Annotated in this window: 44 protein-coding genes and 1 other RNA gene; 16 read left to right on the top strand and 29 right to left on the bottom strand. The window is 66.5% G+C overall.

Features of this window, described 5'->3' with window-relative positions:
• Positions 1–38 precede the first annotated feature (38 nt).
• Both HMPREF2581_RS22600 and HMPREF2581_RS22605 read left to right on the top strand, forming a co-directional pair.
• A complete protein-coding gene (locus HMPREF2581_RS22600; protein ID WP_003109994.1) occupies positions 39–491 on the top strand; it encodes an NfeD family protein in 453 nt (150 codons plus the stop codon).
• Between the two features lie 131 nt (positions 492–622).
• On the top strand, positions 623–952 hold the full coding sequence (locus HMPREF2581_RS22605; protein WP_003096280.1) for a DUF2388 domain-containing protein: 330 nt from the start codon (positions 623–625) through the stop codon (positions 950–952).
• A gap of 34 nt (positions 953–986) precedes the next feature.
• Here the strand turns inward: HMPREF2581_RS22605 and gcvP are convergent, their stop codons facing one another.
• From gcvP to HMPREF2581_RS22635, 6 genes are all read right to left on the bottom strand, one after another.
• Positions 987–3,863, bottom strand: coding sequence for an aminomethyl-transferring glycine dehydrogenase (gcvP, locus tag HMPREF2581_RS22610; RefSeq protein ID WP_003141946.1), 2,877 nt, complete (start codon positions 3,861–3,863; stop codon positions 987–989).
• A 173-nt stretch (positions 3,864–4,036) separates the two neighbouring features.
• A complete protein-coding gene (gene gcvH, locus HMPREF2581_RS22615; protein WP_003107397.1) occupies positions 4,037–4,426 on the bottom strand; it encodes a glycine cleavage system protein GcvH in 390 nt (129 codons plus the stop codon).
• Between the two features lie 46 nt (positions 4,427–4,472).
• On the bottom strand, positions 4,473–5,555 hold the full coding sequence (gcvT, locus tag HMPREF2581_RS22620; RefSeq protein WP_003136048.1) for a glycine cleavage system aminomethyltransferase GcvT: 1,083 nt from the start codon (positions 5,553–5,555) through the stop codon (positions 4,473–4,475).
• 150 nt (positions 5,556–5,705) lie between these two features.
• Positions 5,706–7,325 (bottom strand): ABC transporter permease, encoded by a 1,620-nt coding sequence (locus tag HMPREF2581_RS22625; RefSeq protein WP_003099178.1) that lies wholly within the window; start codon positions 7,323–7,325, stop codon positions 5,706–5,708.
• Positions 7,326–7,392: 67 nt separating this feature from the next.
• Positions 7,393–8,391, bottom strand: coding sequence for an extracellular solute-binding protein (locus HMPREF2581_RS22630; protein ID WP_003096289.1), 999 nt, complete (start codon positions 8,389–8,391; stop codon positions 7,393–7,395).
• 67 nt (positions 8,392–8,458) lie between these two features.
• Positions 8,459–9,373, bottom strand: a complete 915-nt coding sequence (locus HMPREF2581_RS22635; protein WP_003110664.1) for a LysR family transcriptional regulator — start codon at positions 9,371–9,373, stop codon at positions 8,459–8,461.
• Between the two features lie 96 nt (positions 9,374–9,469).
• On the opposite strand from HMPREF2581_RS22635, the gene HMPREF2581_RS22640 reads away from it, so the two are divergent.
• Together HMPREF2581_RS22640 and HMPREF2581_RS22645 are read left to right on the top strand one after the other, a co-directional pair.
• On the top strand, positions 9,470–10,663 hold the full coding sequence (locus HMPREF2581_RS22640; RefSeq protein WP_003141948.1) for an MFS transporter: 1,194 nt from the start codon (positions 9,470–9,472) through the stop codon (positions 10,661–10,663).
• Between the two features lie 38 nt (positions 10,664–10,701).
• Positions 10,702–11,523: a hypothetical protein gene (locus HMPREF2581_RS22645; protein ID WP_003141949.1), complete on the top strand. Its 822-nt coding sequence runs from the start codon at positions 10,702–10,704 to the stop codon at positions 11,521–11,523.
• Between the two features lie 36 nt (positions 11,524–11,559).
• Here the strand turns inward: HMPREF2581_RS22645 and HMPREF2581_RS22650 are convergent, their stop codons facing one another.
• The 5 genes from HMPREF2581_RS22650 to HMPREF2581_RS22670 are packed head-to-tail and all read right to left on the bottom strand — an operon-like array spanning position 11,560 to position 16,383.
• Complete coding sequence (locus HMPREF2581_RS22650) at positions 11,560–12,777, bottom strand: 2-octaprenyl-3-methyl-6-methoxy-1,4-benzoquinol hydroxylase (protein ID WP_003110667.1); 1,218 nt, start codon at positions 12,775–12,777, stop codon at positions 11,560–11,562.
• 28 nt (positions 12,778–12,805) lie between these two features.
• On the bottom strand, positions 12,806–13,288 hold the full coding sequence (locus tag HMPREF2581_RS22655; RefSeq protein WP_003099189.1) for a hotdog fold domain-containing protein: 483 nt from the start codon (positions 13,286–13,288) through the stop codon (positions 12,806–12,808).
• A 4-nt stretch (positions 13,289–13,292) separates the two neighbouring features.
• Complete coding sequence (gene ubiH, locus HMPREF2581_RS22660) at positions 13,293–14,477, bottom strand: 2-octaprenyl-6-methoxyphenyl hydroxylase (protein WP_003096305.1); 1,185 nt, start codon at positions 14,475–14,477, stop codon at positions 13,293–13,295.
• 7 nt (positions 14,478–14,484) lie between these two features.
• Positions 14,485–15,819, bottom strand: a complete 1,335-nt coding sequence (gene pepP / locus HMPREF2581_RS22665; RefSeq protein WP_003096308.1) for a Xaa-Pro aminopeptidase — start codon at positions 15,817–15,819, stop codon at positions 14,485–14,487.
• 9 nt (positions 15,820–15,828) lie between these two features.
• Positions 15,829–16,383 carry a YecA/YgfB family protein gene (locus tag HMPREF2581_RS22670; RefSeq protein ID WP_003099193.1) on the bottom strand — a complete coding sequence of 185 codons (555 nt, stop codon included), beginning with the start codon at positions 16,381–16,383 and terminating at the stop codon, positions 15,829–15,831.
• A 188-nt stretch (positions 16,384–16,571) separates the two neighbouring features.
• Here HMPREF2581_RS22670 and HMPREF2581_RS22675 point away from each other — a divergent pair, with 188 nt between their 5' ends.
• From HMPREF2581_RS22675 to HMPREF2581_RS22695, 5 genes are all read left to right on the top strand, one after another.
• On the top strand, positions 16,572–16,781 hold the full coding sequence (locus HMPREF2581_RS22675; RefSeq protein ID WP_003096314.1) for a TIGR02449 family protein: 210 nt from the start codon (positions 16,572–16,574) through the stop codon (positions 16,779–16,781).
• Positions 16,778–17,092, top strand: a complete 315-nt coding sequence (locus HMPREF2581_RS22680) for a cell division protein ZapA (RefSeq protein ID WP_003096316.1) — start codon at positions 16,778–16,780, stop codon at positions 17,090–17,092. Before HMPREF2581_RS22675 ends, HMPREF2581_RS22680 begins: the two co-directional genes overlap by 4 nt.
• A gap of 33 nt (positions 17,093–17,125) precedes the next feature.
• A non-coding RNA gene (ssrS, locus tag HMPREF2581_RS22685) (6S RNA) lies at positions 17,126–17,304 on the top strand.
• A gap of 9 nt (positions 17,305–17,313) precedes the next feature.
• Positions 17,314–17,925, top strand: coding sequence for a 5-formyltetrahydrofolate cyclo-ligase (locus tag HMPREF2581_RS22690; protein ID WP_003141950.1), 612 nt, complete (start codon positions 17,314–17,316; stop codon positions 17,923–17,925).
• Between the two features lie 366 nt (positions 17,926–18,291).
• A complete protein-coding gene (locus HMPREF2581_RS22695; RefSeq protein WP_003096326.1) occupies positions 18,292–18,750 on the top strand; it encodes an EVE domain-containing protein in 459 nt (152 codons plus the stop codon).
• Between the two features lie 9 nt (positions 18,751–18,759).
• On the opposite strand, the gene HMPREF2581_RS22700 is transcribed toward HMPREF2581_RS22695, so the two are convergent.
• From HMPREF2581_RS22700 to HMPREF2581_RS22715, 4 genes are all read right to left on the bottom strand, one after another.
• Positions 18,760–19,884, bottom strand: coding sequence for an ABC transporter permease (locus HMPREF2581_RS22700; RefSeq protein ID WP_003110669.1), 1,125 nt, complete (start codon positions 19,882–19,884; stop codon positions 18,760–18,762).
• Positions 19,885–19,887: 3 nt separating this feature from the next.
• Positions 19,888–22,638: a ribosome-associated ATPase/putative transporter RbbA gene (gene rbbA / locus HMPREF2581_RS22705; RefSeq protein ID WP_003141951.1), complete on the bottom strand. Its 2,751-nt coding sequence runs from the start codon at positions 22,636–22,638 to the stop codon at positions 19,888–19,890.
• Positions 22,635–23,708, bottom strand: a complete 1,074-nt coding sequence (locus tag HMPREF2581_RS22710; protein ID WP_003136086.1) for an HlyD family secretion protein — start codon at positions 23,706–23,708, stop codon at positions 22,635–22,637. The genes rbbA and HMPREF2581_RS22710 overlap by 4 nt, the downstream gene beginning before the upstream one ends.
• Positions 23,709–23,914: 206 nt before the next feature.
• Entirely contained in the window at positions 23,915–24,334 is a 420-nt protein-coding gene (locus HMPREF2581_RS22715) for a flagellar basal body-associated protein FliL (protein WP_003096328.1), read from the bottom strand.
• 154 nt (positions 24,335–24,488) lie between these two features.
• Between HMPREF2581_RS22715 and HMPREF2581_RS22720 the strand changes: the two genes are divergently transcribed.
• On the top strand, positions 24,489–25,466 hold the full coding sequence (locus HMPREF2581_RS22720) for an NADPH:quinone oxidoreductase family protein (protein ID WP_003096329.1): 978 nt from the start codon (positions 24,489–24,491) through the stop codon (positions 25,464–25,466).
• Positions 25,467–25,715: 249 nt separating this feature from the next.
• Positions 25,716–27,062: a glycerol-3-phosphate transporter gene (gene glpT / locus HMPREF2581_RS22725; protein ID WP_003096330.1), complete on the top strand. Its 1,347-nt coding sequence runs from the start codon at positions 25,716–25,718 to the stop codon at positions 27,060–27,062.
• A gap of 36 nt (positions 27,063–27,098) precedes the next feature.
• Here the strand turns inward: glpT and HMPREF2581_RS22730 are convergent, their stop codons facing one another.
• From HMPREF2581_RS22730 to trxA, 5 genes are all read right to left on the bottom strand, one after another.
• Complete coding sequence (locus HMPREF2581_RS22730; protein ID WP_003096331.1) at positions 27,099–28,067, bottom strand: CDP-6-deoxy-delta-3,4-glucoseen reductase; 969 nt, start codon at positions 28,065–28,067, stop codon at positions 27,099–27,101.
• Positions 28,067–29,533, bottom strand: a complete 1,467-nt coding sequence (gene ubiD / locus HMPREF2581_RS22735) for a 4-hydroxy-3-polyprenylbenzoate decarboxylase (protein ID WP_003096332.1) — start codon at positions 29,531–29,533, stop codon at positions 28,067–28,069. The genes HMPREF2581_RS22730 and ubiD overlap by 1 nt, the downstream gene beginning before the upstream one ends.
• 78 nt (positions 29,534–29,611) lie before the next feature.
• Positions 29,612–31,600, bottom strand: a complete 1,989-nt coding sequence (locus HMPREF2581_RS22740) for an acyltransferase family protein (protein WP_003141952.1) — start codon at positions 31,598–31,600, stop codon at positions 29,612–29,614.
• A 70-nt stretch (positions 31,601–31,670) separates the two neighbouring features.
• The gene (gene rho / locus HMPREF2581_RS22745; RefSeq protein WP_003096334.1) at positions 31,671–32,930 is read right to left on the bottom strand and encodes a transcription termination factor Rho; all 1,260 of its coding nucleotides are present in this window, start codon (positions 32,928–32,930) and stop codon (positions 31,671–31,673) included.
• A gap of 244 nt (positions 32,931–33,174) precedes the next feature.
• Positions 33,175–33,501, bottom strand: a complete 327-nt coding sequence (gene trxA, locus HMPREF2581_RS22750; RefSeq protein WP_003096336.1) for a thioredoxin TrxA — start codon at positions 33,499–33,501, stop codon at positions 33,175–33,177.
• A gap of 198 nt (positions 33,502–33,699) precedes the next feature.
• On the opposite strand from trxA, the gene ppx reads away from it, so the two are divergent.
• A complete protein-coding gene (gene ppx, locus HMPREF2581_RS22755) occupies positions 33,700–35,205 on the top strand; it encodes an exopolyphosphatase (RefSeq protein ID WP_003099207.1) in 1,506 nt (501 codons plus the stop codon).
• Here ppx and ppk1 read toward each other — a convergent pair.
• Entirely contained in the window at positions 35,192–37,402 is a 2,211-nt protein-coding gene (ppk1, locus tag HMPREF2581_RS22760; protein WP_003141953.1) for a polyphosphate kinase 1, read from the bottom strand. The two genes, ppx and ppk1, sit on opposite strands and share 14 nt — an antisense overlap.
• Positions 37,403–37,419: 17 nt before the next feature.
• A complete protein-coding gene (hemB, locus tag HMPREF2581_RS22765) occupies positions 37,420–38,433 on the bottom strand; it encodes a porphobilinogen synthase (protein WP_003096352.1) in 1,014 nt (337 codons plus the stop codon).
• A 243-nt stretch (positions 38,434–38,676) separates the two neighbouring features.
• Here hemB and HMPREF2581_RS22770 point away from each other — a divergent pair, with 243 nt between their 5' ends.
• The 3 genes from HMPREF2581_RS22770 to HMPREF2581_RS22780 all read left to right on the top strand — a co-directional run bounded on the left by HMPREF2581_RS22770 (position 38,677) and on the right by HMPREF2581_RS22780 (position 40,669).
• Positions 38,677–39,267 (top strand): DedA family protein, encoded by a 591-nt coding sequence (locus tag HMPREF2581_RS22770; RefSeq protein WP_003096354.1) that lies wholly within the window; start codon positions 38,677–38,679, stop codon positions 39,265–39,267.
• Between the two features lie 164 nt (positions 39,268–39,431).
• Positions 39,432–40,100, top strand: coding sequence for an isoprenoid biosynthesis glyoxalase ElbB (gene elbB, locus HMPREF2581_RS22775; RefSeq protein ID WP_003099212.1), 669 nt, complete (start codon positions 39,432–39,434; stop codon positions 40,098–40,100).
• Between the two features lie 95 nt (positions 40,101–40,195).
• Positions 40,196–40,669 (top strand): thioesterase family protein, encoded by a 474-nt coding sequence (locus tag HMPREF2581_RS22780; RefSeq protein WP_003096359.1) that lies wholly within the window; start codon positions 40,196–40,198, stop codon positions 40,667–40,669.
• Here the strand turns inward: HMPREF2581_RS22780 and HMPREF2581_RS22785 are convergent.
• From HMPREF2581_RS22785 to HMPREF2581_RS22810, 6 genes are all read right to left on the bottom strand, one after another.
• Positions 40,654–41,136, bottom strand: coding sequence for a YaiI/YqxD family protein (locus HMPREF2581_RS22785; protein WP_003136094.1), 483 nt, complete (start codon positions 41,134–41,136; stop codon positions 40,654–40,656). The two genes, HMPREF2581_RS22780 and HMPREF2581_RS22785, sit on opposite strands and share 16 nt — an antisense overlap.
• Before the next feature lie 66 nt (positions 41,137–41,202).
• Complete coding sequence (locus tag HMPREF2581_RS22790) at positions 41,203–43,104, bottom strand: cytochrome c/FTR1 family iron permease (RefSeq protein ID WP_003141955.1); 1,902 nt, start codon at positions 43,102–43,104, stop codon at positions 41,203–41,205.
• 104 nt (positions 43,105–43,208) lie between these two features.
• Positions 43,209–43,838, bottom strand: a complete 630-nt coding sequence (locus tag HMPREF2581_RS22795; RefSeq protein ID WP_003096365.1) for a LysE family transporter — start codon at positions 43,836–43,838, stop codon at positions 43,209–43,211.
• A 229-nt stretch (positions 43,839–44,067) separates the two neighbouring features.
• Positions 44,068–44,826 carry a TerC family protein gene (locus tag HMPREF2581_RS22800; protein WP_003096367.1) on the bottom strand — a complete coding sequence of 253 codons (759 nt, stop codon included), beginning with the start codon at positions 44,824–44,826 and terminating at the stop codon, positions 44,068–44,070.
• Between the two features lie 6 nt (positions 44,827–44,832).
• Complete coding sequence (locus HMPREF2581_RS22805; RefSeq protein ID WP_003123700.1) at positions 44,833–45,411, bottom strand: mechanosensitive ion channel family protein; 579 nt, start codon at positions 45,409–45,411, stop codon at positions 44,833–44,835.
• Complete coding sequence (locus HMPREF2581_RS22810; RefSeq protein WP_003141958.1) at positions 45,411–47,327, bottom strand: ATP-binding cassette domain-containing protein; 1,917 nt, start codon at positions 47,325–47,327, stop codon at positions 45,411–45,413. The genes HMPREF2581_RS22805 and HMPREF2581_RS22810 overlap by 1 nt, the downstream gene beginning before the upstream one ends.
• A 45-nt stretch (positions 47,328–47,372) precedes the next feature.
• Between HMPREF2581_RS22810 and HMPREF2581_RS22815 the strand changes: the two genes are divergently transcribed.
• The gene (locus HMPREF2581_RS22815; protein ID WP_003099227.1) at positions 47,373–47,852 is read left to right on the top strand and encodes a TIGR02444 family protein; all 480 of its coding nucleotides are present in this window, start codon (positions 47,373–47,375) and stop codon (positions 47,850–47,852) included.
• Here the strand turns inward: HMPREF2581_RS22815 and HMPREF2581_RS32450 are convergent.
• The coding region (locus HMPREF2581_RS32450) for a hypothetical protein (RefSeq protein ID WP_177344105.1) at positions 47,849–48,120 on the bottom strand (272 nt) is incomplete at its 5' end. The genes HMPREF2581_RS22815 and HMPREF2581_RS32450 overlap by 4 nt on opposite strands.

The raw sequence follows: 48,120 nt of genomic DNA on the forward strand, positions 1-48,120 counted from the left end.
GCTCGGCCGGCCGCCGAGCCGGCGCTGAGGGCCGGCCGATGGAAATCCTGCTGCTACGCCTGGACTTCTGGGACTGGCTGGCCTTCGGTACCGTCCTCCTGCTCCTGGAAATCTTCGGTGCCGGCGGCTATCTGCTGCGGGTCGGCCTCACCGCCGCTTGTGTCGGTGCGCTCGGCGCGCTCCTGCCGGGACTGGCCTGGCCCTGGCAGGTAGGGCTGTTCGTCCTGCTCTCCGGGCTGGTCGCCGCCTTGCATCGACGCCGTCGCCGCAAGGCCGGTAGCGTCGAGGAAACGCCAGGGTTGCAGCGACGCGGCGACGACCTGTTCGGCCGCACCTTTCCCTTGCACCGGGCGATCGTCGGCGGGCTCGGCGAGCTGCGCGTCGAGGACGCGTTATGGCTGGTCAGCGGTCCCGACCTGCCGCGCGGCGCCCTGGTCCGGGTCACCGGCCAGGACGGCGCCCTGCTGCACGTCGAGCCTGCCGCTCCCTGAATCGCTGTAGCTCCCGGCCGGCGGGGGCTGTACGGCAGCGGAAAAAGCGACCGGACGGTCATCCCCGCTGGAACTCCGGGACGGCAAACGCGATCTGATGTAACACGCAGCCCCCTATCAGGAGTTCCCCCATGCGTTCCGTCAAACTCGCCGCCGCCACCCTGGTCATCGCCGCCCTGCCGCTGGGCTCGGCCATGGCCGATACCTTCTGGCGCAACATCATTTCCTCGGGTGCCACCACGGCCTCCACCTACCTGACCTTCCGCCACGACCACAAGCTGATCGTCGCCGCGCAGGACGACGCCGGCAGCTACATCGCCAGCGACGGCGCGATCCGCGGGCCGTACCTGGAAGCCGCCCTGCAGAAGCTGCGCAACGACAACCCGGACCTGCAGGCCAGCGACATGGAACTGGCCAGCGCGATCCTCGCCGGCGGCGAGCAGTCCGCCGTCCAGCAGTAGGCCCCGGCGACCTCGCCTCCGCCCGGAGGCGAGGTCACTCGCGGTAGTCGTCCAGCGGCACGCAGGCGCAGAACAGGTTGCGGTCGCCGTAGACGTTGTCCACCCGGTTAACCGCCGGCCAGTACTTGAACGCCCGCGCATGTTCGCTCGGGGTCACTGCCTCGGCGATCTCGTAGGGTCTCTGCCAGATCCCGGTGACGTCGGCCAGGGTATGCGGCGCCCGTTTCAGCGGGTTGTCCTCCGCCGGCCAGGCGCCGCTCTCCACCTTGCCGATCTCGGCCCTGATGCTCAGCATCGCCTCGACGAAGCGATCCAGCTCCGCCTTCGACTCGCTCTCGGTCGGCTCCACCATCAGCGTGCCCGGCACCGGGAAGGACATGGTCGGGGCGTGGAAGCCGTAGTCCATCAGGCGCTTGGCCACGTCTTCCTCGGTTATCCCGGTCTGCGCCTTGAGCGGTCGCAGGTCGAGGATGCATTCGTGGGCGACGCGCTCGTTGCGCCCGCGGTAGAGCACCGGGAACGCCCCGTCCAGGCGGTTCGCCAGGTAGTTGGCGGAGAGGATCGCCACCTCGCTGGCGTCGGCCAGCTGCGGGCCCATCATGGCGATGTACATCCAACTGATCGGCAGGATGCTGGCGCTGCCCCAGGGCGCCGCGCTGACCGCGTCGTTCAGCGGGTTCGGCCCTTCGACGCGGATCACCGGATGGTTGGCGACGAACGGCGCCAGGTGCCGCTTGACCCCGATCGGCCCCATGCCCGGCCCGCCACCACCATGGGGGATGCAGAAGGTCTTGTGTAGGTTCATGTGCGAGACGTCCGCGCCGATGTCCGCCGGTCGCGCCAGGCCGACCTGGGCGTTGAGGTTGGCGCCGTCCATGTAGACCTGGCCGCCGTGGCGGTGGACCACTTCGCAGATCTCGCCTATCCCCTCTTCGTAGACGCCGTGGGTCGAGGGATAGGTGATCATCAGGCAGGACAGCCGGTCGCCCGCCTCGGCCGCCTTGAGGCGCAGGTCGTCGAGGTCGACGTTGCCGCAGGGATCGCACTCGACGATCACCACCCGCATGCTGGCCATGATCGCCGAGGCCGGGTTGGTGCCATGCGCCGATGCGGGGATCAGGCAGATGTCGCGCTGGCTATCGCCGCGGCTCTGGTGATAGCGGCGGATCGCCAGCAACCCGGCATATTCGCCCTGTGCTCCCGAGTTCGGCTGCATGCAGATGGCGTCGAAGCCGGTGATCGCCCGCAGCCAGGCTTCCAGTTCGTCGATCATCCGGCGATAGCCCTCGGCCTGCTCGCGCGGCACGAACGGATGCAGTTCGGCGAATTCCGGCCAGGTGATGGGGATCATTTCGCTGCTGGCGTTGAGCTTCATGGTGCAGGAGCCGAGCGGGATCATCGCCTGGTTCAGCGCCAGGTCCTTGCCTTCCAGCTGGCGCAGGTAGCGAAGCATCTCGGTCTCGCTGTGGTGGGCGTTGAACACCGGATGCTGCAGGTAGGCCGAAGTGCGTTGCAGGACCGCCGGGATGCCGTCGGCCACCGCCCCGCCATCCAGGTGCGCGACATCCAGCCCGTGGCCGGCGCCGAGGAAGATCTCGAACAGGGTCGCCAGGGTCGCCGCGTCACAGGTTTCGTCGAGGCTCAGGGCCAGCCGCCGGTCGTCGACCACGCGCAGGTTGACCCGTGCCGCCCGCGCCCGTTCGAGGATCGCCGCCTGACGCTCGCCGACCTCGTAGGTCAGGGTGTCGAAGAAGTGCCGGTTGAGCCGCCGCAGTCCCTTGCTTTCCAGGCCCGCCGCCAGCAGCGCGGTCAGGCGCTGGACGCGTTGGGCGATGCGTTTCAGCTCCTGCGGCCCATGGTAGACGGCATACAGCGAAGCAATGTTGGCCAGCAACACCTGGGCGGTGCAGATGTTCGAGTTGGCCTTTTCCCGACGGATGTGCTGCTCGCGGGTTTGCAGGGCCATGCGCAACGCCGGGTTGCCGCGGGCGTCGCGGGAAACGCCGATGATCCGCCCCGGCATTGCCCGCTTGTACCCTTCGCGGGTGGCGAAGAACGCCGCGTGCGGCCCGCCGTAGCCCATCGGTACGCCAAAGCGCTGGGCGCTGCCGAGCACCACGTCGGCACCGAGTTCCCCCGGCGGGGTCAGCACCAACAGGGCGAGCAGGTCGCTGGCGACGCAAGCCAGCGCCTGTTGGCCGTGCAACGCCTCGATAAGCGGGCGCAGGTCGCGGATCTCGCCGCGACTGTCCGGGTATTGCAGCAAGGCGCCGAACACCGCGTGGGCGGCAAGATTGTCCGGCTCGTCGACGACCAGCTCGAAACCGAACGCCTCGGCGCGGGTACGCAACACCGAAACGGTCTGCGGATGGCAATGCGCATCGACGAAGAACCGGTTGCTCCTGGCCTTCGCCACCCGCCTGGCCAGGGCCATGGCCTCGGCGGCGGCGGTGGCTTCGTCGAGCAGCGAGGCGCTGGCCAGGTCGAGTCCGGTGAGGTCGATGGTCAGTTGCTGGAAATTCAGCAGCGCTTCCAGGCGGCCCTGGGCGATTTCCGGCTGGTAGGGCGTATAGGCGGTGTACCAGCCGGGATTCTCCAGCACGTTGCGGAGGATCACCGGCGGCGTCACGGTGCCGTAGTAGCCCATGCCGATCAGGCTGGTCCAGCGCTGGTTGAGTCCGGCGTAGCCGCGCAGGCGCGCCAGGGCGGCCTGTTCGTCGAGCGCGGCGGGCAGTTCCAGCGGCCGGTTGAGGCGGATCGCCGGCGGCACCGTCTGCACGATCAGTTCGGCGCGAGTGGAAACTCCGAGGAAATCCAGCATGGCCTGCTGTTCCGCCGGATCGGGGCCGAGGTGGCGGCGCAGGAAGGCATCGGCGGGCTGGAGCTGGGCGAGGGACGGCGTCTGCGACATGGCTTCGGTCTCGTTGGGGGCGGCATCGCCCTGCCAGCGATCGTCGCCGAACGGATATCGAATGAGAAAGCAACGACGGCGAAAACGCATTTCGCCGCTGCAAAAAGAACAAAGCCTCGAATGATCGAGGCCTTGTCCAAGGATAGCGGGTTTTGTCGCGACTACGCGGCGGCTCAGCCTTCCGCGTCGACGGCGGCCTGGTAGCCAGCGGCGTCGAGCAGCTTGTCCAGCTCGGCCGGATTGCTCGGCTTGAGCTTGAAGAACCAGGACGCGTACGGGTCGTTGTTGACGTCTTCCGGGGTGTCGGCCAGGGCTTCGTTGATAGCGATGACTTCGCCGCCGATCGGCGAATAGATGTCGGAGGCGGCCTTCACCGACTCGACCACGCCCGCTTCCTGGCCGGCGGCGAGGGTCTTGCCCAGCTCCGGCAGCTCGATGAAGACCACATCGCCAAGGGCTTCCTGGGCATGGTCGGAAATGCCCACGGTAACGCTGCCGTCGGCTTCCAGACGAGCCCATTCGTGGCTCTGGGCGTAACGCAGTTCGGCGGGAATATTGCTCATCTTGTTTTCCTCGAAGTCGGGGGCGACGGCGGTCGCCATTGCCAGGTTAGATCAGGGGCTTGCCGTGACGCACGAAACTGGGCTGGACCACCCGTACCGGGTACCACTTGCCGCGGATTTCCACCTCGGCGCGGTCGCCGGTGGCGGCCGGCACGCGGGCCAGCGCGATGGACTTGTTCAGGGTAGGCGAAAAGCTGCCGCTGGTGATCTCCCCCTCACCAATGCCAGCTACCCGCACCACCTGGTGGGCGCGCAGCACGCCGCGCTCCTCCAGAACCAGGCCGACCAGCTTCGGCTGGTCGCCGGCGGCCTTCTGCGCTTCCAGCGCGCGGCGGCCGACGAAGTCCCGCGCAACCGGCTCCCAGGCTACGGTCCAGCCCATGTTGGCGGCAAGCGGGGAAACGCTTTCGTCCATGTCCTGGCCGTAGAGATTGAGCCCGGCCTCCAGGCGCAGCGTATCGCGCGCCCCCAGGCCCGCCGGGGAGATCCCGGCGCCAACCAGCTCGTTGAGGAAGCCCGGCGCCTCGGCGGCCGGCAGCATGATCTCCAGGCCGTCCTCGCCGGTGTAGCCGGTGCGGGCGATGAACCAGTCGCCCTCGGCACGGCCCTGGAACGGCTTGAGTTCGCGTATCAGCGCGGCGCGTGCCGGGGATACCAGTTCGGAGCTGTGCACGCGGGCGTTGGGGCCCTGGATGGCGAGCATCGCCAGGTCGCCGCGTTCCTGCAGGTCGACCTTGAAGCCGGCGGCCTGCGCCTGCATCCAGGCGATGTCCTTGTCGCGGGTGGAGGCGTTGACCACCACCCGGTAGCCGTTCTCGGTCAGGTAGACGATCAGGTCGTCGACCACCCCGCCCTCTTCGTTGAGCATCGCGCTGTAGAGCGCCTTGCCGGTCTCGCCGAGGCGCGCCACGTCGTTCGCCAGGAGATGCTGCAGATAGGCCGTGGCCTGCTCGCCGGCGACGTCGACCACGGTCATGTGGGACACGTCGAAGACGCCGCAGTCACGCCGGACCTGATGGTGCTCCTCGACCTGCGAACCGTAGTGCAGCGGCATGTCCCAACCGCCGAAATCGACCATCTTGGCGCCGAGCGCGACGTGCAGCTCGTAAAGCGGGGTGCGCAATCCCATGGGTATTCTCCTTCCGGGCGTAGCGGGTGCCGTCGGCAGAGACCGCCGGCACGAAATCGCGCGCATTGTAGCCGCAAGCCCCGGAGCAGGACACCATGGAAGCGTGCCGCGATCCGTGCATAGACCCTACGGCCTGCATGGATACTAGGCTCAGCGATCGGAATGATGGGCAGAACGACGAATCAACCCGACCACCGGTAGCAGGCCGACCAGCACCAGGGTCAGGGCCGGCAGCGAGGCGCGCGCCCATTCGCCCTCGCTGGTCATCTCGAAGATCCGTACGGCCAGGGTGTCCCAACCGAAGGGACGCATCAGCAGGGTCGCCGGCATCTCCTTGAGCACGTCGACGAAGACCAGCAGCGCGGCGCTCAGCGAGGCCGGCAGCAACAGCGGCAGGTAGACCCGCAGGAACAGCAGCGGGCCGCCCACGCCGAGGCTGCGCGAGGCTTCCGGCAGCGACGGGCGGATCCGCGCCAGCCCGCTTTCCAGCGGCCCGTAGGCCACCGCCATGAAACGGATCAGGTAGGCCAGCAGCAGGGCGAACAGACTGCCCAGCAGCAGCGGCTTGCCGGCGCCGCCGAGGGCGCTGGAAAGCGGGATCACCCAGTGATTGTCCAGCCAACTGAAGGCCAGCATGATCGAAACCGCCAGGACCGAGCCTGGCAGCGCATAACCGAGGTTGCCCAGGCCCACCGCGCCGCGGATAGCGCGGGTCGGCGCCAGGCGCACGGCGAAGGCCAGCAGCAGGGCCACGGCGACCGTCGCCAGTGCGGCGATGCCGCCCAGCGTCAGGGTATGGCCGATCAGGTCCCAGTAGCGCTCGTCGAGGTCGAAACGGCCCTGGCGCCAGAACCAGACAACCAGTTGCGCCACGGGAATCACGAAGGCGCAGAGGAACACCAGCCCGCACCAGGCGCTCGCCGCCAGCGCCCTGGCGCCGCGCAGGCGGTACAGCGGCGCGCCGCGCGGACGCTCGCTGGCGGCCTTGGCCCGGCCTCGCGTGTGGCGCTCGCCGAGCAGCACCAGGCATACCCCGAGCAACAACAGGCTGGCCAGCTGGGCGGCGCTGGAGAGGCTGTAGAAGCCGTACCAGGTCTTGTAGATAGCGGTGGTGAAGGTATCGAAGTTGAACACCGATACCGCGCCGAAGTCGGCCAGGGTTTCCATCACCGCCAGCGCCAGGCCGGCGCCGATCGCCGGCCGCGCCATCGGCAGGGCGACCCGCAGGAACGCCTGCCAGGGCGACAGGCCGAGGACCCGCGCGGCTTCCATCAGGCCCTTGCCCTGGGCGATGAAGGCGCTGCGCGCGAGCAGGTAGACATAGGGATAGAACACCAGCACCAGGACCAGGATCACCCCGCCGGTGGAGCGTACGCGCGGCAACCGCAGGCCGCTGCCGAACCACTCGCGCAGCAGGCTCTGCACCGGTCCGGCGAAATCCAGCAGGCCGACGAAGACGAACGCCAGGACGTAGGCCGGGATCGCGAACGGCAACATCAGCGCCCAGTCCAGCCAGCGCCGCCCGGGGAATTCGCAGAGGCTGGTGAGCCAGGCCAGGCTGACCCCGAGCAGAGTCACGCCGATGCCGACGCCGAGCACCAGGGTCAGGGTGTTGCCGAGCAGGCGCGGCAACTGGGTATCCCACAGGTGGCTCCAGATTTCCCGGTCGATCTCCAGCCAGCTCAGCAGCAGCACGCTGAGCGGCAGCAGCACCAGCGCGGCAACGGTGAAGGTGATGGGGTACCAGCGGCGGGGAGCGGGATGGGCCACGAAATCCTCGGTGCGGAACGAACGACGCCCCGCTCGGACGAGCCGGGGCGCCGAGTATAACCGGCGGTCAGTTCCAGCCGGCGCGGTCCATCAGGCGAATCGCCTCGGCCTGGCGCTTGCCGGCGACTTCCACCGGGATGCTGTCGGCCTTGAAGCTGCCCCAGCTGGCGACTTCGGCTGACGGCGCGACCTGCGGGTTGGCCGGGAATTCCTGGTTGATCCCGGCGAACAGCGCCTGGGCATCGGGCCCGGTCATCCATTCCACCAGCGCCTTGGCTGCCTCGGGATGCGGTGCGTGGCGAGTCAGGCCGATGCCCGACAGGTTGACGTGGACGCCGCGGTCGGCCTGGTTCGGCCAGAACAGCTTGACCCGCAGGTTCGGGTTCTGCTTGTGCAGGCGTCCGTAGTAGTAGGTATTGACGATGCCGACGTCGCACTGGCCGGCGTCCACCGCCTGGATCACCGCGTTGTCGTCGGCGAATACGTCGGTGGCCAGGTTGTTCACCCAGCCCTGGAGGATTTCCTCGGTCTTCTGCGCCCCGTGGGTCTCGATCAGGGTCCCGGTCAGCGACTGGTTGTAGACCTTCTTCGCCGTGCGCAGGCACAGGCGGCCTTCCCATTGCTTGTCGGCCAGGGCTTCGTAGGTGCTCAGCTCTTCCGGCTTGACCCGCTCGGTGGAGTAGACGATGGTCCGCGCGCGCAGCGAAAGTCCGGTCCAGCTATCGGTGCTGGAACGATACTGCGAGGGAATGTTCCGTTCGATGGTGGCCGACTTGAACGGTTGCAGCAGGCCCATCTGCTCGGCCTGCCAGAGGTTGCCGGCGTCCACGGTGAGCAGCAGGTCGGCCGGGGTGTTCGCGCCTTCGGCCTTGATCCGCGCCATCAGCGGCGCTTCCTTGTCGGTGATGAACTTGACCTTCACGCCGGTCTTGCTGGTGTAGGCATCGAACACCGGCTTGATCAGCTCGTCGATGCGCGAGGAATACACCACCACTTCGTCGGCGGCCTGGGCCAGGCCGGTGATGCCCAGAGCCAGGGCGGCGAGTAGAGCTTTGCTTGCCTGCATGAAGAACAGCCTCGTCAGCGGAACGTAGGCACGAATGATAAGAAATCTCGCTTGCGAACCCGCGCGACTAAATGTGTCGGGGTGTTTCGCCTGCGTCCAGGCCGCCGAGGATGGCGAGAAACGCCTCCACCGCGGCGCTGCGGCCATGGCGGCGGGTGAAGACGAGGAAATCGGCCAGCGCCTCGGGCTCGGCCAGCGGGCGATAGACGACTCCGGCCCGGGCCAGCGCGGTGCTGCAACGCGGCACCAGGGCAACGCCCTGGCCGGCCGCGACCAGGGCGATGATCGAGGTGATCTGGCGTCCGGCCGGTCCCCTCGTCAGCGCCAGCCCGGCCTTCCGGTAGAGGCGCTCAATCAGTTCGTTGAGGCCGGAGCCGTAGTCCAGCGGAAACAGGATCAGCGGCCGATCACGCAGATCGTACAGGTCGATCCGCTCTTGCCGCGCCAGCGGATCGCCGTTGGGCACGGCCACCACCAGCGGCTCGCCGCCCAAGGCCAGCACCTCGATGCCGACCTGGCCTTCCGGCGGCGGCAGGCGCCCCAGCCCCACATCGATGCCGCCTTCGGCGATCTGCGCCCATTGCGCTGCCGAAGCGCCTTCGAGCAGCTCCAGTTGCACCTCCGGATGGCGCTCGCGGAACAGTCGGATCGCCTCGGTGAACAGGTCCGACAGGGCGATGGAGCTGGCGTAGCCGAGGGTCAGGTGGCCGGCCAGCCCCTGCGCCAGCTTGCGGGCGAAGCCGGCGGTGCGCTCCAGTTGGTCCAGCAGGCCGCGTGCGTAAGGCAGGAACAGGCTGCCCTCGGCGGTGAGGGTCACCGCCCGGCTGGAGCGGTCGAACAGGCGAAAGCCCAGCTCTTCCTCCAGCGCGGATATCTGCCGGGTCAAGGGCGGCTGCGCCATGTGCAGGCGCTGGGCGGCGCGGCCGAAATGCAGGGTTTCGGCAACGGCTGCGAAGCAGCGCAGGCGGCGTAGGTCGAGCATGCGGTTCCTCGGTATCGATCGGTCCTGAATCGGTATTGGCCAGCCCGTCGGGAGCACCCCTATAACAGGGGGTTTCTCGTCCAGGCAGAGCGTTCCATGAATTCGTCCCAGGGTTTCCCCCGCCTCGCGCTGTTTCTCTGCGGTTGCGCTGCGTTCCTCAATCTCTATACCACCCAGGGCATCTTCGACGAACTGGCGGCGAGCTTCCACATCAGCGCCCATCAATCGAACTGGAGCATCACCGCCACCACCCTGGCGGTGGCCCTCGCCGCGCCCTTCGTCGGCCGGCTCAGCGGCGGCCGCGAGCGCAGCCGGGTGATCGCCTTCGCCGCCAGCCTGCTCTGCGTGCCCATGCTGCTGGCCGCCCATGCCGGCAGCTTCGCCGCCTTCCTGCTCTGGCGCTTCGCCGAGGGGATGCTGATTCCCCTGCTGTTCGCCAGCAGCGTGGCCTACATCGGCGAGCGCTGGAGCGGCGGCGCGGTCATCGAGCTGACCAGCCTCTATGTCGCCGGGACCATCCTCGGCGGCTTCGCCGGACGCTTCCTCACCGGCCTGCTGACCGAGGAATGGGATTGGCGCGTCGCCTTCCGGATCCTCGCCGGGCTGACCCTGCTCATCGCCGTCGCCATCCGCGCGCTGCTCCCTGCCAATTCTGGCAGGCACTCGCCCGCACCCGGGAAACGCCCCTTAGTATCCCGTGAACTGTTCCGGGCTCCGCTGCTGTCGTCCTACGCGGTGGGGTTCTGTGTCCTCTTTTCCCAGGTCGCCATGTTCACCTATATCGGCATCCATCTCAGCCGTCCGCCGTACAGCCTGGACACCGCTCAGCTCGGCTCGATCTACGCGGTGTTCCTCCTCGCCCTGCTGGTGATTCCCGCCAGCGGCCGCCTGGCCCGCGCCCGCCCGCACCGCCAGTTGCTGCTGGGCGCATCGCTGCTGGGCGTCTGCGGCTCGCTGCTGACCCTGGCGCCGGGCCTGCCGACGATTCTCGTCGGCCTGGCTCTCAGCGCCACCGGCGTGTTCCTCGCACAGTCCACGGTCAACGCTTTCACCGCCAGCAACGCCGGGACCGACAAGGCCGGCGCCGTCGGCCTCTACCTGACCTGCTACTACGCCGGCGGCAGCCTCGGCGCGGTGCTGCCGGCGCCATTCTGGGACCGCTGGGGCTGGCCGGGCTGCCTGGGCCTGATCCTCCTGGCCCAGTTGCTGCCGTTGCTGCTGACCCGCTACGGCTGGTCCGCACCACAGGCCGAACGCGCGGCCCTGCGCGCGTCGCAAGGAAGACCGTAACCATCGCAAGAACAACAAGAACCGACAGGAGGTTAGCCATGAACCATGTCATCACCCCCCACAGCAAGCTGCTCGGCGTCATCGAGCCAGTCCTCAACGACATGCCCGCCGGAACCCTGCGCCATGCGCTGTTCCGGGCCTTCTGGGACGAGACGGCGTCGTTGCTGGACATCGAGGACGCCTTCGCCCGGGTCACCGCCCGGCGCCAGGCGGTCGAGCCGCTGCGCAAGTTCTTCGCCAGCTGGTCGAAGACCAACAACTCGGCGGCCAGCGTTTCCGGGCTGGCCAATCGCCTGACCCTGCTGGCCCGTTCGGAACAGGGTTCGGCAGCGGCAGACCAGCTCTATCGAGGCTGCGGCAGCCTGCAACGGATCACCGACGAAGACCTCGGCGCCCTCGGCAACACCGTGCATGCCGATCTTTTCTACACCATGGCCACCACCCTTTGCGGCGACGACCGCTGGCTGCTGCGCGAGAACTGCCTGCCTTCGGCGCAGGCGTTCAAGGACTGGACCGACCGCCAGCGCCTGCGCGAGCGCGACCTGATGCAGGGACTGCTGACCACGCTGGTACACGAGGTCTATACCCACGGCGAGGTGGAGTACATCCACCCGCTGTACAAGGAATGGTTCAGCCGCGACATGGGCGTACCCGCCGAACGCGCCCGCGCCACCGTGGCCTGGGTAACGGTGCACACCGGCGGCACCGAGAGCAATCACTTCGCCCACGCCACGGCGGCGGTGAACGCCTTCGTCGAGGCGATGGAAATCGAGGTGAACGAAGAAGCCGCGCGCAACCTGTTCGGGCTCTACCTGCGCAACAAGGCGCAGGTCATGCGTGACTGCGCGGCGATGTTCTGAGGACTGGCGGCCCTCCCGTCAGGGGAGCCGCCCCGCTCAGACTCGTGCCAGCGCCGGCAGGTCGCCGCTGAGGCCAAGCGCCTGGCGGACGAACAGCGCCTTGGCCTCGTGATGGCCGTCGACCAGGCGCAGGCCGGCGTTGCGCAGCCAGCGCAGCGGCAACCGGTCGGCCTGGAACAGGCGTTCGAAGCCTTCCATCGCCGTCATCATGCCCAGGTTGTGCGGCATCCGCCGCCGCTCGAAGCGACTCAGCACGCGTTCGTCGGCAAGCCGTTCGCCGCGCTCCAGGGCATGCAACAGAACCTCGGACAGCACCGCCGCATCGAGGAAACCCAGGTTCACGCCCTGTCCGGCCAGCGGGTGGATGGTGTGCGCAGCGTCGCCGACCAGCGCCAGGCCCGGCTCGACGTAACGCTTGGCGTGCCGCTGGCGCAGCGGGATGCACAGGCGCCGGTCGGCATGCAGGATGGCGCCCAGGCGCCGTTCGAAAGCTTCGCCGAGGGCAGCGCGGAAGCCATCCTCGTCCAGCGCCATCAGCCGTTCTGCCTGTTCCGGGGTGGTCGACCAGACGATCGAGCACCAGTGTTCGTCGCCGCGGTCCGGCAGGGGCAGGAAGGCCAGCGGGCCGTCGTCGGTGAAGCGCTGCCAGGCGGTTGCGCGGTGCGCGTTCTCGCAGCGCACGCTGGTGACGATGGCGTGGTGCAGGTAATCCCATTCGCGGGTGGCGCAGCCGGCCAGGCGGCGTACCGCCGAGTTGGCGCCGTCGGCGGCGACCACCAGCGGCGCGCGCAACTGACGGCCGTCGGCCAGGGTCAGCAGCCAGTCGTCACCGGAGTGGCGCATCTGTTCCAGGCGCGCGTTGGCCAGCAGGCCGGTGGTGGAATCGTGCAGGCGTTCCAGCAGAGCGTCCTGCACCACCCGGTTCTCGACGATATGGCCGAGCACCTCGGCGTGCACGCTGGCGGCGCTGAAGCCGATCCGCCCGGTGCCGGAGCCATCCCACACCTGCATCTCGCGATAGGGCTCGGCGCGGCGCGCGACGATGCCGTCCCAGGCGTGCAGGCGCTGGAGAATCCGCCGGCTGGCTTCGGACAGCGCGCTGACCCGCGGCTCGTAGGGCGCCTCCGGCTTGAACGGCGCCACGTCGAGCGAGCCGCCGTCCACCAGCAGCACCTCCAGGCCGCTGCCCTCCAGGGCCAGGGCCAGGGCGCTACCGACCATGCCGGCGCCGACGATGACCAGATCCGCGTGCATATCCTCGTTCTCCACTCGTGGGCCCTCTTCAGGCCGCGTTCCGCAGGCGCGGCTTGAGCCGCACGTACAGGGTTTTCTGAACCCGCGCCACCAGGGTGCCGGCGTCGTCGCGCACTTCGGCGTGCAGCCGGGGCAGGTACTTCTCGCCGCCGGCGGTCCGCTCACGGACCTCGTCGAGCAGCTTCTGGTCGATGCTGAAATGCGCATGCACCGGGCCCTTGCCCGGGCTGACGAACTCGATGTTGGCCGCCTTGTCCCAGACCACGTAGTCGCGGCCCAGGTTCTCCATCAGCATCAGCATGAAGAACGGGTCGGTCATCGCGTAGAGGCTGCCACCGAACTGGGTGCCTACATAGTTGCGATTGAGCCGGTTCAGGCCCATACGCACCCGAACCTCGCGAAAATCGCCAGCGATGTGCCGCACACGGATGCCCGCCCCCAGGAAGGGCGGGTAGAGGTTCATGGCGAAGCGCAGCAGGCGGGCCTTGCGCGCCCTCGACCAGACCGGCATGGCGCTACAGCGGCCGCGCGCCGAGGCCCATGGCCTGACGGGCGAACCAGCGCTTGGCCGGCGGCAGCAGGTCGAGCCCGAGCAGGCCGAGGTTGCGCCCGGCGCCGAGCAGCGCGCGGTCGTTGGAGAACAGCCGGGTCACCCGGTCGGAGAAGCCGACGGTCATCTGCTGGTCCAGGCGCTGCCCATCGAGGTAGCGCTGCAGCACGGCGAACTCGCCCAGCGGCGCGTCGTCGTGGAGCAGGGCGTCGACCAGCGCCAGGGTGTCGCGCAACGACAGGTTGAAGCCCTGGCCGGCGATAGGGTGCAGACTGTGCGCAGCGTTGCCCAGCACCACCAGGTGCGGACGCACCTGCTCGCGGGCCTCGACCAGGTGCAAGGGGTAGCAGTGCCGTGCGCCGACCTGGCGGAAGGCGCCGAGGCGGTAGCCGAAGGCAGCCTGCAGCTCGCCGAGGAAGGCCGCGTCATCGAGGCCACGCAGACGTTCGGCGTCCTTGCCTGGGCGGGTCCAGATCAGCGCGCAACGGTTCTCCGGCAACGGCAGCAGGGCCATCGGACCGCTGGGGGTGAAGCGCTCGAAGGCCTGCCCGAGGTGCGCCTCGGAGGGCGATACGTTGGCGATCAGCGCAGTCTGCCGGTACGGCGTCTGCTCCACGGCGATGCCGAGTTGTTCGCGCAGCCCGGAACGACCGCCATCGGCGAGGATCGCCAGCTCGCAATCGAGTTGCGTCTCGTCGTCGAGGGTAAGCCGGTAACCGCCCTCCCGGGCTTCCAGGGTCTTCACTTCGGCCGGGCAGTGCCAGCGCACCACCTCGGGGTCGAGCGCCTTCCACAGGCACTGGCCGAGCCAGGCGTTCTCCACCACGTAGCCCAGCGCCGGCACGCCTTCCTCGATGGCGGTCAGGCGGGTGGCGCCGAAGCGGCCGCGGTCGGAAACATGGATATGCAGGATCGGCTCGGCGCGCTCGGCGATCGCCGGCCACAGGCCGAGACGCTCGTAGATCTGCCGGCTGCCGTAGGACAGCGCCGAAGAGCGGGCGTCGTAGCTGGGCTGGTAGGCATTGCCGGGGGCGAAGGGTTCGATCAGCACGATCGACCAGCCGCGCTCCCGAGCGCCGGCCTGCAGGGCCAGCGCCAGCGAGGCGCCGACCAGGCCCCCGCCGATGATCGCCAGGTTGACCTTGCTCATCGTCACCTCAGGCTGCCTCGCTCTTGGCCGCGGCCATCAGCGCCTCGATCTCGGCGACGGTCTTCGGCACGCCGTTGGTCAGCACTTCGCAGCCATTGCGGGTGACCACCACGTCGTCCTCGATGCGTACGCCGATACCGCGCCACTTCTTCGCCACCGAGGTATTGTCCGGGGCGATGTAGATGCCCGGCTCGACGGTCATCGCCATGCCCGGTTCGAGCACCCGCCATTCGCCGCCGACGCGGTACTCGCCGACGTCGTGCACGTCCATCCCCAGCCAGTGGCCGGCGCGGTGCATGTAGAAAGCCTTGTAGGCCTCGTGGGCGATCAGCTCGTCGACGTCGCCCTCCAGCAGGCCCAGGCGCACCAGCCCGGCGGTGATGACCCGTACGGTGGCCTCATGGGCCTCGTTCCAGTGGCGACCGGGGGCGATGTAGTCGAACGCCGCCATGTTGGCTTCCAGCACCAGTTCGTAGATCGCCTTCTGCTCGGGGCTGAAGCGGCCATTGGCGGGGAAGGTACGGGTGATGTCGCTGGCGTAGCAGTCGATCTCGCAGCCGGCATCGATCAGGATCAGGTCGCCGTCCTTGATCGCCGCATCGTTCTCGCGGTAGTGCAGGATGCAGGCGTTGCGTCCGGCGGCGACGATCGAGCCGTAGGCCGGCATCTTCGCCCCGCCCTTGCGGAACTCGTATTCCAGCTCGGCTTCCAGGTGGTACTCGAACAGCCCCGGCCGGCACACCTCCATCGCCCGGATGTGCGCCCGGGCGGAGACCTCGGCGGCGTAGCGCATGACCTTCACTTCGTTGGCGCTCTTGTACAGCCGCTGGTCGTGCAGCAGGTGGTCGAGGGCAACGAACTCGTTCGGCGGCTGCGCGCCCTGGCGGGCCTTGGAGCGGATCACGTTGATCCAGTCCATCAGCCGGCGGTCGAAGTCGGGATTGGCGCCAAGGGCGTAGTAGACCCGGTCGCGGCCTTCGATCAGGCCGGGCAGGATGTCGTCGATATCGCCGATGGGAAAGGCGTCGTCGGCGCCGTACTGGCCGATCGCACCGTCCTGGCCGGCGCGCAGGCCGTCCCACAGTTCACGCTCCGGATCCCGCTCGCGGCAGAACAGCACGTATTCGCCGTGGGCACGGCCGGGAATCAGCGCCATCACCGCCTCCGGCTCGGGGAAGCCGGTGAGGTACTGGAAGTCGCTGTCCTGGCGGTAGACATGCTCGACGTCGCGATTGCGGATGTACATCGGCGCCGCCGGCAGGATAGCGATGCTGTTGGGTTCCATCTGCGCCATCAGCGCCTTGCGCCGACGGGCGTACTCCGACTTGGGGATACGGATCATGCAGAAACCTCAGTGCAGTGAAGGCTTGGGAGCGGGCTCCAGCGGCTTGCCGCACTCGGCGAACAGCAGCAGCGGAGCGACCCGCAGGTATTCCATGACTTCCATATAGTCCGTCTCGCCATCCTCGCTGTCTTCCAGCTGGCCCTGGACCTGGGCGATGGCGGCCATGTCCTGCAGCACTTCCTCGGCCTCGCCGGTCAGGCTGCCTTCGCGGGCGGTGAGGCCGAAGCCGGCGAGGAAACCCTGGCACCATTGGCCGAGCGCCTCGGTGCGCTGGGCGAGCGGGGTTTCGTCGTCGGGCAGGAGCATGACGACGGCGACCTCGCCGGCGGAAAAGTCCTGCCGGACCATGCCGAGCAGGCCGGACAACGCGGCCTTGAGTCGTTCGCCCGGCGCGCCGCCGAGCAGTTCGGCGGCAGCGTGTTGCCAGGCGGCCTCGTCGAAGCCGGCGCCGGCGCAGACCCGACCCAGCAGATGGCCGTGCAGCTCGGCCGGCGAGACCGGCATGGCCGCCTCGGCGAGAAGGGAGGAAAAGGCGCTGTAGGCGGAATTCTGAGTGGACATCTCGGGACCCTGACGGCTGGGCGCCATTGGGGCGCTACACGTGAAATGAAGATGGTTATCCTAGCACCGCCCGCCCCGGCAAGACCATGCGACCGGTTGCCGGCGCGCCGGCCCGGCCGGGGCATTGGCCCCGACCGGGGACGATCCTATATAGTTGTCCAATCACCCCAATTCCCAAGCGAGAGCCCATGGAAGACGCCGATCTGCAATTGTTGACGGCCAAGTTCGACCAGCTGCTCCAGAAGCTGGAACAGCTCAAGGCGGAGAACCGGCTGCTGCGGGCGAACGAAAAGTCCTGGCGCGAAGAGCGCGCTCATCTGATCGAAAAGAACGAAATGGCGAGACACAAGGTCGAAGCGATGATTTTGCGTCTGAAAGCCTTGGAGCAGGACACATGAGCCAGTCGAATACCCTCACCGTGCAGATTCTCGACAAGGAATACTGCATCAATTGCCCGGACGACGAGCGCGCCAACCTGGAAAGCGCCGCCCGTTACCTGGACGGCAAGATGCGCGAGATCCGCTCCAGCGGCAAAGTCATCGGCGCCGACCGGGTTGCCGTGATGGCCGCCCTCAACATCACCCACGACCTGCTGCACCGCAAGGAGCGCCTGGACCAGGAAAGCAGCTCGACCCGCGAGCGCGTGCGCGAACTGCTCGATCGCGTCGACCGCGCCCTGGCGAATCCGGCCGATGCCGGCGAAGCCTGACCCGGGCGCGGCCAATTCGGGTATACTGGCCTCCGCTCCCTGGTGTGTTGGCCAGTCGGTGATGTCCCTGAGCCGATAACTGCAACAACGGAGGTTGCCAGTTGGACCGGTGTGCATGTCCGCACGACGGAAAGCCTTAAGGTCTACTGCAACCGCCACCTTGAACTTTCGGGTTCAAGGGCTAACCCGACAGCGGCACGACCGGGGAGCTACCTTTCCACATGATCGAATCGCAAGACCTCAGCCGCCCGGCCCTGCGCCGCAAGCTCCGCCAGGCGCGCCGCGCGCTCTCCCCCCTGCAGCAACGCCTCGCCGCCCGCGCCCTCTATCGACAACTGGCGCAGCATCCCCTTTTTCGCCGTGCCCGCCATATCGCCCTGTACCTGCCCAACGACGGCGAGATCGACCCGCGTCCGCTGCTGCGTGCGGCGCAGAAGCGCGGCAAGGCCACCTACCTGCCGGTGCTGGCGCCCTGGCCGCGGACGCGCATGGTGTTCCAGCGGGTCGGCAGCGGCGAACGCTGGACCCGCAACCGCTTCCGCATCAGCGAACCGCTGGCCGACGCCGGCCGCCAGCGCAAGGCCTGGGCGCTGGACCTGGTACTGCTGCCGCTGGTGGGGTTCGACGAACAGGGCGGGCGCCTGGGCATGGGCGGCGGCTTCTACGACCGCAGCCTGGCCTACCTGACGAGGCGCAAAAATGGTCACAAACCGACGCTGATCGGCCTGGCCCATGAATGTCAGAAGGTGGATCGACTGGCGCTGGCCAGCTGGGACATTCCCCTGGCGGGAACGGTGACCGATGCGGGCTGGTACGTGGCAGGGAAACGCTAGGAAGGAGGGAGAACCCTGGGTACCGCGTTCCATGCGATACCCGGCGAGTCTTACGGCTGTTGCGTCACCTGGGCGGGCGTACTGGCCTGTCGTTCCCAGAGGCTCTGGGTATAACCGGTGGTGACGACCCCAAGTCCGAAGATGATGACCAAAACCCACAGCAAGTCTGGCTTGCGCTTCATCGATTGCCTCCCCCTTCCAGGCAATTTTCGAGGCCGGTCCTTGCGATTATCTTATCGCCTGAGCACCCTGCCCCGCTGAAAAACGGCATTTTCCGATAAGCTGAAGTCATACGCAATTACACCGGCGACCGGTGGTCACGCGCAGACGTTTCCTACGTACATCTACGAAAGAGGAGCAAAGTTCATGCCTGCCTACTGGCTGATGAAATCCGAGCCGGACGAACTCTCGATCCGCGACCTGCAGCGCCTCGGAACCGCCCGCTGGGATGGCGTGCGCAACTACCAGGCGCGCAACTTCATCCGCAGCATGAACCCCGGCGACCTGTTCTTCTTCTACCACTCCAGTTGCCCGCAGCCCGGCATCGCCGGTATCGCCCGCATCGAGGGCGAAGCCTATCCCGATCCCACGGCCCTGGATCCCGCCAGCCCTTACCACGACCCCAAGGCCAGCGCCGAGAAGAATCCCTGGAGCGCCCGCGACGTCAGCTTCGTCGAAGCCTTCGCCGAGGTCGTTCCACTGGCCCGGCTGAAGGCGCAGGACGCCCTGGCCAACCTCGCCCTGGTGCAGAAGGGCAGCCGTCTCTCGGTGATGCCGGTCAGCGCCGAGGAATGGCAGGCGATCCTGCCGCTGGCGAAACGCTGAAGCCATCGCTCAGGCCATCTGCGAGATGGTCCGGCGGAAACGCCAGAGCGCGCCGAAGAAGAACGCCGAACCGATCGCCACGATGCCGGCGAACTGCGGCCAGACGATGTCGAAACCGGCGCCGCGGAACAGGATCGCCTGGGCCAGGCTGACGAAATGCGTGGTCGGAGCCGCCAGCATGATGTTCTGCACCAGTTCCGGCATGCTTTCCCGTGGCGTGCTGCCGCCCGAAAGGATGTTCAGCGGCAGCAGCACGAGGATGGTCAACAGTCCGAGCTGCGGCATCGAACGCGCCACCGTGCCGAGGAATATGCCCATGGAGGTGGTGGCGAACAGATGCAATCCGGCGCCGAGCAGGAACAGCCCCACCGAGCCGCTGATCGGCACGTCCAGCCAGCCACGCACCACCCACTGCAACGAGAGCCCCGCCGCCACCAGCACCACCAGCCCCATCGACCAGACCTTGGCCATCATGATCTCGAAGGCCGACAGCGGCATCACCAGCAGGTGCTCGACGGTGCCGTGCTCGCGCTCGCGGATCAGCGCGGCGCCGGTGAGGATGATCGACAGCATGGTGATCTGGTTGATCACTTCCATCACCCCGCCGAACCAGGCCTGGGTCAGGTTCGGGTTGAACTCCATGCGCACCTCGATCTGCGCCGGCATGCTCGGCTCCGCGCGGTAGCGGCTGACGAACTCGCGCACCTCGGTGGCGACGATGTTCTGGATGTAGCCCGCGCCGGAGAACGCCTGCCCGGTCTGGGTCGCGTCGACGTTGACCTGGATCGAGGGCTTGCGCCCGGCCAACACGTCGCGCTGGAAGTCCGGCGGAATATCGAGGGTGAAGGTATACAGGCCGACGTCCATGCCGCGATCCATCTCGGCATGCCCGATCATTTCCGGCGGCCGGAAGTACGGGGGCTGGAAGGCATTGACGATACGCGACGAGAGTTGCGAGCGGTCCTCGTCGACCACCGCGATCGGCGCGTGATGCAAGGTTTCCGGAATACCGGTAGCGGAACTGTAGACGCCCAGGGTGAAGGCCCAGACGATCAGTGCCAGCATCGCGTAGTCGCGGCCGAGGCTGCGGAACTCCTTGATGCCCAGGTTGAAGATGTTGGCCAGGCTGCGCATCGCTCAGTCCTCCTGCTTCTTCAGGCAGGCCACGCTGAGCAGGGTCAGCACCACGATGGAAGCGGCAAGCGGCAGGTAGTAGGCCCAGAGATCGGGCAGGCCCAGCGATTTGGAAAAGGCGCCGCGGCTGACCACCAGGAAATGCGAGGTCGGATAGAGCTTGCCGATCCAGGCCGCCGCACCTTCCAGCGAGGACACCGGGTGGATCAGCCCGGAGAACTGGATCGCCGGGATCATGGTGGCGATCGCCACGCCGAATACAGCGGCGATCTGGCTGCGCATGAACGTCGAGAGGAACAGCCCGAGGCCGGTGCTGGTGACCACATAGAGGAAAGCGCCGATGGTCAACGCCAGGAAGCTGCCCTTGAGCGGCACGCGAAATACCACGATGGCCAGGACCAGCATCAGCAGGAAGTTGATCATGCCCATGGCGACGTAAGGCAACTGCTTGCCGACCAGGAACTCCAGGCGCGTCACCGGGGTGACATAGAGGTTGGTGATCGAGCCCAGTTCCTTTTCGCGCACCACGCCGAGGGCGGTGAGCATGGCCGGGATCATGATCAGCAGCAGCGGGATCACCGCCGGCACCATCGCCTTCAGGCTTTCCACGTCGGGGTTGTAGCGATAGCGCACCTCGGTGCTGGCCGCCGCGCTGGCCTCGGCCCCACCCACCTGCCGCGAGAGGTCCGCCAGGTAGCTGGTGTGCAGGCCCTGCACGTAGCCGAGCACGGTGTTGGCACGGGTCGGCATCGCTCCGTCGATCCACACGCCGATGGCCGGATCGGAGCCACGCTTGAGATCGCGCCCGAAGTTCGGCGGGATCTCCACCGCCAGGCTCAGCTCGCCGCTGCGCAGGCGCCGGTCGAGGTCGTCCGGGTCGGTGATCGGCGCATGTTCGACGAAATAGCGCGAGCCGGCGATGTTCAGCGCATAGGCCTGGCTGGTGGTGGTCTGGTCACGGTCGAGGACCGCCCAGGAGAGGTCCTCGACGTCCATGTTGATGCCGTAGCCGATGATGAACATCAGCAGCGCGGTGCCGAGCAGGGCCAGGGTCAGGCGGATCGGGTCGCGGCGCAGTTCCATGGCTTCGCGGCGCGCATAACTGAACAGCCGCAGGGGGCTGAAGCGTTCGCGTTGCGCCTGGCGCCCCTGGCCATCGCCGGGCTGCTCCGCGACGGCCGGCGCCTCGGCCGGTTGCGCTGGCGCGGCGGCGCCGGCGGCTTCTTCCAGGTACGCGATGAAGGTCGCCTCCAGGGTCGGCAGGCCGCGCTGGCGCACCAGCTCATCGGGAGTATCGCTGGCCAGTACCTTGCCGGCATGCATCAGCGAGATGCGATCGCAGCGCTGGGCCTCGTTCATGAAGTGGGTGGAAATGAAGATGGTCACCCCGTCGCGGCGCGACAGCTCGACCATCAGTTCCCAGAAGCCGTCGCGAGCCACCGGATCGACCCCCGAGGTGGGCTCGTCGAGGATCAGGATCTCCGGCTTGTGGATCACCGCCACCGCCAGCGACAGGCGCTGGCGAATGCCCAGCGGCAGGTCGTCGGGCAGTTCGTCGGCCACCTTCTCCAGGTCGAAGCGCCGGAGCATTTCGCCGACCCGTGCCGGGATGCCATCCGCCGGCAGGTGGAACAGCCGGGCGTGCAGCACCAGGTTCTGCCGCACGCTCAGCTCGGCATACAGGGAGAAGGCCTGGGACATGTAACCGACCCGGCGACGGGTCGCCATGTCGCTGGCGTCCACCGCCTGGCCGAACAGCGCGCACGTGCCTTCGCTGGCCGGCAGCAGGCCGGTGAGCATCTTCATGGTGGTGGACTTGCCGCAGCCGTTGGAGCCGAGGAAGCCGAAGATTTCCCCACGCTCGATACGGAAGCTGACGTGATCGACCGCGACGAAGTCGCCGAAACGACAGGTCAGGCCCTCGGCCTCGATGGCGATCCGCGGCGCGCCTTCGCTCTGCGGTCGCGGCGGGATCACCAATCGATGGTGGCCGGCGCGCTTGCTTTCCGGCAGCAGGGCGATGAACGCCGACTCGAGGCTCTGCGTCCCGGTACGCTCGCGCAACTCCTGCGGCGTACCGGTGGCCAGGACCTTTCCATCGTCCATCGCCACCAGCCAGTCGAAGCGCTCGGCTTCCTCCATGTAGGCGGTGGCGACCAGCACGCTCATGCCTTCGCGGCCCGCGCGGATACGGCCGATCAGCTCCCAGAACTGGTTGCGCGACAGCGGGTCGACGCCGGTGGTCGGCTCGTCGAGGATCAGCAGGTCGGGATCGTGGATCAGCGCGCAGCACAGCCCGAGCTTCTGCTTCATGCCGCCGGACAGCTTGCCCGCAGGACGCTCGGCGAACGGCGCCAATCCGGTGCTTTGCAGCAGATCGGCGATGCGCCGCTCGCGCTCGGCCTTGTCGTGGCCGAACAGCCGACCGAAGAAGTCGACGTTCTCGAACACCGAGAGCGTCGGGTAGAGGTTCTTGCCCAGCCCCTGGGGCATGTAGGCGATGCGCGGGCAGACCGCCCGGCGGTGGCGGCGGTCGCGCATGTCGCCATCGAGCACGCGGATCTCGCCATCCTGCATCTTCCGTGCGCCGGCCAGCAGCGCCAGCAGGCTGGACTTGCCGACCCCGTCCGGACCGATCAGGCCGACCATGCGGTTGGCCGGGATCTCCAGGCTGACGTCGTCCACCGCGCGCGTCTCGCCGTAGCACAGCGAAACGCCCCGGAGGCTCGCCACGCCGCTCCCGCCAGCGGTCATTGCGGAACCTTGATCTGCAGGTTGGCCGGCCACTCGACCTCAGGGTCCAGTCGCAGGTAGGCCATTCCGGGCACGCCGGTCTTGACGTAGGTGATGTATTTTTCCAGCAGCGCCGGATCGAGCCGCGCCTTGACCCGGAACATCAGCTTCTCCCGCTCGTTGGCGGTTTCCACCGTTTTCGGGGTGAACTGGGCGACGCTGGCGACATAGGAAACCTTGGCCGGGATCACGTAGTCCGGCACCGCGTCGATCACCAAGCGCACTTCCTGGCCCAGTCCGACCCTGCCGGCCTGCATGGATGGCAGGAAGAAAGTCATGTAGACGTCGGCCAGGTCGACCATGTTGAGCAGCTTGCCACCGGCCGGCAGCACTTCCCCCGGCTGTGCCACGCGGTACTGCACGCGGCCGTTGCGCGGCGCCTTGAGCAGGCTGTCGTCGATATCCGCCTGGAGCCGGGCGACGCTGGCCTTGGCCGCCTCGATGGCCGACTGCGCCTCGATTACCTGGGAACGCCCGGCCTCGATCGCCGCCTGCGCCGAAATCACTTGCGAGCGTGCCGCGGACAACGCCGCCTGGGCGCTCTGCAGGGTCGCCCGATCGTCGTCGAGTTGCTGTTGCGGCAGGGCATTGCGCTTGACCAGCGCCTCGGTACGGGTGAAGCGCTTCTGCGCCGCTGTCAGCTCGGCCTGGCGCTGCGCCACCACGGCCTGGGCGGTGCTCTTCTCGCTCTCGCGCTGGGCCACCAGCGAGGTCGCGGTGAGCTTGGCGTTCTCCGCCTGGCGCACCTGGGCCTGGGCCTGGGCCAACTGCGCCTCGAGCACCTGGGTATCCATCCGCGCGACGATTTCGCCGGCCTTGACGAAGTCGCCCTCGTCGACCTTGATCTCGGCGACCCGCCCGGGAAGCTTGGCCGCCACGTCCACCTCGGTGGCCTCGATGCGTCCGTTGCCGCTGGCGAATCCCTCGCCCAGGCCGGTCGGTCGCGATACCTGCCAGACCAGCACGCCTACGCCGAGCAGCGCCGCCACGACCAGGGCACGGCTCAGCCACCGTTTGCTTTCCTGTTTCATCCCTTCTCCTCGCACGTTCGGCCAGGCCGCGGCGATGACGCTCACGCTGGAAAGCGCGGCCGCCGCGGACTTCACTGGCTCGATTGTCCCTCCAGGGCGGCGCGCAGGTGTTGATGCACGTCAGACGCGCCCGACCGAACCTCACAGGAAAGCAGAATCCCCGGAGCCTCGCATCCGGGAGCGCGGGACAGAACGGATAGTTGACCTCAGGGCTGGACGATGAGGTTGTTGAACAGCAGGTCGGTCACCAGCGGCTTGCCCTCTTCCTGCTCGAGGGTCTGCTGGACCTGCTTCAGCGCCTCCTGGCGCAGGCTTTCCTTGGCCTCGACCGTACCCAGGCTCTGGTCGGTCTGCTGGGCGAACAGCATGATCAACTGGTTGCGGATCAAGGGCTCGTGATGCTCGACCTTGGTCGCCGCGTCCTTGTCGGCCACCTGCAGAGCGATGTCGGCCTTGTAGTACTGCAGGCGCGGCCCGCTGCCGTAGTTGCCGACCAGCGCCGGGGTCAGGTCGACGTAGACCGGCTTGTTCGCGCCCTCGCCTTCCGGCGCGGCCTCCTCGGCCGAGGCGAACGACGGGAACAGACTCAGGCACAGGGCCAGCGACAGGGCAATGGGGGTTCTCACGGGCGCATCTCCTCGACGAATGCCGGCAAGCATAGCCAGACTCTCGGCCGGGCCCAAGCCCGGGGTTTATGGACAACCATCAGTTGCGGCGATGCTGATTGACCCCCGGCGTCTCCCTCCTACACTGGCCGGACCGCAAACTGGAGCGTCCCCGATGAAAGCCGTCCTCTGCAAAGCCTTCGGCCCGGCCAGCAGCCTGGTGCTGGAAGAAATCGCCAGCCCGAGCCCGGCGAAGAACGAAATCCTCCTCGATGTGCACGCCGCCGGGGTCAACTTCCCAGACACCCTGATCATCGAGGGCAAGTACCAGTTCAAACCGCCCTTCCCCTTCTCCCCGGGCGGCGAGGCGGCCGGAGTGGTCGCCGCGGTCGGCGAAAAGGTCGCCCACGTCAGGCCCGGCGACCGGGTCATGGCCCTGACCGGCTGGGGCAGCTTCGCCGAGCAGGTCAAGGTGCCCGGCTATAACGTGATGCCGATACCCGAAGGCATGGACTTCGCCAGCGCCGCCGCCTTCGGCATGACCTACGGCACCTCGATGCACGCCCTGAAACAGCGCGCCAACCTGCAACCCGGCGAGACCCTGCTGGTGCTCGGCGCTTCCGGCGGGGTCGGGCTGGCTGCCGTGGAGATCGGCAAGGCCATGGGCGCCCGGGTGATCGCTGCCGCCAGTACCCCCGACAAGCTCGCCGTGGCCAAGGCCGCCGGCGCCGACGAACTGATCAACTACAGCGAAGGTAGCCTGCGCGAGCAGCTCAAGGCCTTGACCGGCGGCCAGGGCGTCGATGTGATCTACGATCCGGTGGGCGGCGAACTGTTCGAGGAGGCCTTCCGCAGCATCGCCTGGAACGGACGGATGCTGGTGGTCGGCTTCGCCAGCGGCAGCATCCCTTCGCTGCCGGCCAACCTGACCCTGCTCAAGGGCGCCTCGCTGGTCGGCGTGTTCTGGGGATCGTTCGCCCAACGCCAGCCGCAGGACAACGCTGACAACTTCCGCCAGCTGTTCGCCTGGCACGCCGAAGGCAAGCTGAAACCGCTGGTGTCGCAGCGCTTCCCGCTGGAACGGGCCGGTGACGCCATCGACGCCCTCGGCCAGCGCAAGGCTGTCGGCAAGGTGGTGGTGGAGGTTCGCTGAGCCACGAAGGCGGCGAGTATTGCCTCCCGCCCCTGCGGAGAAAGGCATGGCGGGCCGGAGCGATACACCGGCCGAGGCCCACGCTGTCAGATGTTTTTCCCCTATGAAGGCCCCGGTTTCCGACCGGGGCTTTCTTATTTCCGACCAATGCACTCAACCTGTAACATTTCCGCTATTTTTTCATTTACGAAAAATGTAGTGTTCGCAACCGCGTAAAAAGGCGCGACACAACAACAAGCGGAGCTCGCGATGTTCGGAATCTTTCGTCCCGCGCCACACCAGGCGCCACTGCCCGATGCCGAGGTGGACAGCACCTACCGGCGCCTGCGCTGGCAGATCTTCGCCGGTATCTTCATCGGCTACGCGGGTTACTACCTGCTGCGCAAGAACTTCTCCCTGGCCATGCCCTACCTCATCGAGGACGGCTACAGTCGCGGCCAGCTGGGCGTCGCGATGTCGGCCATCGCCATCGCCTACGGCCTGTCGAAATTCATCATGGGCCTGGTCTCGGACCGTTCCAACCCACGGGTCTTCCTGCCGTTCGGCCTGTTGGTGTCGGCGGCGGTGATGTTCATTTTCGGATTCGCGCACTGGGCTACCTCCAGCGTCGCCATCATGTTCGTCCTGCTCTTCATTAACGGCTGGGCCCAGGGCATGGGCTGGCCGCCGAGCGGACGGACCATGGTCCACTGGTGGTCGCAGAAGGAGCGCGGCAGCGTGGTCTCGGTGTGGAACGTCGCCCACAATGTCGGCGGCGGCCTGATCGGCCCGCTGTTCCTGCTCGGCCTGGCGCTGTTCGGCGACTGGCGCTCGGCCTTCTACGTGCCGGCCATCGTCGCCGTGGGCGTAGCCGTGTTCGCCTATTTCGCCATGCGCGACACCCCGCAGTCCTGCGGCCTGCCGCCGATCGAGAAGCATAAGGACGACTACCCCGAAGGCTACGACGAACACCACGAGCGCGAGCTGTCGACCAAGGAGATCTTCGTCACCTACGTGCTGCGCAACAAGCTGCTCTGGTACATCGCCCTGGCCAACGTGTTCGTCTACCTGCTGCGCTACGGTGTGCTCGACTGGGCGCCGACCTACCTCAAGGAGGCCAAGCACTTCAACGTCGACAAGTCGTCCTGGGCGTACTTCTTCTACGAATGGGCGGGGATTCCCGGCACCCTGCTCTGCGGCTGGCTGTCGGACAAGCTGTTCAAGGGCAATCGCGGCGCCACCGGCGTGGTGTTCATGATCCTGGTGACCGTCGGCACCCTGATCTACTGGCTGAACCCGGCCGGCAACCCGGCGATCGACATGGCCGCGCTGATCATGATCGGCTTCCTGATCTACGGCCCGGTGATGCTGATCGGCTTGCAGGCCCTGGAGCTGGCGCCGAAGAAAGCGGCCGGCACCGCCGCCGGCTTCACCGGTCTGTTCGGCTACCTCGGCGGCTCGGTGGCAGCCAACGCCCTGGTCGGCTACACGGTGGACCACTTCGGCTGGGACGGTGGCTTCAAGCTGCTGATCGGCGCCTGCCTGCTGGCCATCCTGTTCCTCTGCCTGACCCTGCGCAAACCCGCGGTCCAGGCCGCGCCGCAGCAAGCCGGCTGATGACGCGGCGGCTCCGGCGCCAGGCCGGAGCCGCGTTCAGTCCCGCGGCGCGTAGGCGAACACGTCGGCGCGCATCTGGTGCGCGTCCATCCCTGCTTCGACCAGGGCATCCAGGGTCGCGTAGACCATCGCCGGCGAGCCGCTGGCATACACATGCAGGCTCGACAGGTCGGCGAAATCCTCGCGCACCGCCTCGTGCAGCAAGCCGCAACGCCCCTCCCAGCCACAGAGGTCGCTGACCACCCGGTGCAGGAACAGGTTCGGCAGGCCTTCCCACTCCGTCCAGTGCGGCAGTCGGTAGAAATCCTCCGGACGCCGAACGCCCCAGTAGAGATGTACAGGATGGGCGAAGCCGGCGGCGCGGCAGTGCTCGATCAGGCTGTGCATCTGAGACATGCCGGTTCCCGCAGCGATCAGCACCAGCGGACCGTCGGGCAGTTCCGCCAGGTGCGCGTCGCCGAACGGCAGCTGGATCCGTGCCAGGCGCTCGCGCTGCAACTGTGCGATCAGCGCGACGGCACTGTCTTCCTTGGCCAGGATGTGCAACTCAAGGTCGCGTCCCGCATGCGGCGCGGAGGCCAGGGAAAACGCCGCGCTGTCGCCGCCGTCACGCTCCAGCAACAGGTACTGCCCGGCGTGATAGCGTGGCGGCTTGCCGGCCGGCGCGCGCAGGCCGACCCGGTAGACGTCGCCGCCGACCTCTTCGCAGAAGCTCAACTGGCAGGTCAGCTTGCGCAGAGGCAGTTCACCCGGCGCCAGCACCCCGTCCCAATGCAGCACGCAGTCTTCCAGCGGCTCGGCGAGGCAGGTGAAGAGTTCGCCATGATCGCGTACCTCGCCGTTTTGGCGTACCCGCCCCTCCACCAGCAGCGCCGCGCAGATATGGCAGTTGCCGTTGCGGCAGCTCTGCGGACAGTCGTAGCCAAGCCGCCGGGCGCCATCGAGGATGCGTTCCCCCGGCAGCAGCTCGAGGCAGGCGCCGGACGGTTGCAGGACGATACGCATCAGTCGATCCCGAGGCTCGACCAGAGCGCGTCGATGCGCCGTGTCACCGCTTCGTCCTTGACGATGGCGCGCCCCCATTCGCGGCTGGTCTCGCCCGGCCACTTGTGGGTGGCATCAAGCCCCATCTTCGAGCCGAGGCCGGAGACCGGCGAGGCGAAGTCGAGGTAGTCGATGGGCGTGTTGTCGATCATCACCGTGTCGCGCTTGGGGTCCATCCGCGTGGTGATGGCCCAGATCACATCGTTCCAGTCGCGCGCATCGATGTCATCGTCGGTGACGATGACGAACTTGGTGTACATGAACTGCCGCAGGAACGACCAGACCCCGAGCATCACGCGCTTGGCGTGCCCTGGGTACTGCTTCTTCATGGTCACCACCGCCATCCGGTAGGAACAACCTTCCGGCGGCAGGTAGAAATCGACGATTTCCGGGAACTGCTTCTGCAGGATCGGCACGAACACTTCGTTCAGTGCCACCCCGAGGATCGCCGGCTCGTCCGGCGGACGCCCGGTGTAGGTGCTGTGGTAGATCGGTTTCTGCCGGCGGGTGACGCGCTCGACGGTGAACACCGGGAAGCGATCGACCTCGTTGTAGTAGCCGGTGTGATCGCCATAGGGACCTTCGTCGGCCATCTCGCCGGGGTGGATCACCCCTTCGAGGACGATCTCGGCGCTGGCCGGCACCTGCAAGTCGCTGCCGCGACACTTGACCAGCTCGGTACGATGCCCGCGCAACAGGCCGGCGAAAGCGTATTCGGAAAGGGTGTCCGGCACCGGCGTCACCGCACCGAGGATGGTCGCCGGATCGGCGCCCAGCGCCACGGCTACCGGATAGGGCTGGCCCGGATGCTTCTGGCACCACTCGCGGTAGTCCAGTGCGCCGCCGCGATGGCTGAGCCAGCGCATGATCACCTTGTTGCGGCCGATCACCTGCTGGCGGTAGATGCCCAGGTTCTGCCGTTCCTTGTTCGGCCCGCGGGTAACGGTCAGGCCCCAGGTGATCAGCGGCCCGACATCGCCCGGCCAGCAGGTCTGGACCGGCAGCCGGCCGAGGTCGACATCCTCGCCCTCCTCGACCACTTCCTGGCAGGGGGCGTCCTTGAGCACCTTCGGCGCCATGGACAGGACCTTCCTGTACATCGGCAGCTTGGCCCAGGCGTCCTTGAGACCCTTCGGCGGCTCGGGCTCCTTGAGTTGCGCCAGCAGCTTGCCGATCTCGCGCAGCGCGCCGACGTCCTCGGCGCCCATGCCCAGCGCCACGCGCTCCGGCGTACCGAACAGGTTGCCGAGTACCGGCATGTCGAAGCCGGTCGGCTTTTCGAACAGCAATGCCGGGCCCTTGGCGCGCAACGTGCGGTCGCACACCTCGGTCATCTCGAGCACGGGGGAAATCGGCACCTGGATGCGCTTCAACGCACCGCGCTGCTCCAGCTGGGCGATGAAATCGCGGAGATCCTTGAACGTCATTGGCCTAACCATTCACTGCAAGACCCCACATCCTACCTGCTCCCGGCCCATCCGGCAGCAGGCAAACGCGGCATTCGGTCACTGCTGGCTGGCGATCCGCGAGTCGTCGAGGCTCTGTAGCATCGGCTCGAACAAAGGCCCGAGTTCATGGGCCCCCTGGGTCGAAAGGTGGTTGTTATCCATGTACAGCGACCAGCCATCACGTTCGGCGAAACAATCCAGGCCATCGCAGAGCACGCTGGAGGGGTCGATCACGCTCACCCGCGGGTTGCCTTCGGCCAGCGCATCGAACAGCGCATTCACGTAGGCGACGCGCGCAGTGTGCTCAGCGAAGGGAAAACGTGCGCGCCCGACATCCTCCCCGCTCAGACTCAGCCGCACCAGCCGCGCCGGTGCCTTGAATGGCAGCAGCGGTACGTCCTTGACCAGCCAGACATGTACGTCGGCCGCGTTCAGCCTTTCGATCATCCCGCTCAGGCGTTGCCGCAGCAGCGCCTCGGCGATCGAGCTGTCCGGCGTGTCGTCCGGCTCGCGGAGAATGTTGCGGGTGCCGTCCTGCGAGTCGCCGTAGACATACATGTCCCAGCGCCCGGCGAGGATCACCCCGCCCGGCCGCTGCTGTTCGACGAACTCGAGCATCTGCTGATTGAAACGCAGGCAATTGTCCTTTTCCAACATCCCCAGCAACGGCGGACAGCCCGCCAGCGAAGCCTGCCAGATCGGCAGTCGGCGACTGGCAGCCAGTTCGCGCAGCAGCGGGCTCAACGCCGCGGAATGGCTGTCGCCCCAACTGACCAGCAGCGGTCGTTCGGCAGCCAGTTCCGCCGGGAAGCGGCAGATGCTTTCCTGACTGAGCGCCTTCTTGTCGAACATGCAGTCGGTCTGCCCATCGCGCCATTTGGACGCCTTGGCATAACGCAAGGCTTCCTCGGAAAGACGCGACGGCACGCCGTCGTAATGCCGCACCAACTGGCCGACGACTCCCAGCAGCAGCAAGCTGCACAGCGCCGCGCCAAGCATCTGCCGGCGCCCGGCGAACAGCTTGCGCTCGCGGAACGGTGCCTCGACGTAGTACAGCGACAGTGCCGCCAGGCCGATGCTCGCCGCCAGCAACCCCAGACGTGCCGGCAGGCCCAGGGTTTCCAGTGCGTGGTACTGGACGAAGACGTACAGTGGCCAGTGCCAGAGGTACAGCGAATAGGAGATCAGACCGAACCAGACCAGCGGTTGCCAGCCCAGCAGGCGGCGAACCCAGGTGTCGCCGGCGCCGTTGGCCCAGATCAGCAGGGCGGTGCCAAGCACCGCCGGCAGCGCCGCGAGGCCGGGGAAGGGAGTGTCGCTGTCGTAGAAGAACACCGGCAGGAGAATCGCCGCTATCCCGAGGGTGGCCGCCAGTTGCAGGGACCACTGCGAATGACCGCGGCTACCGCCCGGCAGCAATGCCAGCGCGGCACCCGCCAGGAGTTCCCAGGCGCGCATCGGCAGGAGGAAGAATGCACTGCCAGGTCGCTGGTTCACCGCCCAGACGCTGGCCGCCAGCGATAGCGCCAGGACCGCGAGGAGGATGGCGAGCCGCCAGCGCAGCAGACGCCCGGAGATCGCGGCCAGCAGTAGAGGGAAGAGAATGTAGAACTGCTCTTCCACCGACAACGACCAGGTATGCAATAGCGGCTTGAATTCGGACGCGGCGTCGAAATAGCCATCCTGCTTCCAGAACAGGATGTTCGAGGCGAACATCGTCTGGTAACGCACCGCACGACCCAGTTGCTCGTAGTCCCGCGGCTCCATCAGGAACCAGCCGGCCGCCAGGCTGACGGCCATCATAACGAACAAAGCGGGGAGGATGCGTCGCGCCCGGCGAGCCCAGAAATCGACGAAGCTGAAACGCCCGGCCTGCCGATCGCGCCGGATGATCGAAGTGATCAGGTAGCCGGAAATCACCAGAAAGACATCGACGCCGACATAGCCGCCGGTGAAACCGCCCAAGCCCAAGTGATAGAACACCACCGACAAGATGGCCAGTGCGCGCAATCCATCGATATCTCTTCGATAAGGCAGGCTCGACATCTATTTTTCTCCAGGCATGAAAAAAGGCGCTCCGGTCAAACCGGAGCGCCTTCTTCAATTCCCTGGAAGACTACTTCCGTTTCATCGAATCGAAGAACTCATCGTTGGTCTTGGTCTGCTTGAGCTTGTCGATGAGGAATTCGATCGCGGAGATCTCGTCCATCGGGTGCAGGATCTTGCGCAGGATCCACATGCGCTGGAGCTCGTCCTCGCTGGTCAGCAGCTCTTCGCGGCGGGTACCCGAACGGTTGATGTTGATGGCCGGGAACACGCGCTTCTCGGCGATCTTGCGATCCAATGGGAGTTCCATGTTGCCGGTACCCTTGAATTCCTCGTAGATCACCTCGTCCATCTTCGAGCCGGTTTCCACCAACGCCGTGGCGAGAATCGTAAGAGAACCGCCCTCTTCGATGTTCCGCGCGGCGCCGAAGAAGCGCTTCGGCTTCTCCAGGGCATGGGCGTCGACACCGCCGGTGAGCACCTTGCCGGAGCTGGGGATCACGGTGTTGTAGGCCCGCGCCAGACGGGTGATGGAGTCGAGCAGGATGACCACGTCCTTCTTGTGCTCGACCAGGCGCTTGGCCTTCTCGATCACCATCTCGGCGACCTGTACGTGACGGGTCGGCGGTTCGTCAAAGGTCGAGGCGACCACTTCGCCGCGCACGGTGCGCTGCATTTCGGTCACTTCCTCAGGGCGCTCGTCGATCAGCAGGACGATCAGGTGGCATTCGGGGTTGTTGCGGGTGATGTTGCTGGCGATGTTCTGCAGCATGATGGTCTTGCCCGCCTTCGGCGGCGCCACGATCAGGCCGCGCTGGCCCTTGCCGATCGGCGCGCAGAGGTCGATGACGCGGCCGGTCAGGTCTTCGGTGGAGCCGTTGCCGGCTTCCATCTTCATCCGCTCGTTGGGGAACAGCGGCGTCAGGTTCTCGAAGAGAATCTTGTTCTTCGCATTCTCCGGACGATCGAAGTTGATCGAGTCGACCTTGAGCAGGGCGAAGTAGCGTTCGCCCTCTTTCGGCGGCCGGATCTTGCCGATGATGGTGTCGCCCGTGCGCAGGTTGAAGCGCCGGATCTGGCTCGGCGAGACATAGATGTCGTCGGGGCCGGCCAGGTAGGAAGAGTCGGCGGAGCGCAGGAAGCCGAAGCCGTCCTGAAGAATCTCCAGCACGCCATCGCCGGAGATCTCTTCACCACTTTTCGCGTGCTTCTTCAGCAGGGCGAAGATGATGTCCTGCTTGCGCGAACGGGCCATGTTTTCCAGGCCCATGGCATCGGACATTTCCAGCAGTTCGGCAATCGGCTTTTGCTTGAGTTCGGTCAGATTCATAGGAAAGAGATAGGTACGCAGAAAGAGGAATTGGAGAAAGCGTCGAGCTTGGGAAAGCCGTGTCGCAAGGGGGCGACAGGAGCGCTAGAAAGTTCGAGTAGGAAGTGCGTCCGGGACGGCATGCAGAAGGCGACGGAAAAAACGTCGCGAACCCGAATTTAACACCGTGGCCGCGTGGCGTCTATAGAAACGCAAAAAAAAGCCCCGCGAATCGCGGGGCTTTCCAGCGAGGCCTGGGCCCGGCTCAGATATTGGCGTCGAGGAAGGCCGCCAGCTGCGACTTGGACAGTGCGCCGACCTTGGTCGCCTCGACATTGCCGTCCTTGAACAGCATCAGGGTAGGGATGCCACGCACGCCGTACTTCGGCGGAGTGTCCTGGTTCTCGTCGATGTTCAGCTTGCAGACCTTCAGCTTGCCCTGATAGTCCCTGGCGACTTCGTCCAGCACCGGCGCGATCATCTTGCACGGACCGCACCACTCGGCCCAGTAGTCCACCAGCACAGGGCCGTCGGCCTTCAGCACGTCCTGCTCGAAGCTGGCATCAGTAACGTTGACGATATGTTCGCTCATGAAATCTCTCCGTAGTCGGACGCGAATTGAAACGCGAAAGTGCCGACCATCATATCCCGCCTTGACCCTCGCCGGAAGGCGCAGCCGATTGAGAGTCTCTATCGTTGGTCGGCTGATTCCCGATTGATCGGCTGCCGCATTGGCGACCCTCGCCCTATCGTGGCAGGATGGCGCAGTTTTCCAATGGACTTGCAAAGCATGCCGCAAAAACCTGCCGAGGCATTCCCGCTGATTGCCGCCCTGGACCTGGGTTCCAACAGTTTCCACCTCTGTCTGGCCAAGGCCAATATCCACGGCGAAGTCCGCATCCTCGAACGGCTGGGCGAGAAGGTTCAACTGGCCGCCGGCCTCGACGAGGAGCGCAATCTCAGCGAGGAGGCCACCCAGCGTGGCCTCGACTGCCTACGCCGCTTCGCCCAGTTCATCAGCGGCATGCCCCAGGGTTCCGTACGCGTGGTCGCGACCAACGCCTTGCGCGAGGCGCGCAACCGCAGCGATTTCATCCGTCGTGCGGAAGAGGTTCTCGGCCATCCCGTGGAAGTCATCTCCGGCCGCGAGGAAGCCCGCCTGATCTACCTCGGCGTCGCCAACAGCATGCCCGACAGCGGCGGTCGCCGGCTGGTCAGCGACATCGGCGGCGGCAGCACCGAGTTCATCATCGGCCAGGGTTTCGAGTCCGAGCTGCGGGAAAGCCTGCAGATGGGTTGCGTCAGCTACACCCAACGCTACTTCCGCGACGGCAAGATCACCCCGGCCCGCTACGCCCAGGCGTACACCGCCGCACGCCTGGAACTGATGGGCATCGAGAACAGCCTGCGGCGCCTCGGCTGGCAACAGGCGGTCGGCGCCTCCGGCACCATCCGCGCAGTGGCGCTGGCGATCAAGGCCGGCGGCCACGGCAACGGCGAGATAAGCCCGGACGGACTGGCCTGGCTGAAGCGCAAGGTGCTCAAGCTCGGCGACGTGGAGAAGCTCGATCTGGAAGGGATCAAGCCGGACCGCCGGACCATCTTCCCGGCCGGACTGGCCATTCTCGAAGCGATCTTCGACGCGCTGGAACTGGAACAGATGGTTCACTCCGAGGGCGCCCTGCGCGAAGGCGTTCTCTACGACCTGGTCGGCCGTCACCAGCACGAGGACGTGCGCGAACGCACCATCAGTTCGCTGATGCAGCGCTACCACGTCGATCCGGAGCAGGCTTCGCGGGTGGAGGCCAAGGCCCTCAAGGTGCTTGCCGAAGTCGGCGACGCCTGGGAGCTGAACGACGAACTGCACCGCGACCTGCTGAGCTGGGGCGCACGGGTCCACGAGATCGGCCTGGACATTGCCCATTACCACTACCACAAGCACGGCGCCTACCTGATCGAGCACTCCGACCTGGCTGGCTTCTCGCGCCAGGACCAGCAGATGCTGTCGCTACTGGTACGCGGCCACCGCCGCAACATTCCGGCGGACAAGCTGGCGGAGTTCGCCGCGGAAGGCGACAAGCTGGTGCGCCTGTGCATCGTGCTGCGCTTCGCGATCCTCTTCCACCACATTCGCGGCACCCAGGAAATGCCCTCGGTGCGCCTGAAGGCAGAGCCCAAGAGCCTTTCGGTGACCTTCCCCGAGGGCTGGCTGGAAGCCAACCCGCTGACCCAGGCCGACTTCGCCCAGGAAGCCGAATGGCTCAAGCGGGTCGGCTACAGCCTCAACGTGCGGTAAGCACCGGCGCGGCCAGCTTCTCCAGCAGGGTCGCCTGGGTATTGCGGGGGTTCTGGTTACCGGTGGGACTGAGCCGCTGGTAGCTACCGTCGGCCTGCAACACCCAGGCCTGGGTGTTGTCGGTCAGATACGTTTCCAGTTCCTTCTTGACCCGCTGCACCAGCTTCTTGCCTTCCACCGGGAAGCAGGTCTCGACGCGCATGTCGAGGTTGCGCTCCATCCAGTCGGCGCTGGAGAGATAGAGCTTCTCGTCGCCGCCGTTGAGGAAGTAGTAGATGCGGCTGTGCTCGAGGAAGCGTCCGATGATCGAGCGCACGTGGATATTGTGCGAGACCCCCGGGATGCCTGGCCGCAGGCAGCACATGCCACGCACCACCAGGTCGATCCTGACCCCGGCCTGGCTGGCCTTGTACAGGGCGCGGATGACCTTCGGATCGGTCAGCGAGTTGACCTTGGCCATGATGTGCGCCGGCTGGCCGAGCGCCGCCTGGGCCGCCTCGCGGTTGATCATTTCCAGCAGGTTCTTCTTCAGGGTGAACGGCGCATGCAACAGCTTCTTCATGCGCAGCGTCTTGCCCATCCCGATCAGCTGGTTGAACAGCTTGTGCAGGTCCTCGCAGAGCGCCACGTCGGCGGTCAGCAGGCTGTAGTCGGTGTACAGGCGAGCGTTGCCGGCATGGTAGTTGCCGGTGCCCAGGTGCGCGTAGCGGCGCAGTTCGCCGTCCTCGCGACGGAGGATCAGCATCATCTTGGCGTGGGTCTTGAAGCCGACCACGCCGTAGATCACTACCGCGCCGGCCTGTTGCAGGCGGCTGGCCAGTTGCAGGTTGGACTCTTCGTCGAAGCGGGCGCGCAGCTCGATCACCGCGGTGACCTCCTTGCCGTTGCGTGCCGCCTCGACCAGGGCGTCGACGATCTCAGAGTTGGCACCGCTGCGGTACAGGGTCTGCTTGATCGCCAGCACGTTCGGATCCTTGGCGGCCTGGCGCAGCAGGTCGATCACCGGGGTGAAGGATTCGAACGGGTGCATCAGCAACACATCGAGCTTGCTGAGGACGTTGAAGAGGTTTTCCTTCTTCTGCAAAAGACGCGGGATCGCCGGGGTGAAGGGCGGGTACTGCAGCTCCGGATGGCTTTCCAGGCCGGTGACGCTGAACAGGCGGGTCAGGTTGACCGGGCCGCTGACCTTGTACAACTCGCTTTCGGACAGGCCGAATTGCTTGAGCAGGTAGTTGGTCAGGTTCTGCGGGCAGGTATCCACCACCTCCAGGCGTACCGCGTCCCCGTAGCGACGCGAGAACAGCTCGCCGCGCAGCGCGCGGGCCAGGTCCTCGACATCCTCGGTGTCCACCGACAGGTCGGCGTTGCGGGTCAGGCGGAACTGGTAGCAGCCCTTCACCTTCATGCCGGGGAACAGGTCGTCGGCGTGGGCGTGGATCATCGACGACAGGAACACGTAGTTGTCGCCCTCGCCGCCAACGTCTTCCGGCAGCTTGATGATCCGTGGCAGCAGGCGCGGCGCCGGGATGATCGCCAGGCCGGAGTCGCGGCCGAAGGCATCCATCCCCTCCAGCTCGACGATGAAGTTGAGGCTCTTGTTCACCAGCAGCGGGAACGGGTGGGTCGGGTCGAGGCCGATCGGGGTGATGATCGGCGCGATCTCGTCGCGGAAGAAGCGCCGCACCCAGGTCTTGATCTTCAGCGTCCAGTGACGCCGGCGGATGAAGCGGATCTGGTGCTTGGCCAGCTCCGGCAACAGGGTCTCGTTGAGGATCCGGTACTGCCGCGATACCTGCTCGTGGACCAGCTCGCTGATCCGCGCCAGGGCCTGGTGCGGCAGCAGGCCGTCGGCGCCGGCCTGCTCGCGGGCGAAGGTGATCTGCTTCTTCAGGCCGGCGATGCGGATCTCGAAGAATTCGTCGAGGTTGCTCGAGAAGATGAGGAGGAACTTCAGCCGCTCCAGGAGCGGGTAGGACTCGTCCAGCGCCTGTTCCAGCACGCGGATGTTGAACTGCAACTGGGAGAGCTCGCGATGAATGTACAGGCTGCTGTCATCCACACTGGGAACCACCGCAGGTGGCGTTTCCATCGGGATCGTTTCGGCCATCTTCACTTCTGCTTCGCTTTCCACGTTCGCCACTACGGTTTCGTCGGCGGCGATACGTTCGATCTCATCAAGTCCTTGCTGCGTATTCATTCATCTTCCCGAGGGGGTCAACGCCCCCGTCTTAATTGTTCTGCGGCCTGCTTGGCGAAGTAGGTCAGAATGCCATCGGCGCCGGCACGTTTGAAGGCGGTAAGGGATTCGAGGATCACCGATTCGGCCAGCCAGCCGTTCTGGATGGCGCCCATGTGCATCGCATACTCGCCGCTGACCTGGTAGACAAAGGTCGGGGCGCGGAATTCATCCTTCACCCGACGCACGATGTCGAGGTAGGGCATGCCCGGCTTGACCATCACCATGTCGGCGCCTTCGGCCAGGTCGGCGGCCACTTCGTGAAGTGCCTCGTCGCTGTTCGCCGGATCCATCTGGTAGGTGGCCTTGTTGCCCTTGCCGAGGTTCGAAGCCGAGCCGACCGCATCGCGGAACGGACCGTAGTAGGCGCTGGCGTACTTGGCCGAGTAGGCCATGATCCGCACATTGGTGTGACCGGCAGACTCCAGGGCCTCGCGGATCGCACCGATGCGACCGTCCATCATGTCCGAGGGCGCTACCACCTGGGCGCCGGCCTCGGCGTGGGACAGCGCCTGCCGTACCAGCACGTCGATGCTGACGTCGTTGAGGACGTAACCATCGTCATCCAGGATGCCGTCCTGGCCATGGGTGGTGAACGGGTCGAGCGCCACGTCGGTGATGATGCCCAGCTCCGGAAAGCGCTCGCGCAGGGCGCGGGTGGCGCGCTGGGCGATGCCTTCCGGGTTGTATGCCTCGGCGGCGTCCAGGGACTTCTTCTCCACCGGGGTCACCGGGAACAGCGCCAGCGCCGGAATGCCCAGGGCCACCCACTCTTCCGCCTCGATCAGCAACTGGTCGATGGACAGGCGCTCGACGCCGGGCATCGACGGAATGCTTTCACGCTGGTTGACCCCATCGAGGACGAACACCGGCAGGATCAGGTCGTCGACGGTGAGGACATTCTCGCGGACCAGGCGGCGGGAGAAGTCATCGCGGCGATTGCGCCGCAGGCGGGTGTAGGGATAGGCGCGGTTGGCGGGAGTGAAGCTCACGGTTTACTCCAGGGCCCAGATAACGGGCACAGTGTGACAGTTATAGTCCCTGATTATGACGGATTGGCAACAAGCGACGACAGTGACTCAAGGTCGCGGCATCCTGCCGCACCGCCAATCATCGCAAAAAGCCAGCGGCAAAGGCCATTCATTGCACAATCAATGACCTGGGCCGTGACGATCGCGCTTTCCCCACGCCCTCAACCGAGTTAGGCTGCGCGTTCATTTCGCTTCGCTGCCCCGATGATGCTCCAACAATTCCTGCAGGACTTCGGCTATTTCGCCCTTTTTCTCGGTACTTTCTTCGAGGGCGAAACCATTCTCGTGCTGGCCGGGTTCCTTGCCTTCCGCGGCTACATGCAGCTGGATACCGTGATTCTCACCGCCTTCCTCGGCAGCTACGCCGGTGACCAACTCTGGTACTTCCTCGGACGCCGCCACGGCCGCCGGTTGCTGGCGCGCAAGCCGCGCTGGCAGAAGCTCGGCGACAAGGCGCTGGACCATGTGCGCCGCCATCCTGACCTGTGGGTGCTGAGTTTCCGCTTCGTCTACGGCCTGCGTACGGTGATGCCGGTGGCCATCGGCCTGTCCGGCTATCCACCGGCCCGCTATCTTCTTCTCAACGGCATCGGCGCCATCGTCTGGGCCGCCGCGCTGGGCTCCGCCGCCTACTATTTCGGCAGCGTACTGGAAGGCATGCTCGGCAACATCAAGAAATACGAACTCATGGTCCTCGGCGGCCTGATCGTGCTGGGCCTGCTGCTCTGGCTATGGCGGCGTTTCAAGACACCGCGCGGCAACGGCGCGGGCGGCAACGCCGACAAATCCGAGTGAACCCGCGCCGGCGCGACTGAACAGCCGGCCCCTTCGCACACTCCAACTCCTTGTACCCTCCGCTCCGGCTGGCCGCCGGGGCCGGCGGCTCGCTATGCTTGCGCGATACCGACCCCGGCCAGGCCCGTCCGGTCCGGATCCTGCGTTCCCAAGGAGTAAGCCTCATGCACAAGAAAGTTGCCGTCATCCTCTCCGGTTGTGGCGTCTACGATGGCGCGGAAATCCACGAAAGCGTGATCACCCTGCTCCGCCTCAGCCAGCGCGGCGCCGAGGCACAATGCTTCGCGCCGAACATCGCCCAGCACCATGTGGTCAACCACCTGACCGGCGAGGAAATGCCGGAAAGCCGCAATGTCCTGGTCGAGTCCGCGCGTATCGCCCGCGGCGAAGTCAAGGACCTGCGCGAAGCCCGCGCCGAGGACTACGACGCGCTGATCGTGCCCGGTGGCTTCGGCGCTGCGAAGAACCTCAGCGACTTTGCCATCAACGGCGCGCAATGCCAGGTGCAGCCGGACGTGCTGGCGCTGGCCAAGGCTTTCGCCGAAGCCGGCAAGCCAGTCGGGCTGATCTGCATCGCTCCGGCGATGGCGGCGAAGATCTACGGCGCCGGCGTCCAATGCACCATCGGCAACGACGCCGACACCGCCGACGCGCTGAAGCAGATGGGTGCCGAGCACATCGACGCGCCGGTGGACGAGATCGTCGAAGACAGCGCGCGCAAGCTGGTGACCACCCCGGCCTACATGCTCGCCCAGTCGATCGCCGAAGCCGCTTCCGGGATCAACAAGCTGGTCGACCGGGTGCTCGAACTGGTGGACCAGGACAAGGCCTGATCGGCCAAGCACGAGGGCGGTCGCGCCGCCGCCCTTTTCAAATCCGTGCCGCTACGCCAGCGTGCGTCTCGAAACCATCGAATCGAGACGCCGCGATGAGCGAAACGCCCTCCCCCGCCCTGCCTGACGACGTCCACCAACTGGTGGCGGATTTCTTCCAGCGCATCCCCTTCAACCGCATGCTCGGGATCCGCGTGGCGAGCCTGGGCCGCGAGCGGGTAGTCCTCGACCTGCCGATGAAGGACGAACTGATCGGCAACTTCGTCCAGGGCATTCTCCACGGCGGGGTGATCTCCAGCCTGCTCGACGTCACCGGCGGTGCGATGGCGCTGATCGGCGCCCTCGAACGGCATCGCGAACTGCCAGGCCACGAGCGCATGGCGCGGCTGTCGAAGCTCGGCACCATCGACTTGCGCGTCGACTACCTGCGCCCGGGACGCGGCCGGACGTTCACCGCCCATGCGGTGCCGCTTCGCTCGGGCAACAAGGTCGCAGTGGTGCGCTCGGAACTGCATAGCGACGACGGCACGCTGGTCGCCGTCGGTACCGGTACCTATCTGTGCGGCTGACTCGCGCGTAGATCGGCTTCCCGCTGCAGGCGGGTGAGCAGGCGGTCCAGAGCGTTGGCGAACGCCTGGCGGTCACGCTCAGCGTAGGGCGCCTGGCCGCCGCCCATCTGCCCCTGGTCACGCAGGTCGGCCATCAGGTTGCGCATGGCCAGCTTATCGCCCATGTTCCGCGCGTCGAACTCGCGGCCGCGAGGATCGAGGGCGGCAACCTGTTTCTTGATCAGCCGATCGGCCAGCGGTACGTCGCTGCAGATCGCCAGGTCGCCCGGCTCGGCCTGCTCCACCAGGTAATCGTCAGCCGCATCCATCCCGCTTTCCACCACCACCAGACGCACGCAGGCGAACGGCGGCTTGACCTGCGGCTGGCCGGCGACCATCCAGACTTCCAGCTTGCGCTTGAGGGCGAACTTGCAGACCAGTTCCTTGGCCGCCTTGGGGCAGGCGTCGGCATCGATCCAGATACGCATGAACGGACTTCCGTAGAAATGACGACGGCCAGTATCGCACTGGCCGTCGTGGTTGCGCGATCCCGCTCAGTCGGCGGCGTTGGCCGCCGCACGCTGGCGCTCGACGATCCGGCTACGCCCGTAGAGCAGCGCGATGGCCACCAGCGCCATGGCCTGGGCCGACAGCGAATAGGCGTCGGCCTTGATCCCCAGCCAGTCGAAGTCGAAGAACGGCACCGGACGGGTGCCGATCACCCCGGCTTCCTGCAAGGCGATGACGCCATGTCCGGCGAACACCACCGAGAGCGCACAGAGCAACGCCGCGTTGATGCTGAAGAACAACCCCAGCGGCAGTTTCGCCGAGCCACGCAGGATCACCCAGGCCAGGCCGATCAGCAGGACCACGGCGGTCGCCGCGCCGCCGATCACGGCATTGTGCCCGGCCGGTCCGGCCTGCAACCAGAGGGTTTCGTAGAACAGGATGACCTCGAACAACTCGCGGTAGACCGAGAAGAACGCCAGCACTGCGAAGCCGAAGCGTCCACCACCGCCCACCAGGCTGCTGCGGATGTAGTCCTGCCAGGCTGCCGCGTGGCGGCGGTCGTGCATCCAGACGCCGAGCCAGAGCACCATCACGCAGGCGAACAGCGAGGTGAAGCCCTCCATCAGCTCGCGCTGGGCACCGCCGATATCGATCACATAGGCGGCCAACGCCCAGGTGGCGAAGCCGGCGACGAAGGCCAGCCCCCAGCCGACGTGCACGCCACGCACGGCACTTTCCTGCCCGGTATTGCGCAAGAAGCCGAGGATGGCGGCAAGCACCAGGATTGCCTCTACCCCTTCGCGCAACAGGATCAACAGGGCGGAAACGAAACTGATGGAGAAACTCAGCGAGTCGCCGCCAAGCTGCTTGGCGGCCTCCGCCAGCTTGCCCTTGGCCAGCTCCAGCTGTTGCGCCACCTGGGTTTCCGGGAGGCCATCGCGCAACGCCTGGCGGTAGGCCATCAGTTGCTTCTCGGTGGAGCGGCGCAAATTGGCGTCGACGTTGTCCAGCGAGCTTTCCACCAGCTCGAAGCCTTCCAGGTAGGCCGCCACCGACAGGTCGTAGGCCTGGTCGCGGTCACCTTCGCGATAGACCGCGAAACTCTTGTCCAGGGTGGCGGCGGTATAGTCGATCAACTGCCCAGGACCGCGCTGCTCCAGCGGCGGATGCGCACGCAGGGCGCGGAAGCTCTCCGCAGCGGCCTCGCCGTCGTGCTCGGCGACTTCGGCCGGAGTCTGCGTGGCCAGGGTCGCCAGCGGGTAGGCATGGGCCTTGTCCGGCTGCGCACTGCCGGCGCTCAGGCCGGCCACATAGCTGGCCAGGTCCCAGCGCTGGCGTTCGTCGAGCTGGTCGGCGAACGCCGGCATGTCGGTGCCGGCCACGCCCAGGCCAATGACGTTACGCAGGTCGTAGAGGCTCAGGTGGTCGAGGCGCTGGCGATCGGTGAGGTTCGCCGGCGGCGGTTCCAGGCCGATGCCGGCGGGGCCGTCGCCCTTGCCCGCATCGCCATGGCAGATCGCGCACTGCTGGGCATAGATCGGCGCTGCGCGGCTCGGGTCGGGGGTGATCGCGGGGGTCTGCACCACCTGGTAGATATCCGCCACCCGTGCCTCGAGGTTGCGCGCCTGGAGGGCCACGTCCCTTCCCGGCAAGCGCTGCTCGATGGCCTGGCGCAGGCTGGCGACCCCCCTCTCCAGCTCGGCGCGCTCGGGGCGCATCGGCAGGGTCAGGACCAATGCCTGCAGGTTGCCAACGAACTCCACCTGTTCCTGGTATTCGCTGGGGTCGACGATCTTGCCGTCAGCCACGGTCGGCGGATAGTCGGCCGCCAGGTAACTCAACAGATGCAAGGCTTGGGAGGGGTCGACGGCCGTGTCGGCAATAGCTCCAAGGCTGAACGCGCAGACCAGCGGCAGCAGCCACAGCAGGATTTTCGGAGGGTGCATGGCGAAGACGAAGTGAGAATGGAAGAGATTAAATTGTCCCTTCGCCTTCCCGCCCATGCAAGAAATACTCTGTAACAATCACGCCCGTCGGCGTGTCGGTCGGCTCAGAGCGGCGCTCGGCGTACCGTCGCCAGCAGCCCCGCGGCGCCGACGAACAGGCTGGCGAAGGTACGGTTCACCAGCTTCTGCTGGCGCGGCGAACGCAGTACCCGTAGCACGCGCGCAGCCAGTCCGGTGTAGCCGGCCATGACGATCAGGTCGACGACGATCATGGTGCCGCCCATGATCAGGTACTGCGCCAGCAGCGGCTGGTGCGGGTCGATGAACTGCGGCAGCACCGCGAGCATGAAGATCACCGCCTTGGGATTGCTGGCGTTGACCAGGAAACCACGCAGCACCAGGGTCAACGGTCGCCCCAGAGGCCGTTCGCCATCGGTGCTCAAGGCCTGTGGCGGCGCCTGCCACTGGCGCACCGCCAGGTACACCAGGTAGGCCACGCCGAACCACTTGATCAGGCTGAAAGCCAGTGCCGAGGTCGCCAGCAACGCACCGACGCCGGCGGCGACGATGGCGATCTGCAGGGCCAGGCCGATCTGCAGGCCCAGCGCGTTCCAGTAGCCTCGCGCAAAGCCGTACTGCAACCCGCAGGACATCGAGGCGATGGCTCCGGCGCCCGGCGACAGGCTGATGGCCCAGCAGGCGAGAAAGAAGGCGAACCAGGTACTGACGAGCATTGCACACCTCGGAAAGCGAACGCGGCTGGCGGCGGGAACGAAAAAGCCAGTGTGCACCAAGGCGGAGCAGCCGCACAGGTTTTCCGACCACGCGCCTCGCCCAACCTTTGCGGGCGCAACCTGGCGGACAGAAAAAACCCGGCAGATGCCGGGCTTTCCCGAGGATACGCGCTCAGCCATGTTGGGCGGACCACCGCGATGCGGCTATTCGCCCTGGCCCCGAACGCTCTCAGTCCGGCGAACCCTTGCGCAGCTTCACCGGCTCTTCGCCGCGCTTGCGCGCCATGGCCCCGCGCAAGCGGATGTTCAGCGCCTCCACCGCCAGGGAGAAGGCCATGGCGAAGTAGACGTAGCCTTTCGGCACGTGCACTTCGAAGGACTCGGCCACCAGCACGGTTCCGACCACGATGAGGAACGACAGGGCGAGCATCTTCAGCGATGGGTGTTTCTCGATGAAGTCGCTGATGGTGCCTGCCGCCAGCATCATCACGCCGACCGAGATGACGATCGCCGCGACCATCACCGGCACGTTCTGCACCAGACCGACGGCGGTGATCACCGAGTCCAGGGAGAAGATGATGTCGATGATCGCGATCTGGACGATGATGCCCATGAAGCCGTGGGCCTTGCCGCCGCTCTTCTGCTCTTCTTCCGCGCCTTCCAGGCTGTGGTAGATCTCCATGGTGCTCTTGAACAGCAGGAACAGGCCGCCGAAGAAGAGGATCAGGTCACGCCCGGAGATGCCCTGGCCGAACAGGTGGAACAGGTCGGTGGTCAGGCGCATGACCCAGGTGATCGAGAGCAACAGCAGGATCCGCGTGCCCATGGCCAGGGCCAGGCCGAAGAAGCGCGCCTTCGGTTGCTGGGCCGGCGGCAGGCGTCCGACCAGGATCGAGATGAAGATGATGTTGTCGATGCCGAGGACGATTTCCAGGGCGGTCAGGGTCAGGAACGCGACCCAGATTTCAGGACTGGCGAGCCATTCCATAGATGGTTATTTCCCGTTTTTTGTTGGAGTTGAAAAACCTGGCCCACGCCAGCGACGCACGGCTTTCTGGAAGAACAGGCTGTTGGGAACCTGCAGCAGCGGGCCCGGCGAGCCATCCTCGAGGGTTTCTTCCAGTGTCGTATACAAGAGATTGATGGCAACCACGCGTCCGGTGACGCCCGGTTTGTCGGCGCTATCGATCAGCTCCACGCGGTCGCCGATGCGGAACGGTCCGACGGTGAAGATCAGCAACGCACAGAACAGGTTGGAGAGCACGCTCCAGATGGCGAAGAAGGCTACCGCCGCCACCGCGGCGAAACCGGTCAGCGCGGTCCACAGCACTTCGGCGGACACGCCCAGGCGCTCCAGCACCATGATCAGTGCGCTGACCATGATCAGCCAGCGCAGGCCGCCACGCAGCGGCAGGAGCAGCTCCGGCGGCACCGGATAACGCTCGCCGATACGGGTCACCGTGCGTCGGACCAGGCGCTGGAGCAGCCAGGCGACCAGCAGGATGAGCAGGATCTGCAGCGCCACCACCAGCGGCCCGCTCCAGGTCTGCGTCAACATCTGCAGGTTATCCATCACTCACTGGCCTCCAGTTCTTTCTGCAAGGCTTCGAGGGTTTCCAGGGCCTCCAGCCAACGTTCCTCCAGCTCGCCTTCGCGAACCTTCAGGCTCGATTGTTCGGACAGCAACTCGCGCAATTCGTCCTTTCGCGATACGTCGTACAGGGCGCTGTCGCCCAGCCGCGCCTCGATAGCGGCTAGCTTTTCGTGCAGGCCGCCGAGTTCGCGCTCCAGCTTGTCGGCCTCGCGCTTGTGCGGCGCCAGCTGCTGGCGCAGCGCGGCCGCTGCCTGGCGCTGGGCGCGCTTGTCGGTGCGTTCGGACGGCGCGCCCGGCGCAGTCTCGGCCTGCGGCGCCTTGCGCGCGCGATAGTCGACCAGCCAGCGGGCGTAATCGTCGAGATCGCCATCGAACGGCACCACGCGCCCATCGGCGACCAGGAGGAATTCGTCGGTGGTGCTTTTGAGCAGGTGCCGGTCGTGGGAAACCACCAGGACCGCCCCGGAAAACTCCTGTAGAGCCAAGGTCAGGGCCAGGCGCATTTCCAGGTCGAGGTGGTTGGTCGGCTCGTCGAGCAGCAGCAGGTTGGGCTTCTGCCAGGCGATCAGCGCCAGGGCCAGGCGCGCTTTCTCACCACCGGAGAAGTTCAATACCGGCTCGTCCACCCGAACGCCGCGGAAGTCGAAGCCGCCAAGGAAGTCCTTGAGGGTCTGTTCGCGCTCGCCGGGGGCGATACGCTGCAGATGCAGCAACGGGCTGGCCTGTGGGTCCAGCGAATCGAGCTGGTGCTGGGCGAAGTATCCGATGGCCAGGTTCTCGCCGCGCAGCAGGCGGCCGCCCAATTCGGGCAGGTCCCCGGCCAGGGTCTTGATCAGGGTCGACTTGCCGGCACCGTTGGGACCGAGCAGGCCGATCCGCGCACCGGGCACCAGTTGCAGCTTGACCTTCTCCAGCACCGCCTTGTCGCCATAGCCGAGACGGCCTTCGCCGAGATCCAGCAACGGCCGGGAGATCTTGTCCGACTCGCGGAAACTGAAATTGAACGGCGAATCGACATGTGCCGGCGCCAGTTCCTCGAGACGCTCCAGCGCCTTGATCCGGCTCTGCGCCTGGCGCGCCTTGGTGGCCTTGGCCTTGAAGCGGGCGATGAAGCTTTCCATGTGCGCACGCTGCGCCTGCTGTTTCTCGTAGGCCTGCTGTTGCTGAGCCAGCCGCTCGGCGCGGGTCCGCTCGAAAGCGGAATAGCCGCCGCGGTAGAGGGTCAGCTTGCGGTTTTCCAGATGCACCACGTGGTCCACCACCGCATCGAGGAAGTCGCGGTCGTGGGAGATCAGCACCAGAGTGCCGGGATAACCCTTGAGCCACTCTTCCAGCCAGAGGATGGCGTCCAGGTCGAGGTGGTTGGTCGGCTCGTCGAGCAACAGCAGGTCGGACGGGCACATCAGCGCCTGCGCCAGGTTCAGGCGCATCCTCCAACCGCCGGAGAAATCACCGACCCGGCGCTCCATCTGCTCGCTGCTGAAGCCGAGCCCGGCCAGCAGCTTGCGCGCCCGTGCATCGGCGGTGTAACCGTCGGCGTTGTCCAGTTCGGTATGCAGGCGCGCCAGGGCAGAACCGTCGTGCGCCGCTTCGGCGGCGGCCAGTGCCGCCTGGATCTCGCGCAGGCGACTGTCGCCGTCGAGCACGTAATCCACCGCCAGGCGATCCAGGGTATCGACCTCCTGGCGCATGTGCGCGATGCGCCAGTCGGCGGGCAACAGGCAGTCGCCGGCATCCTGGCCGAGCTGGCCGCGCAACAGCGCGAACAAGCTGGACTTGCCAGCGCCATTGGCCCCGATGAGACCGGCTTTCTGGCCGGCGTGCAGGGTCAGTTCAACAGCTTCCAGGAGGCGCTGCGGCCCGCGCTGTAGCGTAAGATTGAGGAGTCGGATCATGGCGGCGGAGTTTATCAGTTTCGCCCTTGCGGAGCGTGAGGCTGTATGACTGGAAATGTCTGGAAATTCGCGGTGGACGTCTATGCCCGGCCGGGCGTGGAAACGGCTTGCCTCGCGCTTCAGGAGCAAGGTGCGGACGTCTGCCTGTTGCTGGTCGCCGCCTGGCTTGGCAGGCGCGGTGTGAGCTGCTCGAAAGAACGCGCCCAGATCCTGGAGAACGCCGCGCGCCCCTGGCGCGAAACGGTCATCGAACCCCTGCGCAGATTGCGTTGCGCCTGGCGCGAAGCGGCAACCCACGACGCCTGCCTGGCCGAACTCCGCGAGGAAATGAAGGCCCAGGAACTACGAGCGGAACGGGAACACCTGCAACGCCTGGCCGACCTGGCCACAGCCTGGCTGGAGGGCCAGGAAGCGAATCGCAGTGCGGATGCCTGGCTGCAAGCCTGCAGCCGGGACATCTGCACGGAAGCAGAGCGCCGGGCTTTGCTGGTGCTTGGCTCGGCGGCTTTGCAGACAGCGCCTTAGGAGGCGCTGGTCGGGGCGGCGCCGTTGCTGCCCGCGGCAGGCGTTGCGGAAGCAGCGCTGGAGGCGGCTGCCGGGGCGCTGGGAGTCGCCGCAGGCTTCGCAGCAGGAGCGGTGGCGGGCTTGGCTGCGGCAGGTTTCGCGGCTACGGGTTTTGCCGCAGGCTTGGCCACCGGTTTCGCCGCAGGCTTCGCAGCCGGCTTGGCTGCAGGCTTCGCGGCCGCGGGTTTCGCCACAGGCTTGGCCGCCGGTTTCGCCACAGGCTTCGCCG

Origin of the sequence: Pseudomonas sp. HMSC057H01, from assembly GCF_001836405.1 — a bacterium.
Lineage (GTDB): Bacteria > Pseudomonadota > Gammaproteobacteria > Pseudomonadales > Pseudomonadaceae > Pseudomonas > Pseudomonas aeruginosa.

Coding starts and splice junctions, on each gene's coding strand:
- HMPREF2581_RS22600 (WP_003109994.1), top strand. CDS start 39: ATGGAAATCCTGCTGCTACGCCTGGACTTCTGGGACTGGCTGGCCTTC.
- HMPREF2581_RS22605 (WP_003096280.1), top strand. CDS start 623: ATGCGTTCCGTCAAACTCGCCGCCGCCACCCTGGTCATCGCCGCCCTG.
- gcvP (WP_003141946.1), bottom strand. CDS start 3,863: ATGTCGCAGACGCCGTCCCTCGCCCAGCTCCAGCCCGCCGATGCCTTC.
- gcvH (WP_003107397.1), bottom strand. CDS start 4,426: ATGAGCAATATTCCCGCCGAACTGCGTTACGCCCAGAGCCACGAATGG.
- gcvT (WP_003136048.1), bottom strand. CDS start 5,555: ATGGGATTGCGCACCCCGCTTTACGAGCTGCACGTCGCGCTCGGCGCC.
- HMPREF2581_RS22630 (WP_003096289.1), bottom strand. CDS start 8,391: ATGCAGGCAAGCAAAGCTCTACTCGCCGCCCTGGCTCTGGGCATCACC.
- HMPREF2581_RS22635 (WP_003110664.1), bottom strand. CDS start 9,373: ATGCTCGACCTACGCCGCCTGCGCTGCTTCGCAGCCGTTGCCGAAACC.
- HMPREF2581_RS22640 (WP_003141948.1), top strand. CDS start 9,470: ATGAATTCGTCCCAGGGTTTCCCCCGCCTCGCGCTGTTTCTCTGCGGT.
- HMPREF2581_RS22645 (WP_003141949.1), top strand. CDS start 10,702: ATGAACCATGTCATCACCCCCCACAGCAAGCTGCTCGGCGTCATCGAG.
- HMPREF2581_RS22650 (WP_003110667.1), bottom strand. CDS start 12,777: ATGCACGCGGATCTGGTCATCGTCGGCGCCGGCATGGTCGGTAGCGCC.
- HMPREF2581_RS22655 (WP_003099189.1), bottom strand. CDS start 13,288: ATGCCGGTCTGGTCGAGGGCGCGCAAGGCCCGCCTGCTGCGCTTCGCC.
- ubiH (WP_003096305.1), bottom strand. CDS start 14,477: ATGAGCAAGGTCAACCTGGCGATCATCGGCGGGGGCCTGGTCGGCGCC.
- pepP (WP_003096308.1), bottom strand. CDS start 15,819: ATGATCCGTATCCCCAAGTCGGAGTACGCCCGTCGGCGCAAGGCGCTG.
- HMPREF2581_RS22670 (WP_003099193.1), bottom strand. CDS start 16,383: ATGTCCACTCAGAATTCCGCCTACAGCGCCTTTTCCTCCCTTCTCGCC.
- HMPREF2581_RS22675 (WP_003096314.1), top strand. CDS start 16,572: ATGGAAGACGCCGATCTGCAATTGTTGACGGCCAAGTTCGACCAGCTG.
- HMPREF2581_RS22680 (WP_003096316.1), top strand. CDS start 16,778: ATGAGCCAGTCGAATACCCTCACCGTGCAGATTCTCGACAAGGAATAC.
- HMPREF2581_RS22690 (WP_003141950.1), top strand. CDS start 17,314: ATGATCGAATCGCAAGACCTCAGCCGCCCGGCCCTGCGCCGCAAGCTC.
- HMPREF2581_RS22695 (WP_003096326.1), top strand. CDS start 18,292: ATGCCTGCCTACTGGCTGATGAAATCCGAGCCGGACGAACTCTCGATC.
- HMPREF2581_RS22700 (WP_003110669.1), bottom strand. CDS start 19,884: ATGCGCAGCCTGGCCAACATCTTCAACCTGGGCATCAAGGAGTTCCGC.
- rbbA (WP_003141951.1), bottom strand. CDS start 22,638: ATGACCGCTGGCGGGAGCGGCGTGGCGAGCCTCCGGGGCGTTTCGCTG.
- HMPREF2581_RS22710 (WP_003136086.1), bottom strand. CDS start 23,708: ATGAAACAGGAAAGCAAACGGTGGCTGAGCCGTGCCCTGGTCGTGGCG.
- HMPREF2581_RS22720 (WP_003096329.1), top strand. CDS start 24,489: ATGAAAGCCGTCCTCTGCAAAGCCTTCGGCCCGGCCAGCAGCCTGGTG.
- glpT (WP_003096330.1), top strand. CDS start 25,716: ATGTTCGGAATCTTTCGTCCCGCGCCACACCAGGCGCCACTGCCCGAT.
- HMPREF2581_RS22730 (WP_003096331.1), bottom strand. CDS start 28,067: ATGCGTATCGTCCTGCAACCGTCCGGCGCCTGCCTCGAGCTGCTGCCG.
- ubiD (WP_003096332.1), bottom strand. CDS start 29,533: ATGACGTTCAAGGATCTCCGCGATTTCATCGCCCAGCTGGAGCAGCGC.
- HMPREF2581_RS22740 (WP_003141952.1), bottom strand. CDS start 31,600: ATGTCGAGCCTGCCTTATCGAAGAGATATCGATGGATTGCGCGCACTG.
- rho (WP_003096334.1), bottom strand. CDS start 32,930: ATGAATCTGACCGAACTCAAGCAAAAGCCGATTGCCGAACTGCTGGAA.
- trxA (WP_003096336.1), bottom strand. CDS start 33,501: ATGAGCGAACATATCGTCAACGTTACTGATGCCAGCTTCGAGCAGGAC.
- ppx (WP_003099207.1), top strand. CDS start 33,700: ATGCCGCAAAAACCTGCCGAGGCATTCCCGCTGATTGCCGCCCTGGAC.
- ppk1 (WP_003141953.1), bottom strand. CDS start 37,402: ATGAATACGCAGCAAGGACTTGATGAGATCGAACGTATCGCCGCCGAC.
- HMPREF2581_RS22770 (WP_003096354.1), top strand. CDS start 38,677: ATGATGCTCCAACAATTCCTGCAGGACTTCGGCTATTTCGCCCTTTTT.
- elbB (WP_003099212.1), top strand. CDS start 39,432: ATGCACAAGAAAGTTGCCGTCATCCTCTCCGGTTGTGGCGTCTACGAT.
- HMPREF2581_RS22780 (WP_003096359.1), top strand. CDS start 40,196: ATGAGCGAAACGCCCTCCCCCGCCCTGCCTGACGACGTCCACCAACTG.
- HMPREF2581_RS22785 (WP_003136094.1), bottom strand. CDS start 41,136: ATGCGTATCTGGATCGATGCCGACGCCTGCCCCAAGGCGGCCAAGGAA.
- HMPREF2581_RS22790 (WP_003141955.1), bottom strand. CDS start 43,104: ATGCACCCTCCGAAAATCCTGCTGTGGCTGCTGCCGCTGGTCTGCGCG.
- HMPREF2581_RS22795 (WP_003096365.1), bottom strand. CDS start 43,838: ATGCTCGTCAGTACCTGGTTCGCCTTCTTTCTCGCCTGCTGGGCCATC.
- HMPREF2581_RS22800 (WP_003096367.1), bottom strand. CDS start 44,826: ATGGAATGGCTCGCCAGTCCTGAAATCTGGGTCGCGTTCCTGACCCTG.
- HMPREF2581_RS22805 (WP_003123700.1), bottom strand. CDS start 45,411: ATGGATAACCTGCAGATGTTGACGCAGACCTGGAGCGGGCCGCTGGTG.
- HMPREF2581_RS22810 (WP_003141958.1), bottom strand. CDS start 47,327: ATGATCCGACTCCTCAATCTTACGCTACAGCGCGGGCCGCAGCGCCTC.
- HMPREF2581_RS22815 (WP_003099227.1), top strand. CDS start 47,373: ATGACTGGAAATGTCTGGAAATTCGCGGTGGACGTCTATGCCCGGCCG.